At 71.9% G+C, this 56,748-nt stretch carries 53 protein-coding genes (1 of these 53 only partly in view); 23 read left to right on the top strand and 30 right to left on the bottom strand.

Annotated elements, in window-relative coordinates; genetic code table 11:
- The 5 genes in view from FM119_RS12550 to FM119_RS12530 are tightly spaced (each overlapping or abutting the next) and all read right to left on the bottom strand, a layout consistent with a single transcriptional unit that may run on beyond the window.
- Positions 1-1,232, bottom strand: the 5' portion of a protein-coding gene (locus FM119_RS12550) for an aldehyde dehydrogenase family protein (RefSeq protein ID WP_087138496.1). 247 nt of this gene lie to the left of the window's left edge; the window shows 1,232 of its 1,479 coding nt (coding positions 1-1,232); its start codon is at positions 1,230-1,232; its stop codon lies off the left edge, out of view.
- Positions 1,229-2,512: a M20 family metallopeptidase gene (locus FM119_RS12545; RefSeq protein WP_087138495.1), complete on the bottom strand. Its 1,284-nt coding sequence runs from the start codon at positions 2,510-2,512 to the stop codon at positions 1,229-1,231. The genes FM119_RS12550 and FM119_RS12545 overlap by 4 nt, the downstream gene beginning before the upstream one ends.
- On the bottom strand, positions 2,505-3,173 hold the full coding sequence (locus FM119_RS12540) for a DUF1028 domain-containing protein (RefSeq protein ID WP_087138494.1): 669 nt from the start codon (positions 3,171-3,173) through the stop codon (positions 2,505-2,507). The genes FM119_RS12545 and FM119_RS12540 overlap by 8 nt, the downstream gene beginning before the upstream one ends.
- Complete coding sequence (locus FM119_RS12535) at positions 3,170-3,607, bottom strand: RidA family protein (RefSeq protein WP_087138493.1); 438 nt, start codon at positions 3,605-3,607, stop codon at positions 3,170-3,172. The genes FM119_RS12540 and FM119_RS12535 overlap by 4 nt, the downstream gene beginning before the upstream one ends.
- Positions 3,604-4,950, bottom strand: a complete 1,347-nt coding sequence (locus FM119_RS12530; protein WP_087138492.1) for a flavin-containing monooxygenase — start codon at positions 4,948-4,950, stop codon at positions 3,604-3,606. Before FM119_RS12530 ends, FM119_RS12535 begins: the two co-directional genes overlap by 4 nt.
- 162 nt (positions 4,951-5,112) lie before the next feature.
- On the opposite strand from FM119_RS12530, the gene FM119_RS12525 reads away from it, so the two are divergent.
- Positions 5,113-6,063, top strand: a complete 951-nt coding sequence (locus tag FM119_RS12525; protein WP_087138491.1) for a LysR family transcriptional regulator — start codon at positions 5,113-5,115, stop codon at positions 6,061-6,063.
- 82 nt (positions 6,064-6,145) lie between these two features.
- Here FM119_RS12525 and FM119_RS12520 read toward each other — a convergent pair whose 3' ends face one another.
- A complete protein-coding gene (locus FM119_RS12520; RefSeq protein WP_218778784.1) occupies positions 6,146-7,813 on the bottom strand; it encodes an amidohydrolase in 1,668 nt (555 codons plus the stop codon).
- A 210-nt stretch (positions 7,814-8,023) separates the two neighbouring features.
- Here FM119_RS12520 and FM119_RS12515 point away from each other — a divergent pair, with 210 nt between their 5' ends.
- From FM119_RS12515 to FM119_RS12480, 8 genes are all read left to right on the top strand, one after another.
- Positions 8,024-9,037: an ABC transporter substrate-binding protein gene (locus tag FM119_RS12515; protein WP_087138489.1), complete on the top strand. Its 1,014-nt coding sequence runs from the start codon at positions 8,024-8,026 to the stop codon at positions 9,035-9,037.
- A gap of 30 nt (positions 9,038-9,067) precedes the next feature.
- Entirely contained in the window at positions 9,068-9,907 is an 840-nt protein-coding gene (locus FM119_RS12510; RefSeq protein ID WP_087138488.1) for an ABC transporter permease, read from the top strand.
- Positions 9,904-10,677 (top strand): ABC transporter ATP-binding protein, encoded by a 774-nt coding sequence (locus FM119_RS12505; protein WP_087138487.1) that lies wholly within the window; start codon positions 9,904-9,906, stop codon positions 10,675-10,677. The genes FM119_RS12510 and FM119_RS12505 overlap by 4 nt, the downstream gene beginning before the upstream one ends.
- A 1-nt stretch (position 10,678) precedes the next feature.
- Positions 10,679-12,220, top strand: a complete 1,542-nt coding sequence (locus FM119_RS12500; RefSeq protein WP_087138486.1) for a GMC family oxidoreductase — start codon at positions 10,679-10,681, stop codon at positions 12,218-12,220.
- A gap of 156 nt (positions 12,221-12,376) precedes the next feature.
- Complete coding sequence (locus FM119_RS12495; protein ID WP_087138485.1) at positions 12,377-13,066, top strand: GntR family transcriptional regulator; 690 nt, start codon at positions 12,377-12,379, stop codon at positions 13,064-13,066.
- A 406-nt stretch (positions 13,067-13,472) separates the two neighbouring features.
- A complete protein-coding gene (locus tag FM119_RS12490) occupies positions 13,473-14,798 on the top strand; it encodes an MFS transporter (protein ID WP_087138484.1) in 1,326 nt (441 codons plus the stop codon).
- Positions 14,795-15,721 (top strand): amidohydrolase family protein, encoded by a 927-nt coding sequence (locus tag FM119_RS12485; RefSeq protein WP_087138483.1) that lies wholly within the window; start codon positions 14,795-14,797, stop codon positions 15,719-15,721. The genes FM119_RS12490 and FM119_RS12485 overlap by 4 nt, the downstream gene beginning before the upstream one ends.
- A 75-nt stretch (positions 15,722-15,796) precedes the next feature.
- Complete coding sequence (locus tag FM119_RS12480) at positions 15,797-16,183, top strand: DUF1801 domain-containing protein (RefSeq protein ID WP_087138514.1); 387 nt, start codon at positions 15,797-15,799, stop codon at positions 16,181-16,183.
- 154 nt (positions 16,184-16,337) lie between these two features.
- Here the strand turns inward: FM119_RS12480 and FM119_RS12475 are convergent, their stop codons facing one another.
- The gene (locus FM119_RS12475; protein ID WP_087138482.1) at positions 16,338-18,143 is read right to left on the bottom strand and encodes an oleate hydratase; all 1,806 of its coding nucleotides are present in this window, start codon (positions 18,141-18,143) and stop codon (positions 16,338-16,340) included.
- Positions 18,144-18,282: 139 nt separating this feature from the next.
- A complete protein-coding gene (locus tag FM119_RS12470) occupies positions 18,283-19,449 on the bottom strand; it encodes an ROK family protein (protein WP_087138481.1) in 1,167 nt (388 codons plus the stop codon).
- Positions 19,450-19,592: 143 nt separating this feature from the next.
- On the opposite strand from FM119_RS12470, the gene FM119_RS12465 reads away from it, so the two are divergent.
- The 6 genes from FM119_RS12465 to FM119_RS12440 all read left to right on the top strand — a co-directional run bounded on the left by FM119_RS12465 (position 19,593) and on the right by FM119_RS12440 (position 28,738).
- Positions 19,593-20,894, top strand: coding sequence for an ABC transporter substrate-binding protein (locus tag FM119_RS12465; RefSeq protein ID WP_218778783.1), 1,302 nt, complete (start codon positions 19,593-19,595; stop codon positions 20,892-20,894).
- A gap of 66 nt (positions 20,895-20,960) precedes the next feature.
- A complete protein-coding gene (locus tag FM119_RS12460; RefSeq protein WP_087138480.1) occupies positions 20,961-21,896 on the top strand; it encodes a carbohydrate ABC transporter permease in 936 nt (311 codons plus the stop codon).
- Positions 21,893-22,816 (top strand): carbohydrate ABC transporter permease, encoded by a 924-nt coding sequence (locus FM119_RS12455; protein WP_087138479.1) that lies wholly within the window; start codon positions 21,893-21,895, stop codon positions 22,814-22,816. The genes FM119_RS12460 and FM119_RS12455 overlap by 4 nt, the downstream gene beginning before the upstream one ends.
- Positions 22,813-24,525 carry a glycoside hydrolase family 13 protein gene (locus FM119_RS12450; protein ID WP_087138478.1) on the top strand — a complete coding sequence of 571 codons (1,713 nt, stop codon included), beginning with the start codon at positions 22,813-22,815 and terminating at the stop codon, positions 24,523-24,525. Before FM119_RS12455 ends, FM119_RS12450 begins: the two co-directional genes overlap by 4 nt.
- A 103-nt stretch (positions 24,526-24,628) precedes the next feature.
- Positions 24,629-27,976, top strand: coding sequence for a family 49 glycosyl hydrolase (locus FM119_RS12445; protein ID WP_087138477.1), 3,348 nt, complete (start codon positions 24,629-24,631; stop codon positions 27,974-27,976).
- A gap of 177 nt (positions 27,977-28,153) precedes the next feature.
- Entirely contained in the window at positions 28,154-28,738 is a 585-nt protein-coding gene (locus tag FM119_RS12440) for a PepSY domain-containing protein (RefSeq protein ID WP_087138476.1), read from the top strand.
- A 132-nt stretch (positions 28,739-28,870) separates the two neighbouring features.
- Here the strand turns inward: FM119_RS12440 and FM119_RS12435 are convergent, their stop codons facing one another.
- The gene (locus FM119_RS12435) at positions 28,871-29,374 is read right to left on the bottom strand and encodes a small multidrug efflux protein (protein WP_087138475.1); all 504 of its coding nucleotides are present in this window, start codon (positions 29,372-29,374) and stop codon (positions 28,871-28,873) included.
- Positions 29,375-29,599: 225 nt separating this feature from the next.
- On the opposite strand from FM119_RS12435, the gene FM119_RS12430 reads away from it, so the two are divergent.
- The 3 genes from FM119_RS12430 to FM119_RS12420 all read left to right on the top strand — a co-directional run bounded on the left by FM119_RS12430 (position 29,600) and on the right by FM119_RS12420 (position 31,839).
- Entirely contained in the window at positions 29,600-30,859 is a 1,260-nt protein-coding gene (locus FM119_RS12430) for a sensor histidine kinase (protein ID WP_143822714.1), read from the top strand.
- On the top strand, positions 30,856-31,458 hold the full coding sequence (locus tag FM119_RS12425; RefSeq protein ID WP_087138473.1) for a response regulator transcription factor: 603 nt from the start codon (positions 30,856-30,858) through the stop codon (positions 31,456-31,458). The genes FM119_RS12430 and FM119_RS12425 overlap by 4 nt, the downstream gene beginning before the upstream one ends.
- A 114-nt stretch (positions 31,459-31,572) precedes the next feature.
- On the top strand, positions 31,573-31,839 hold the full coding sequence (locus tag FM119_RS12420; RefSeq protein WP_087138472.1) for a DUF7218 family protein: 267 nt from the start codon (positions 31,573-31,575) through the stop codon (positions 31,837-31,839).
- 54 nt (positions 31,840-31,893) lie between these two features.
- On the opposite strand, the gene FM119_RS12415 is transcribed toward FM119_RS12420, so the two are convergent.
- A complete protein-coding gene (locus FM119_RS12415) occupies positions 31,894-32,676 on the bottom strand; it encodes an isocitrate lyase/PEP mutase family protein (protein ID WP_087138471.1) in 783 nt (260 codons plus the stop codon).
- A gap of 131 nt (positions 32,677-32,807) precedes the next feature.
- Here FM119_RS12415 and FM119_RS12410 point away from each other — a divergent pair, with 131 nt between their 5' ends.
- Positions 32,808-33,830, top strand: coding sequence for a Gfo/Idh/MocA family protein (locus tag FM119_RS12410; protein ID WP_245827487.1), 1,023 nt, complete (start codon positions 32,808-32,810; stop codon positions 33,828-33,830).
- 74 nt (positions 33,831-33,904) lie between these two features.
- On the opposite strand, the gene FM119_RS12405 is transcribed toward FM119_RS12410, so the two are convergent.
- From FM119_RS12405 to FM119_RS12345, 13 genes are all read right to left on the bottom strand, one after another.
- On the bottom strand, positions 33,905-35,122 hold the full coding sequence (locus FM119_RS12405; protein WP_245827485.1) for an MFS transporter: 1,218 nt from the start codon (positions 35,120-35,122) through the stop codon (positions 33,905-33,907).
- On the bottom strand, positions 35,119-35,793 hold the full coding sequence (locus FM119_RS12400; protein ID WP_179205331.1) for a GntR family transcriptional regulator: 675 nt from the start codon (positions 35,791-35,793) through the stop codon (positions 35,119-35,121). Before FM119_RS12400 ends, FM119_RS12405 begins: the two co-directional genes overlap by 4 nt.
- A 25-nt stretch (positions 35,794-35,818) precedes the next feature.
- On the bottom strand, positions 35,819-36,589 hold the full coding sequence (locus tag FM119_RS12395; RefSeq protein ID WP_087138469.1) for a GntR family transcriptional regulator: 771 nt from the start codon (positions 36,587-36,589) through the stop codon (positions 35,819-35,821).
- A gap of 79 nt (positions 36,590-36,668) precedes the next feature.
- Positions 36,669-38,354 (bottom strand): tripartite tricarboxylate transporter permease, encoded by a 1,686-nt coding sequence (locus FM119_RS12390; protein WP_087138468.1) that lies wholly within the window; start codon positions 38,352-38,354, stop codon positions 36,669-36,671.
- Positions 38,351-38,896 (bottom strand): tripartite tricarboxylate transporter TctB family protein, encoded by a 546-nt coding sequence (locus tag FM119_RS12385; RefSeq protein ID WP_087138467.1) that lies wholly within the window; start codon positions 38,894-38,896, stop codon positions 38,351-38,353. Before FM119_RS12385 ends, FM119_RS12390 begins: the two co-directional genes overlap by 4 nt.
- Positions 38,893-39,870 carry a tripartite tricarboxylate transporter substrate binding protein gene (locus tag FM119_RS12380; protein WP_245827484.1) on the bottom strand — a complete coding sequence of 326 codons (978 nt, stop codon included), beginning with the start codon at positions 39,868-39,870 and terminating at the stop codon, positions 38,893-38,895. Before FM119_RS12380 ends, FM119_RS12385 begins: the two co-directional genes overlap by 4 nt.
- Before the next feature lie 251 nt (positions 39,871-40,121).
- Positions 40,122-41,156, bottom strand: coding sequence for a 4-hydroxythreonine-4-phosphate dehydrogenase PdxA (locus FM119_RS12375; protein ID WP_087138465.1), 1,035 nt, complete (start codon positions 41,154-41,156; stop codon positions 40,122-40,124).
- Positions 41,157-41,272: 116 nt separating this feature from the next.
- Positions 41,273-42,010, bottom strand: coding sequence for an AAA family ATPase (locus FM119_RS12370; RefSeq protein ID WP_420845591.1), 738 nt, complete (start codon positions 42,008-42,010; stop codon positions 41,273-41,275).
- Positions 42,011-42,019: 9 nt separating this feature from the next.
- A complete protein-coding gene (locus FM119_RS12365) occupies positions 42,020-42,934 on the bottom strand; it encodes an EamA family transporter (RefSeq protein WP_087138463.1) in 915 nt (304 codons plus the stop codon).
- On the bottom strand, positions 42,931-44,688 hold the full coding sequence (locus tag FM119_RS12360) for an amidase domain-containing protein (RefSeq protein WP_087138462.1): 1,758 nt from the start codon (positions 44,686-44,688) through the stop codon (positions 42,931-42,933). Before FM119_RS12360 ends, FM119_RS12365 begins: the two co-directional genes overlap by 4 nt.
- Before the next feature lie 92 nt (positions 44,689-44,780).
- Positions 44,781-45,488, bottom strand: coding sequence for an esterase/lipase family protein (locus tag FM119_RS12355; RefSeq protein WP_087138461.1), 708 nt, complete (start codon positions 45,486-45,488; stop codon positions 44,781-44,783).
- Between the two features lies 1 nt (position 45,489).
- Positions 45,490-46,230 carry an alpha/beta fold hydrolase gene (locus FM119_RS12350; protein ID WP_087138460.1) on the bottom strand — a complete coding sequence of 247 codons (741 nt, stop codon included), beginning with the start codon at positions 46,228-46,230 and terminating at the stop codon, positions 45,490-45,492.
- 120 nt (positions 46,231-46,350) lie between these two features.
- Positions 46,351-47,646: a PKD domain-containing protein gene (locus tag FM119_RS12345; protein WP_087138459.1), complete on the bottom strand. Its 1,296-nt coding sequence runs from the start codon at positions 47,644-47,646 to the stop codon at positions 46,351-46,353.
- A gap of 97 nt (positions 47,647-47,743) precedes the next feature.
- On the opposite strand from FM119_RS12345, the gene FM119_RS12340 reads away from it, so the two are divergent.
- Positions 47,744-48,385, top strand: a complete 642-nt coding sequence (locus FM119_RS12340) for a TetR/AcrR family transcriptional regulator (protein WP_087138458.1) — start codon at positions 47,744-47,746, stop codon at positions 48,383-48,385.
- Here the strand turns inward: FM119_RS12340 and FM119_RS12335 are convergent.
- The 3 genes from FM119_RS12335 to FM119_RS12325 all read right to left on the bottom strand — a co-directional run bounded on the left by FM119_RS12335 (position 48,375) and on the right by FM119_RS12325 (position 50,374).
- On the bottom strand, positions 48,375-48,794 hold the full coding sequence (locus FM119_RS12335; RefSeq protein WP_087138510.1) for an NUDIX hydrolase: 420 nt from the start codon (positions 48,792-48,794) through the stop codon (positions 48,375-48,377). The two genes, FM119_RS12340 and FM119_RS12335, sit on opposite strands and share 11 nt — an antisense overlap.
- Before the next feature lie 121 nt (positions 48,795-48,915).
- Positions 48,916-49,926 (bottom strand): NADP-dependent oxidoreductase, encoded by a 1,011-nt coding sequence (locus tag FM119_RS12330; RefSeq protein WP_087138457.1) that lies wholly within the window; start codon positions 49,924-49,926, stop codon positions 48,916-48,918.
- Between the two features lie 58 nt (positions 49,927-49,984).
- Positions 49,985-50,374, bottom strand: a complete 390-nt coding sequence (locus FM119_RS12325; RefSeq protein WP_087138456.1) for a DUF1304 domain-containing protein — start codon at positions 50,372-50,374, stop codon at positions 49,985-49,987.
- A gap of 67 nt (positions 50,375-50,441) precedes the next feature.
- Between FM119_RS12325 and FM119_RS12320 the strand changes: the two genes are divergently transcribed.
- A complete protein-coding gene (locus FM119_RS12320) occupies positions 50,442-51,014 on the top strand; it encodes a TetR/AcrR family transcriptional regulator (protein WP_218778781.1) in 573 nt (190 codons plus the stop codon).
- Between the two features lie 40 nt (positions 51,015-51,054).
- Here FM119_RS12320 and FM119_RS12315 read toward each other — a convergent pair whose 3' ends face one another.
- Genes FM119_RS12315 through FM119_RS12305 form a run of 3 tightly spaced genes read right to left on the bottom strand, consistent with a single transcriptional unit; the run spans position 51,055 to position 53,977 of the window.
- Positions 51,055-52,551 carry a ferredoxin--NADP reductase gene (locus FM119_RS12315; RefSeq protein WP_087138455.1) on the bottom strand — a complete coding sequence of 499 codons (1,497 nt, stop codon included), beginning with the start codon at positions 52,549-52,551 and terminating at the stop codon, positions 51,055-51,057.
- A gap of 60 nt (positions 52,552-52,611) precedes the next feature.
- Positions 52,612-53,487: an FAD:protein FMN transferase gene (locus FM119_RS12310; protein ID WP_087138454.1), complete on the bottom strand. Its 876-nt coding sequence runs from the start codon at positions 53,485-53,487 to the stop codon at positions 52,612-52,614.
- Positions 53,474-53,977 carry an FMN-binding protein gene (locus tag FM119_RS12305; RefSeq protein ID WP_087138453.1) on the bottom strand — a complete coding sequence of 168 codons (504 nt, stop codon included), beginning with the start codon at positions 53,975-53,977 and terminating at the stop codon, positions 53,474-53,476. The genes FM119_RS12310 and FM119_RS12305 overlap by 14 nt, the downstream gene beginning before the upstream one ends.
- A 191-nt stretch (positions 53,978-54,168) precedes the next feature.
- Here FM119_RS12305 and FM119_RS12300 point away from each other — a divergent pair, with 191 nt between their 5' ends.
- A complete protein-coding gene (locus FM119_RS12300; RefSeq protein WP_087138452.1) occupies positions 54,169-55,551 on the top strand; it encodes a glycine--tRNA ligase in 1,383 nt (460 codons plus the stop codon).
- Positions 55,552-55,582: 31 nt separating this feature from the next.
- Positions 55,583-56,017, top strand: coding sequence for a DUF4190 domain-containing protein (locus tag FM119_RS12295; RefSeq protein ID WP_087138451.1), 435 nt, complete (start codon positions 55,583-55,585; stop codon positions 56,015-56,017).
- Positions 56,018-56,101: 84 nt separating this feature from the next.
- On the opposite strand, the gene FM119_RS12290 is transcribed toward FM119_RS12295, so the two are convergent.
- Entirely contained in the window at positions 56,102-56,710 is a 609-nt protein-coding gene (locus FM119_RS12290; RefSeq protein ID WP_218778785.1) for a DNA-3-methyladenine glycosylase I, read from the bottom strand.
- Positions 56,711-56,748 lie beyond the last annotated feature (38 nt).

The raw sequence follows: 56,748 nt of genomic DNA, 5'->3' as shown, positions 1-56,748 counted from the left end.
TCCTCCTCGGTGTCGAAGGCGGCGATCGCCAGCACAGGCCCGAAGATCTCCTCGCGCATGATGCGGGCGTCGTCGGGCACGGAGCCGAACACGGTGGGGGCCAGGAAGAAGCCGTCGCCCGGCAGTGCGTCGCCGCCGAGGAGCAGCTCGGCCTCGTCCCTGCCGGAGGCGATGTGGGCGGCGACCCGGTCGCGCTGCCTGGCGCTGACGAGGGGGCCCATCCGGGTGGCCTCGTCGAGCGGGTCGCCGACGGTGAGCGCCGCGGCGCGCTCCAGGACGCGCTCGGTGAGCCCGTCGAGGATGCCGCGCTGGACGAGCAGACGCGAGTTCGCCGAGCAGACCTGTCCCGCGCAGCCGAAGATGCCGCCGATGACGGCGTCGGCGACGGCGTCGAGGTCGTCCGCGTCGTCGAAGACGAGGTTGGCGCTCTTGCCGCCGCACTCCAGCCAGACGGGCCGGATACTGCCCCGCGAGGCGTACTCGAGGAACCGCGAGCCGACCGCGGTCGAGCCGGTGAAGGCGATCACGTCGACGTCGGGGTGCAGGCCGAGGGCGGCGCCGGCCTCGACGCCGAAGCCGGTGACGACGTTGAGCACGCCGTCGGGCAGCCCGGCGGCCGAGGCGATCTCTGCCAGGCGCAGCGCCGACAGCGGGCTCTCCTCCGCCGGCTTCAGCACGACGCTGTTGCCCGCGGCCAGCGCGGGGGCGATCTTCCAGATCGCCGTCTCCAGCGGGTAGTTCCAGGGCACGACGGCCCCGACCACGCCGAGCGGCTCCCGCGTGATGATGGCCAGGTCCGGCGAGGCGACGGGGGCGACCTGGCCGTACAGCTTGTCGGTCGCCTCCGCGTACCACTGCAGGATCGCGGCGCTGCCGGGGACGTCGACCTGACGTGTCGCGGTGATCAGCTTGCCGCCGTCGATGCTGTCCAGCAGCGCCAGCTCGTCGGCGTGGGATCGGATGCCGTCCGCGACGGCGAGCAGCACGCGCTTGCGCTCGGCCGGGGCCGCCAGGGACCAGTCGCCGCGCTCGAACGCGCGGCGCGCGGCGCGGACGGCCCGGTCGACGTCCTCGGCGTCCCCGCGCGCGACCGCGGCGATGACCCTGCCCGTGGCGGGGTCGACAGTGTCGAAGCGCTCTCCGCTCGCGGCCGGCTGGAACCCCCCGTCGATGAACAGCTCGGTCCGCGGCGTGATCGCGGCCGCGCGGGCGTGCCAGTCGGCTGCCGTCATGGGGTGCTCCTCGGTGTCGATGCGGGGTCTGGTGTTGGTGTCGTCGTCTGTGCCGGCGTCCTCGGCTCCAGTGTCGTCGATGTCGGTGCGGCCGGCACCGTTCCGCTCGCCGCGCGGACGGCGTCGTCGATGACGGTCTGGGCGAGCGCCACGGCGCCGTCGAGCGCGGCGCGCTCGGCCTCGGGCGTGCCCGCCGCCTCCGCGAAGGCGGCCTGGTGGTTGCTCGCCGTCGACGTGCCGATGCTCAGGTACGGGTGGATCGCGCGGACGCGCAGCGAGACGTTGCCCATGTCGGTCGAGGCGGTGTTCATGCCGCCCGCGTGCCGCTCCGCCAGGTCCATGTCGCGGCCGAGCGCAGCGGCGTGCGCGGCGAAGTCGGCCAGCAGCGCCTCGTCGTTGCGGAACTCGGAGTACCGTCCGCTGGTCTCGGTGATCCGCACCGTGCAGCCGGTGGCGAGCGCTCCGGCCTCGAAGCACGCGGTCACGCGGGGGAACAGCGCGTCCAGCTCGGCGAGCGTCGACGCGCGGACGTACCAGCTCGCCCGCGCGCGGCCGGGGATCGCGTTGGGGGCGGTCCCCGCCTCGCGCACGATGCCGTGCACGCGGACGCCGTCGGGCAGCTGCTGGCGGAGCAGCCCGATCGCGACCTGGGCGATGAGGGCGGCGTCCGCCGCGTTGACGCCGCGCTCGGGGTAGGCCGCCGCGTGCGCCTCCGCACCGGTGTACTCCACATCGACATGCGCGACCGCCCGGGGCCTGGCGTAGCCGGAGTCGTTCGGGCCGGGGTGCACCATGAGCGCGGCGTCGACGTCGTCGAACACGCCGGCGTCGAGCATCAGGATCTTGCCCCCTCCGCCCTCCTCCGCCGGGGTGCCGTAGACGCGCACCGTGAGGCCGAGCTCGTCGGCGAGCGGGGCGAGCGCGAGGGCGGCCCCCACCGCGCTCGCGGCGATGAGGTTGTGCCCGCAGGCGTGGCCGAGGCCAGGCAGCGCGTCGTACTCGGCCACCAGTGCGACGGTCCGTTCCCCGTGACCGGTGCTCGCGACGAACGCCGTCTCCAGCTCTGCGGTCCCGCGCTCGACGGAGAACCCGGCCGACGACAGCACCGCCGTGATCGCCTCGACGGCCCTGTGCTCCTGCCAGGCGGTCTCCGGCTCGGCGTGCAGGGCGCGGCTGAGCGCGACGACGCGGTCCTCGTTCGCCGCGACCGCGTCGCGGGCGGCCGCGAGCAGGCGGTCGCGCTGCGACCCGTCGGCCGGCGGGGCGGCGGCGTCACTCATCGCCGGGGACCCCGTAGGACGGCGCCGCCTCGGGGGAGAGGGCGCGGGTGAGGTAGGCGTCCTTCTGCGGGAGCCACAGTTCCAGCAGCCGGGCGAGCTCGGTGACGGGGGAGTCGTGGTCGTCGACGCGCAGGTCGGTGACGTTCCACGGGGCATCCGCGACGACGAGCAGCCCTGCGGAGCGCAGCTCGCCGGCCTCGCCGCCCGCAGCGAGCGCCGCGCGGAGGGCGGTTAGCAGTCGGGTCTCGAGCGTGCCGTCGGCGCTGAGGAAGGCGTCGCGCATGGCGGGCAGGACCCCGTCGTTCGCGAGCAGGTTGCCCGCGGCGACGCAACCGTTGCCGACGGCGTCACCGTTGACGCCGAGCGAGCGGGAGCCAGAGTGCACGGCCGCGTCGCCCGCGACGCCGACCGCGGTCAGCTGGCGGAACGCGGCGTGCTCGTCGTCGCCGATCGCCAGGGCGACGGCCCCGGCCGCGTCGGCACCCGCGGCGAGCGCGTCGAGCACGGCCGGTCCGAGGGAGGGGTTGGTGACGTTCTGCGTGGCGGAGGCGCCGACGCCCGCGCGCAGCCAGGCGCAGCGGGAGGCCACGGCGGGGCTCGACGAGGCGATGACGATGCCGAAGGAGCCGTCCTCGTCCCTGGCGGTGAGCGAGACGGTCATCGGGCGTCCTCCCCGTCGGCGCCGTCGCTGATGACGGCGGTCGCGTCGATCTCGACGAGCCACTCCGGCCGCGCCAGCGCCTGCACGACGAGTCCGGTGGAGACGGGGAACACGCCCTCCAGCCAGCGCCCCATCACGCGGTACACCGGTTCGCGGTAGCGGATGTCGGTCAGGTACACGACGACCTTGACGACGTCGGCGAGCCGGGAGCCGGACTCGCGCAGCAGCATGTCGATGTTGGCCATGGCCTTCTCCGCCTGGGCCTCCACGTCGCCGATGCCGACGCTCTCCCTCGTGTCCAGGTCCTGGCCGATCTGGCCGCGCAGGTACACGACCCCTCCCGCGACGACGGCCTGGCACAGGTCGTTGCTGAGGTTCTGCTCGGGGTACGTCTCCGCCGTGTTGAACGGCCGGATGCGGGTGTGCGTCGTCATGCTCGTGTCTCCAGTCCTGCGGTCGTGAGTCCCGCGGTCGAGGGGCGGTAGTCCAGGTAGGAGCGCTGCGTCGCGATGTGCTCGGCGATGTGCTTGGCGTCGTGCCACACGCCCCAGATGAAGCTGGACCCGCGGCGGGACTGCCACGGCAGGCCGAGGAAGTACACGCCCGGCTCGCGTGAGACGCCGCGCAGGTGGTCGGGCCTGCCGTCGGGTGTGAACGCGTCCGCCTCCAGCCAGCTGTAGTCGACCGTGTAGCCGGTCGCCCAGATCACGGTCGTGATGCCGGCGGCGGCGAGGTCGAGTTCGGACAGCGGCTCGGCGACGCAGGCCGGGTCGGCTCCGATGAGGTGGGCCTCGGGCTCCTCCGGCAGGTCGAGGCCGTTGCGCTCCACATAGGCGTCGGCCTCGCGCAGCAGTGACAGATAGTTCTCGTCGCCGCGCGCGATGGTGCGGCGCAGGTCGTCCGCGACGGTCACCACGCCGTCGCGGTAGCCGGTCGTGCGGCCGAGCAGGGTGATCCCCGCGTCGGCGAGCTCCCGGAAGTCGACGGTGCGGCCGCCGTCGGCACCGCTGACCGCGATGGTGACGTGGGAGGCCCCGACGGGCGGGGTGGCCGCGTCCCACTTGTTGAGCACGCCGAGCCACCAGACGAAGTCGCGGTCGCGGTAGCGGCGCGGCGGCCGGTCGTGCGGGCCGACGGAGAGGGCGACCTCGCGGCCGGCCGCGCGCAGCTCCGCCGCGATCTGCACCCCGGACGACCCGGCGCCGACGACGAGGATGCCCCCGGGGGCGAGCTGGCCGGGGTTGCGGTAGTCGTGCGAGTGCAGCTGTGCGACCGGGCCGTCGGCGGGGATCAGCGCGGGGATCACCGGCACCTGGAACGGCCCGGTCGCGGCGACGACGTAGCGCGCCTCGACGGTGCCGGCGCTGGTGGCCACGGTGAAGCCGGGACCCTCGGCGTTGCGCGTGACGCGGAGCACCTCGACGCCGGTGACGACGGGCAGGCCGAACTCTTCGACGTAGGCGGTGAAGTACGCGGCGACGTCGTCCTTCGCGACGAAGTCGTCGGGGCCCGCGCCGGGGATCGGCATGCCGGGGAAGCGGTCGTGCCAGGCAGGTCCGTTCGCCACGAGGCTGTCCCAGCGGCGGGTGCGCCACGCCTCGGCGATGCGGTCGCGCTCGAGCACGACGTGCGCGATGCCACGGGAGGCGAGGTGCTCGCTCATCGCCACGCCGGCCTGGCCTCCGCCGACGACGACGACCTCGGTGCGCTCGGGCAGGCGCTCGACGGCGTCCGCCGCGGGACGGTCGGGGGCGGTGGGGGAGGACGGAGCTGTCATGGTCGGGCCTGCTGCTTTCCGTGGGGTGCCTGGGGGGAACCCTTCGAGTGTCGGGAGCGCGCCGGGGGCAAAGCAAATAGTCGGAGGCGACATTCGGTATCGGATAATCTGATGTAAAGCGCGATAAATATCGCCGAAACACATTCGAAATACGGAGATCCGATGCGCACCCCCGGCCGGAACGACATTTCCCTCACCCAGCTGCGGTACTTCGTCGCCGCGGCGGAGAACGCGAGCATGACCTGGGCCGCCGACGAGCTGTTCGTCGCCCAGTCGGCCGTGTCGACCGCGATCTCCAACCTCGAGGCGAGCGTCGGCGTCCAGCTGCTCATCCGGCGCAGGGCGAAGGGCCTCCAGCTGACCGCCGCCGGTGCCGACTTCCTGGCCAGGGCGCGCGGCATCCTCAGCTCCGTCGACGACGCCGTCAGCGTGCTGCGCCCGGAGAACACCGCCGGACGGATCAGCATCGGCTGCTTCCGCACCCTCGCCCCGTTCTACCTGCCGCCGATCATCAGCGCGCTCGCCGACGAGCACCCCGAGCTGCAGGTGGACGTCGCCGAGATGAGCGCCGACATGGTGGGGCCCGCGCTGGCGGAGCAGTCGATCGAGCTGGCGCTGAGCTACGACCTGGGCCTGGGGCCGGAGGTCGAGCAGGAGGTGCTCGCGGAGGTTCCGCTGTACGCCGCCGTCAGCGTCGACCACCCGCTCGCCGCGCGCGAGGAGGTGAGCCTGGCCGAGCTCGCCGAGGAGCCGATGGTGCTCCTGGACATGCCGGTCAGCCGGGACTACTTCCTGCAGTGGTTCAGCCGTGCGGGCGTGCGCCCGCTCGTGCGCTACCGCTTCGCGAGCTTCGAGGCCGTGCGCGCCATGGTCGCCAGCGGCCACGGCTTCACCCTGCTCAACCAGCAGCCCAAGGTCGCCTCGACCTACTCCGGGGCGCAGCTGCACCGGCTCCGGCTGCGCGATGCGATCCCGCCGCTGCGCCTGGTGCTGGCGTCGCAGCGGCGGACGGAGGAGCCGACGTCGAAGGCGAAGCTGTTTGCCGAGCAGTGCCGGCGCACCGCTGCGGCGCTCGCCGTCGACGGCGTCGCCACTGCGCACACCGCGCTCTGAGCCGCGGCCGCGGGTCGTCGGGGTCCTCAGGGACCCGTGTCGCCGGTCCGGTCGTGTCTTCTTCGCCCGCACCCCGGCCGGTTCAGCCCTCGTGGACGACGCGGCCGCCGACCATCGTCAACCGCACGCCCGCGTCCGCGACGGCGTCGACGCTGCTCACGTCCGCGTCGAGGAGCACGAGGTCGGCGACGGCCCCCTCCTCGAGACGACCGCTGACGTGTTCCCGCCCGTTGATGCGCGCGGCCTCCGACAGGTAGGCGTCGAGGGCCACGCCGAGCGGCAGCGCCTCCTCGGCCAGAAGTGGGGTGCGGAACACCTCCTCCCCGATGGCGTGCGGGTCAGCGGCGACGCCCGTCCGGGTCACCGCGGTCGCGACCGACCACAGCGGGTTCGGGTCCGTCACAGGCCAGTCGCTCCCCCCGACGATCCGGGCTCCGGCGCGGTGAAGGGAGCCGAACGGGAAGTGCTGGCGCTCGCGCTCGGGGCCGAGCAGAGGCAGCTTGCGGGTGACGATCTCCTCGTCGGTGCGCGCCCAGAGTCCCGTCACGTTGGCGGTGACGTCGAGCGCGGCGAAACGGGGGACGTCCTCGGGTGCGACGACGTCGAGGTGGGCGATGTGGTGTCGGTTGCCGAGGGGGCCGTTCGCGGCGACGGCGGCCTGGACGGCGTCGAGGCAGCTGCGCACGGCTGCGTCGCCGCAGGCGTGGAAGTGCACCTGGAACCCGGCGGCGTCCAGCGCGGTGGTCAGGCGTGCGAGGTCGTCGGGGGCGATGAAGGTGATGCCCCTGTCGTCGTCGGTTCCGCCGAGCGGGGCGAGCATCCCCGCCGTGTGGTTCTCCACCATGCCGTCCACCATGACCTTGACGGCCCCCGCGTCCAGGCGCTCGCTGCCGGCGAGTCGGTCCCGGGTGGCGAGGAAGTCGTCGATCTGCTCGAGCCCCCTGCCCCTGTCCCACCACAGCGCGAGGCGGACGGAGGCGGTCAGCTCACCCGAGGCGTCGAGCGCCTCGTAGGCGGGCAGCACGTCGGGCCCGAGGTCGGACTCGCCGACCGCGGCGTCCTGCCAGGCGGTGACGCCGACCGCGTGCAGGCGGCGCTGGGCGGCGGCGAGGGCGCGGGGGAGCAGCTCGGGGGTCGGCGGCGGGATCAGGCCGGCGACGAGCCCGACGGCCGCCTCCAGCAGCGTCCCGCTCGGCGTCCCGTCGGCGTCCCGCAGGATCCGGCCGCCGTCGGGGTCCGGCGTCGAGGCGTCGATGCCTGCCGCCCGCAGCGCGGCACTGTTCACCCAGACCCCGTGCGCGTCGTGGCTGCTGAGGATGACCGGCCGGTCGGTGACGGCCTCGTCCAGCTCGGTCGCGCGGGGGAAGCCGCCGTCGAAGACGTCGCCGAACCAGCCCCCTCCGGTGAGGGTGGTCGCGTCGGGGTCGGCGGCGGCGGCGGCGGCGACGAGGTCGAGGTAGGCACTCCGGTCGTGCACGGGGGTGAGGTCGATCGCGAGCAGGTGCGTCCCCGCCAGGACCGGGTGCGCGTGCGCGTCCTGGAAGCCGGGCAGCAGGGTGCCCGCGCCGATGTCGATCACGCGGGCGCCGGGCGGAGGAGCCGTCCCGGGGCCGGCGCTCGCGGCGGCGCCGGTGTCCTCCGGGTCGAGGGTCACCTCCGCGATGCGGTCGTCGACGACGAGCAGTGAGCCGCGCGCGACGCGCCCCGCGCCGAGGTACAGCAGTCCGTTGCGGAAGAGGGTGGCGGGCACGGGGGCTCCGTTCTGACCGGCGCGGTCGGCCGGTTCCGATTCCACGATCCAGCGCCCGTGTTTCAAATAGATTTCGGCGATATTGCGCTGCAATTGCATCTCCAAAATCGATCGTAGAATTCGAGTCTCGTTATTTGCTTCGCCCCGCGGCGGTGCAGATTCTGGGACAACCACGTTCCACCCAGCACCCGTCCTGGAAGGACCCCCGCCATGACCCGAACGACCCCGACCACGATCGCCCGCACCGCAGGGCTCATCGCCGCCAGCGCCGTCCTCATCGCCACGAGCGCCTGCTCCTCCTCCACCCCGAGCGCGGGCGGCAACGCCGATGCCTCCAGCATCGGCATGGGCATCCAGCCCTGGCTCGGCTACGGCCCCTGGTACGTCGCCGAGGAGAAGGGCTACTTCGAGGACGCCGGCGTCGACGTCACCATCACCAACTTCATGAACGACGCCGACATGACGGCCGCCTTCGCCGCCGACCGCATCCAGGTCGCCAACGTCGCCAGCCACACGGCGCTGCAGTTCATCGAGCAGGGCCTCGACGTCAGCATCGTCCTGCTGCTGGACGCCTCGCTCCAGGCCGACGCCATCCTCAGCGACGGCAGCGTCACCGACGTCGCCGACCTCGCGGGAACCAAGATCGCCTTCGAGGAGGGGTCGGTCAGCAACCTGCTGCTCGGCTACGCGCTCAAGGAGAACGGCCTCAGCCTGGACGACATCACCCCGGTACCGATGGACCCGTCCGAGGCGGCCACCGCGCTGCTCGGCGGATCGGTCCCCGTCGCCGTGACCTACGAGCCGTACATCTCCGAGGCCCGTGCGGCGGACGGCAACTTCGAGCCGATCTACACCGCCGCCGAGAACGAGGGCCTCATCAGCGACGTCCTCGTCGTCGACAACGACTACCTCAAGGACAACGGCGACACCGTGCAGAAGGTCGTCGACGCCTGGGGCCCGTCCATCGACTACTACAACTCCGACACCGACGAGGCCAGGGGCATCATCGCCGAGGCCATCGGCAGCGACAAGGCCTCGCTGGACACCGCGTTCGACGGCGTCACCTACTTCGGCCTGGAGGACAACGCCGAGGAGCTCAGCGGCCACTACCTGACGACCGTGCTGCCGAGCGTCCAGGACATCGGCTCCGAGATCGGCATCCTCGAGGGTGGCACCGACCTGGACAGCATCGTCGACCCGAGCTTCGTCGGCGGAAGCAAGTAACCCCACCCATCCCGAAGGCCAAGGAACCCCATGACGACTCAGACCAGCGCCCCGGCCGCCCCCGCACGGCGGACGGCCGGGGCCAGGCGCAAGCCGGTGCTCACCGTGCTGACCCGGCGCCAGTACATCACGACGGCGGTGATCGCCTTCGTCACGTTCCTCGTGCTGTGGACCGCCGTCACGGCGACGGGACTCGTCCAGCCGCTGTTCCTCCCCTCGCCGGCGAGCGTGGTCGAGAAGCTCGTCGAGCAGGCCGGGAACGGGCAGCTGTGGTCGGACGCGGCCGTGAGCACGTACCGCGTCATGGTCGGCTACCTGCTGGCCAGCGCGCTGGCGATCCCGATCGGCGTCCTCTGCGGAGCCGTCCCCCGGATCGAGGCCGCGATCGAGCCGATCATGGACTTCATCCGATACATGCCCGTGGTGGCATTCGTCCCGCTGACGGTGCTCTGGGTCGGGATCGACGACCCGCAGAAGTTCCTCATCATCTTCCTGGGCACCTTCTTCCAGCAGGTGCTGATGTTCGCCGACGCGGTCAGGCGGGTGCCGCTGGCGTACCGCAACCTCGGCGCGACGCTCGGCCTCAACCGGGTGCAGATCCTGGTGCGGATCGTGTTCCCCTCTGCGCTCCCGCAGATCTGGGACTCGCTGCGCATCACGCTCGGCTGGGCGTGGACCTGGCTCGTCGTCGCCGAGCTCGTCGCGGCGACCGAGGGCATGGGCTACCGCATCACGCAGGCGCAGCGCTTCCTCGAGACCGACCTCATCATCGGCTACGTCATCGTCCTCGGCCTGCTCGGCCTCGTCTTCGACCAGATCATGCGGGCCCTCGGCCGGCAGTTCTTCCGCTACCTGAAGGGGCGCTCATGAGCTCGACAGAAACCCTCACCCGTCAGCCCCGCGTCACCGTGGCCGGCGTGTCCAAGCAGTTCGGCGAGGTCACCGCGCTGACCGACGTCGACCTCGTCCTCGGGGACAGGGAGTTCGTCTCGGTGGTCGGGGCGTCCGGCTGCGGCAAGAGCACGCTGCTCTCGATCATCGCCGGGCTCGAGGCCCCGACCACGGGGTCGGCGAGCATCGCGGGAGCGGAGATCCTCGGCCCGGGCAGGGACAGGGGCGTCGTGTTCCAGCAGGCGACGCTGCTGCCCTGGCTGTCCGCGCTCGACAACGTCGTCTTCGCCCTCGACGGCGAGCAGGGACTGAGCAAACGCGACCGGGTGGAGCGGGCGAGGGAGGCCCTGGCGCAGGTCGGGCTGACCGGCTTCGAGCAGGCCTACCCCGCCCAGCTCTCCGGCGGCATGCAGCAGCGCGTGGCGCTGGCCCGCTCGCTCGCGTACGGCCCGAGCGTGCTGCTCATGGACGAGCCGTTCGGGGCCCTCGACGCCCTCACCCGGCGCACGATGCAGGAACTGCTCACCCAGGTCTGGGAGCGCAACCGCATGACCGTGATGCTCATCACGCACGACATCGAGGAGGCCGTGTTCCTCTCCGACCGCGTGGTGGCGATGACGCCGCGACCGGGCAAGGTGGCCGCGGAGTACGCGATCGAGCTGCCCCGCCCGCGCACCCCCGACGTGATCGGCAACGACGCGTTCAGGGAGTACTACCGCGACATCCTCGACCTCATCCACCGGGGCTGACATGGGCGAGACGACGACGGCCGAGGCTGACTGCGACTACCTCGTCCTCGGCGGCGGCACGGCCGGCTGCATCGTGGCGGCCCGGCTGAGCGAGACGGCCGGGGCCCGCGTTCTGCTGGTCGAGGCCGGGCCGAGCGACGCCGACGAGCCCAGGGCGAACACCATCCGGCGCTGGTCGGAGATGCTCGAGGGCGAGTACGACCTGGACTACCGCAGCGAGCCCAACCCGAGGGGCAACTCGCACATCCGCCAGGCGCGTCTGCGCATCCTCGGCGGCTGCTCCACCGCGAACACGATGATCACCTGGCGTCCGCTGCGGGGCGACCTCGAGGAGTGGGCCGAGCTCGGCGTCGAGGGCTGGGACCTCGACACGGTCGGCGCCTGCTTCGACCGGCTGCTCGCCCGCAGCGGGCCCGTGGCGCCGGCCGACAGGAACCCGTACGTCGCCGACGCGGTGAGCGCGGCGTCGACGGCCCTCGGCCTGCCGCTGCGCGAGAGCTGGAACGACGGGGAGTTCGCCGACGGCGCGGGCTTCTTCGAGATCGGCTACGAGCCAGAGAGCAACCAGCGCTCCTCGGCGTCGTGGAGCTACCTGCGCTCGCAGCCGGACCGTGACGGGCTGACGCTGGCCCTGCGTGCCGTGGTGCAGAGGCTCCTGATCGAGGACGGCGCAGCCGTCGGCGCGGTCGTGCGCGACGGCGACGGCGTGGAGCGCGAGCTCCGTGCGGCGCGCGAGGTCATCGTGTGCTGCGGGGCGATCGACTCGCCCGCGCTGCTGATGCGGTCGGGAGTCGGACCGGCCGGGGTCCTCGCGGCCGCGGGCGTGACGACCGTCGTCGACCTGCCCGGCGTGGGGGAGAACCTGCAGGACCACGCGGAGGGGCTCATCGTCTGGGAGGCGGCCGGGGAGCGCTCGGAGGTGTGCGCCACCGGCTGGGACGCCGGCTACGTCGTCCAGCTGGACGAGTCGACGAGCACGCCCGACGTATCCACCCACATCCCGCTGCACTCCTGGACCGTGCACGCCGAGAACGACGGGGCGACGATCCCGGCGAACAACGTGTCCTTCGCCCCGAACGTGGCGAAACCGCGCAGCAGGGGGCGGGTCTGGATCACCTCGCCCGACGCCGACGTCGCGCCGCGCATCGACTACCGCTCCTTCACCGATCCGGAGGGCAGGGACGAGCGCATGCTCGTCGAGGGCGTCCGGCTGGCCCGCCGCGTCGCCGGGCAGGAGCCGTTCGCGTCCCACTTGGTGCGCGAGGTCTTCCCCGGGCCGGAGGTGACCGGGGACGAGGAGCTCTCGGAGGTGCTGCGCCGCACGCATCAGACCGTCTACCACGTCTCGTGCACCGCGCGGATGGGGGCCGACGACGACCCCCTCGCGGTGCTCGACTCGCGCCTGCGGGTGCGGGGCGTGGCCGGCCTTCGGGTCGCCGACGCCTCGGCGTTCCCGACTCTGACGGCGCTCAACCCCGTCGGCACGATCATGGCGCTCGCCGAGAGGGCGGCGGAGCTCGTCGTCGAGGACGCCGCGGGCTGAGCGTCGCCTCCGGCCGGTCCCCGACCCCGGCGGTCGGGGCCGGTCCTCCGCGGTCGGCCCGTCGGCCCCCTCGCGCCCGACGGGCGCCGGCATGGTGTTCTCCGAGCCGCTTCCCTCTAATCTGGAGACCGGAACCGAACGCCGGAGGAATGCGGGATGAACGTAGACGACAGGCTGCTGGCGGCCATCCCCCGACGTTCCTCCCTGGCGGACGAGGTCTACACGATCCTGGAACGGCGGCTCATCGAGGGCACCATCGCCGCGGGTTCGTCGATCATCATCGACGGCCTCGCGAAGGAATTCGCCGTCTCGCACACGCCGATCCGTGAGGCGCTGGCACGGCTGGAGTCGACGGGGCTGGTGAGCCGGACGGCGCATCGCGGCTACCGCGCGGCGCCGCTGTCGACCGTCGAGGAGCTCGCGAACCTCATGGAGGCGCGCGTGACCATCGAGCCGCGCTGTGCTGCTCTGGCGAGCCAGGCCCTCTCCGACGCCTTCCTCGCCGAGCTGACCGCCGCGGTCGAGGCGCTCGACGCCTACGACGGGTCGCGCGACTTCCACCTGTTCTGGGAGGCCGACGCCCGCTTCCACCAGCTGATCGCGACGAACACGGGCAATCGTTTCCTCGCCGCGGCGTTCGAGGCGCTCGGCGGGCACGTCCAGCGCTTCCGGCTGTTCGGGGCGCTCGGCGGCTCGGACATCCAGTTCGCCGCGCTCGAGCACGGCCGCATCCTCGATGCGATCCGCGCCGGCGACGCGGAGGCGGCCGAGCGCGAGATGGCCGCGCACCTGACGAACGCGCGGGACAGGGCCACGGCGGATCGCAGCGTCATCGCCGAGCTCTAGTCGTGGGGCCGCTCCCGCGTGTGGCCCGAGGGGGCAGCCTGTTCTGACGGCGGCTCGGGCGGACCCTTCTCGCTGGCTGCTGGCTGCTGGCTGCTGGCTGCTGGCTGCGGGCCGCTGGCTGCGGGCCGCTGGCTGCTGGCTGCTGGCCGCTGGCGTCGAGTGTTGATCGCGAACGGCACCGGGCCGGTGCACTGTTGACAGCGATGCTTACGTCGTCCATCCTATAGGATCTAGGCACTGGAGAGAGCCGGTCCGACCCACGATGGAGTGACAATGACCCCCGCGCGCCCCCGAACAGCCCGCGTCCGACCCGAGGGACGCTGACCCCGCGTCCCGACGGAGCGCCCGCACGCCCCGAGCTCTGACCACTGCCGTACCGCACCACCGACAAAGGAGTCAGCGAACCATGACCGGATCGCCCACGGCCGCCACCGGCGGCAAGCGCACACGCGTCCGCCTGCAGATCTTCGGGATCCTCTGGATCCTCGTGCTGCTGAACTTCATCGACAGGGCGACCCTGTCGATCGCCATGCCCTTCATCAGCGAGGAGTTCGACCTCGGCCCGGAGATGCAGGGCTGGCTGCTCGGCTCCTTCTTCTGGACCTACATGCTGTTCCAGATCCCCGGCGGCTGGCTGCTCGACCGCTTCGGCCCGCGGCGGATCGTCGGCTGGGCCGGAGCGGTGTGGGGCGGGTTCCAGCTGCTCGGCGGTCTCGCCATGAACGGGATCTTCCTCACGGGGACCCGGCTCGGGCTCGGCGCGACCGAGGCGCCCGTGTTCCCGGCCGCGGCCAAGCTGAACTCCCGGTGGCTGCCCTCCCGTGAGCGGGCGCGCGGAGCCACCTTCGTCGACGCCGCCGGGCCGTTCGGCTCCGCCGTCGGAGGCATCATCGTCACGGCGCTGATCGGCTGGACGGGCGGGTGGCGCTGGGCGTTCATCATCACCGGCGCGCTGACCATCGTCACCGCCGTCGTGTACGCGATGTACCTCAGGGACACCCCCGAGGAGCACCCCCGCGTGAACGAGGCGGAGCTCGCGCACATCCGCAGCGACGCCGACGTCGCCGACGAGGCCGCGTCGGGCCCGCTTCCCCGTGTCGCCTCCTACCTGAGGTCCACGAGCTTCTGGTCGCTCATGCTCGGACGCCTGGGCTGGGCGACCGTGTGGTGGGGCATCATCTCGTGGACGCCGTCGTACCTGTCCAGCGCGATGGGGTTCGACCTCGCCGGGCTCGGCTGGGGGACGTTCGCCGTCTACGGGATGGGCGTTCTCGGCCAGCTCGTGGCCGGCACCGCGACCGACACCTTCCGGGCGCGGACGACGAACTACAACTCGGTGATGAAGACGATCCTCGCCATCTCCGGCATCGGGACGGTGGCCTCGATCCTCGCGCTTCCTGCGATCAGCAACGGCTACGTTGCGATCGTCGCACTCGGGCTCGCCGTGTTCTTCGTCCAGTTCGGCGGGATCTACTGGGCGTTCCCGGCCTGGCTCGCGCCGAAGAAGCAGGTCGGCGTCGTCGGTGGCGTCATGAACGTCGCTTCGAGCGTCGGCGGCGGCATCGCGCCCGTCGTCATGGGCTACGCGATCGCCGCCTCGGGCGGGTCCTACGCGGGCTCCTTCCTGTTCCTCGCCGTCGCCGGTGCCGTGTACCTGGTCGGGTCGATGCTGATCAACTTCAACCGTCCGCTCGCGATGGAGGCCCCCTCCGCGACCGGGGTGCGGGCATGACCCGCTACGCCGGGCCGATCGTCGACGCCCACCACCACTTCTGGACGCCGGAGGAGGGTCGCCAGCCGTGGCTGCGCCCCGATGCGCGCATCCCGTTCCGCTACGGCGACTACGAGTCGATCAAGCGCAGCTACCTCCCTCCGGACCTGCTGCGCGATGCGGAGGGACTCAACCTGGTCGGCACGGTGACGATGGAGACCGAGTGGGAGCTCGACGACCCGGTCGGCGAGATGGACTGGACGGCCGGGGTCGCCGAGCGCTACGGACTGCCCAGCGCCGCCGTCGCGCACGCCGTACTCAGGGACGAGCGCGTCGAGGGCGTGCTCGAACAGCTCGCCGAGCGCCCTCTCGTCCGGGCTGTGCGCAACAAGCCGGGGCAGGCGGCCTCCGCGGCGGAGGCCGCCGCGAACCCGAACCTGCTCGACGACCCGTCCTGGCGTCGGGGGTACGCGCTGCTGACGAGGTACGGGCTCGACTTCGAGCTGCAGACCGCCTGGTGGCACGTCGACCAGGCCGTGCGCCTCGCCGCCGACTTTCCCGACACGGCGATCGCCATCAACCACACCTTTCTGCCCTCGGACCGCAGTAGTGAAGGCATCGCGGGCTGGCGCCGAGCCCTCGTGCGGGTGGCCGCGTTCGACAACGTGACGATCAAGATCTCGGGGATCGGCCTGCCCGGTGTTCCCTGGTCGGTCGAGAACAACCGGGAGATCGTGGAGACGACGGCCGAGGTGTTCGGCCCCGACCGGATCATGTTCGCCAGCAACTTCCCCGTCGACGGCCTGACCGGGAGCTACCGCCAGATCATGGGCGGGTTCCTGGAGATCGCCGAGGGCTGGTCGGAGTCGGAGCAGCGCAGGGCGTTCGCAGGGAACGCGGTGCGGGTGTACCGTCTGCCGTCGGCGCTCGCAGGCGCGGACTGAGCCGTGACCCCGCCGGGTGCACAATGGGGCTGAGGCGGCCGAGGTCCGGCCCCGGTCGGGAGAACAGTGGGCAGCGTGGACGCCAGAGGGAGCATCGATCGCCTCATCGCGGATCACCCGGACTGGAGGGGCGCCGTTCTCGCCGAGGCGCGTGCGGTGATCCCCGCGGCCGACGACCGGATCACCGAGGACTGGAAGTGGAGGGGCGCCCCCACCTGGGAGCTCGACGGCATCCTCGTCGTCGGCGGGCTGTTCTCGCGCAAGGTGAAGCTCGGCTTCCTGTACGGTGCCTCGCTCCCCGACCCCGAGGGCGTGTTCAACGGCGAGCTGGGCGGCTCGCAGCGGCGCTCCTACGAACTGTTCGAGGGCGATGCGCTGAACGCCGCCGCGCTGCGCGGTCTCGTGCGGGCGGCCGTCGCACGCAACGAGGCGGCGCGATCCGCGCGGTCATCCCGTCCCTGAGCCGGAACCGCAGCCCGGAACCATACGCCCGCAGCCCGGAATCGTACGCCCGGAGCTCCTGAGCTCCGGAGCCCCGGGGTGTGAAAGGCGCGGCGTCACGGGCGGGGCGGACCGGCCCGTCGAGCCATCCGCCATCCGCCTCGACCCCCCGCGGTCAGGAGACCGCGTCGTCCTCCCTCGCGCGCGTGCGCGTGCTCCCCAGCTCGGGCACGAGACCGAAGTCGGTCAGCAGCTGGCCGATCTGGGTGTGGTCGAGGTGTCGGATGAGCCGGTTGCCGACGAAGCCCGGCCCCGGAAGCGCCACGGCCTCTCCGTCGCGCAACCGTGACGTCGCTGCGAGCAGGAAGCGCAGGTCGTAGGTGGAGTTGAACACCTCGGGAACGCCGCGGTCGATCCCGAGCAGCTGGTATGCGGCCTCCATCCCTGTGCGGACCGAGTACTCGGTGGTGAAGATCGTGTCGCGCGTGGTCTCGGCGAACTGCCCGATGAACGCGTAGTTGACCGCTCCCTCCGGGACGACCGCCGGACGGTCGCCGGCCTGGCGCGGCATGAAGAACGAGGTGACGTAGGGCATCATCACCGGCACGGTGCGCGCGCCCTCCGCGGCCAGTCGGGGGATGTCCTCCACGGGGACGCCGAGGTGGTACAGCCACTCCTGGGTGATCTCCTCGCCCGTGGACTCCTGGATCGTCTTGCCGGTGTAGTCGCCGGGGACGTCGCTGAACAGCGCGTACACCCAGACGACGATCTCGTCGGGCGACTGAGCCTTGAAGTGCGGCTGGCGGTTGACCGTCCAGCTGAGCAGCCAGGACGAGTCCTTGGCCGTGACGATCCCGCCGGTGACCACCTTCCCCGCGAACGGGTCGCGCTTGGCGATCTTCTCGATGTAGGCGGGGATCTCCGGGCCGATGGTCGTCACCGTCGCCGACTCCCACTTGGTCTTGGGGATGTCGGAGGCGAAGACGTCCGGGCGCCCGAACGCGGGGCTCTTCGCCGCGATGCGGCGCCAGAGGTCCCAGGCCGGCGCCGGGCCCTCGTCGAGCCGCGCCGGGTGGTGGTGGTCCCCGTCGACCGAGTTCTCGGTGAGGGAGCCGATCGTGGTCAGGACGAGGTCGTCCTCCCCCAGGTCGACGCCGCCCTCGACGCCGTCCCTGACCCAGTGGATGCGGGTGGCCTGCGACCGCTCGCCGTCGAAGCGGAAGTCGATGTCGGTGACCTCGGTCGAGAACTCGAACGTCACTCCCTGGTCGAGCAGCCAGCGGTACATGGGCAGGACGAGGGACTCGTACTGGTTGTACTTCGTGAACTTGAGGGCCGACAGGTCGGGCAGTCCGCCGATGTGGTGGACGAAACGGTGCAGGTACAGCTTCATCTCCAGCGCGGAGTGCCAGGTCTCGAACGCGAACATCGTCCGCCAGTACAGCCAGAAGTTGCTGGCGAGGAACTCCTCGCCGAACACCTCGTCGATCCGCTTGTTCTCCATCTCCTCGCGCGAGGCGAGGAAGACGCGGACCATCTCCTTCTGCGCCTTCTCGCTCAGGCCGAACTCGTTGTTCGTCTCGGCGTCGATGCCCTGCCGGTGGGTCACGCGCGTGAGCGAGTAGTTGGGGTCGTCCTTGTTGAGCCAGGAGAACTCGTCGAGCACGGAGCCGTCGACCTCGAGGGAGGGGATGGTGCGGAACAGGTCCCACAGGCACTCCATGTGGTCCTCCATCTCGCGGCCCCCGCGGATCACGAAGCCCTTCTTCGGCTTCTTGATGCCGTCGAGCGCCCCTCCGGGCAGCTCGAGTCGCTCGAGGATGGTGATGCGGTCGCCGGGGAGCTGCCCGTCCCTGATCATGAACACGGCCGATGCCATCGAGGTCAGGCCGGCGCCGACGAACCACGCCGTCTTCGTGTCGACGCCCTCTGGTTTGCGCGGACGTGCAAATGCCTCGTAGTTGCCGCTGCTGTAGTACACGAGCTTCCCTCTTCCCTGTCGTCCGGGGCACGGGCGGCGTCGGGGACCGGTTGCTGGTCGTGGTGGACCGCGGCGTCATCCGTGCGAGTCCCTGTTCATGAGCTTACTCAGGAGAGTGGGCGGAGCAAGGCCGGGCGGCTCACGCTCCCGCGGCGTCCGCGGCGGAGCGGCCGAGGGCGAAGGTCTGGATGGCGAGGACGGCCGCGCCGCGCGCCCACTCGACGTTCGTTCCCGTCGAGAAGCTGATCGGCGGTGTCGAGGCGCGCTCGTCCCTCAGTGACCGGATGCTCTCGAGCAGGGTGTCGTGGCCGATCTCGGCGACGCGGACCCCCTCCCCGGCGATGATGATGCGCTCGGGGAGGACGAGGTTGCAGATGCCGGCGAGGAGGACGCCGAGGCCGCGGGCGGCATCGCGCACGATGCGTTCGGCCACCGGCTCGCCGGCCTCGGCCATGTCCAGCACCTCGTCGAAGCCGATCGGGCGGCCGAGCGCCTCCGTCGCGTAGCGGCTGATGGCGTCGGAGTTGAGCAGCGCGGCGGCGCAGCCGCGGTGGCCGCGGGGGCAGAGCGGCCCGGACGGGTCCATCGGCCAGTGGCCGACCAGGCCGAGGCCGTAGTCGTCGTTGACGATCGGCTCGCCGCCGAGGACGAGCCCGAAGCCGGTGCCGATTCCGAGCGTGACCACGGCGAAGCGGTCGTCGTGGTTGGCCGTCCCGAACCAGCCCTCGTACTCGCACAGGGCGACGACGTCGTTCTCGACGAGGGTGGGGATCCCCGTCTCCCGCTCGATGAGGTCGGCGAGCGGAACCTCGGCCCAGCCGAGGAATCCGGCGCTGACCACGGTGCGCCTGTCGCGGACGGCGGCGCCGACGCCGATGCCGATGCCGGTGATGGGGTGGTCGGCCGACAGCGTCGCGTAGACGCCGGCGATGTGCGTGGCGATGGCCTCCGGCGTGCGCTCGCCGGTGGGGACGGTGAGGCTGTCGACGACGTCGCCGCGCAGGTCGGTGACGGCGGCGACGATCTCGCTCTCGCGGACCTTGACGCCGAGGAAGTGGTGCGAGGACGCGTCAACGTCGAGGAGGCGGGAGGGGCGCCCGACCCGTCCGCTGCTCTGCTCGCCGACGTCGACGAGCACCCCCCTCTCGATGAGCGGCGTGCTCAGCCTGCTGAGCGAGGCGTGCGAGAGGCCGAGCCTGCGGCCGATCTCGGCGCGGGAGATGGGGCCCCGCCGGAGCACCTCGATCGCGACGGGGAGAGCTGCCCCGGCGTCCGAGTCCCAGGCCCGGTCGCGCGTGCTCGCCATGGCACCCCCGCATTTTGCTCGTTATGTATGAAATGAACTGGGGTGAGCCTAGCAAAGCGTCGTCTTGACCGTCTAATACGTTTGCGGTAAACATAATTGCGTGTCCAACGAGGGGCACGCGCCAAGGACCATAGGAGGTCAACGTGTTCAGCAACCGGAGGACGAAGGTGGGGGTCGCTGTCGCAGCCACAGCTCTCGTCGCACTCGGGATGAGCAGCTGCTCGTCCGCAGGCCAGGGGGAGGCCGAGAGCGGCGACACGCTGAAGGTCTGGTGGTGGGAGAACGACGAGTCGGCACTGTCGACCGGCTGGAACCGCGCCATCGAGATCTTCGAGGAGAAGCACCCCGACGTCACCGTCGAGTTCGAGCTCAAGACCTACGAGCAGATGCAGCAGTCGGGTCAGCTCCTGCTCGACTCGGACGACGCCCCCGACGTGCTCGAGTACCTCAAGGGCAACGCCACCGCCGGCCTCGTCTCGCAGGCGGGCCTGCTCACCGACCTCACCGACGTCGCCGCCGAGCGCGGCTGGGACGTCGACGGCTCCGTCCAGGACGTCGGCCTCTACGAGAACGGCCTCATGGGCTCCGGCCAGCGCTACGGCGTGACCAACTACGGCGAGTACGTGCCGATGTGGTTCAACAAGGACAGCTTCGAGAAGTACGACCTCAGCGTCCCGACGAACCTCGACGAGCTCGAGGACGTCATGCAGACCTTCGTCGACAACGGCGTGACCCCCCTCGCCCTCGGCTCCGCCGACTACCCCGGCCCCCACCTGCTGTACGCCCTCGCGCTGCAGAAGATGGACGAGGACTCCGTCGCCGCCTACCAGCAGTTCAACGGCGAGGTCGACTGGGACGCCTGGGAGTTCGCCGCCGACAAGGTCGCCGAGTGGACCGAGAAGGGCTACATCAGCTCCGACTCGACCGGCATCCCCGCGCAGGACGCCGGAAACGCGTTCACCGCGGGCACCTACCCGCTGTTCTTCTCCGGTACCTGGTGGGCCGGGCCCTTCGTCGACGGCATCGACGACTTCGAGTTCGACCAGTTCCTGTTCCCCGGAAGCGACCTCACGCCCGGCTCGGGCGGAAACCTCTGGGTCGTCCCCGAGAAGGCCTCCAACAAGGAGCTCGCCTACGACTTCATCGACATCACGATGAGCGAAGAGGTGCAGAACCTGCTCGGTGAGGAAGGCCAGGTGCCCGTCGCCGCCGACCTCGACGCGATCACCTCGCCCGTCGGCCAGCTCGTCCTCGGCGAGTTCCAGAAGCTGCAGGACAGCGCTGACGGCGGCCTCGCCGGATACCCGGACTGGCCCGTCCCCGGACTGAACGACGTCCTCATCCAGAACAACACCGAGCTCGTCCAGGGCACGAAGACGCCGGAGCAGGCCGTCGAGGCGATCAAGAACGCCTACGACCAGGGCCGCACCGACACCGGAAAGTAGCGATCCGACGGCGGGCGGCGGCGAATGCGCCGCCGCCCGCCCCTGGCAGGAGAAAGCAGCAGCATCATGACCTCAGCAGCCACCGCACCGCCGCGGCGTCGCTCGCGACTCGAACCGGCCGGGGGGTACTGGGCGTACCTGATCCCCGGGGCCATCGGATTCGCGGCCGTCGTCCTCATCCCGTTCGGGATGAACATCTACCTCAGCCTCACGCAGTACCGCGGCGTCGGCACACCGGTGTTCATCGGGCTGGACAACTACGCCAGGCTCGCGGCCGACCCCACCTTCTGGGCGTCGTTCGTGAACAGCATCGTCTTCATCTTCGCGATGGCGATCATCCCCACGGCCCTCGGCGTCTTCGTCGCGGCCGTGCTGTTCGACTTCATCGCCCCGCGCTTCGGCACCCGTGTGTCCAGCATCATGCGGGCCATGTTCTACCTGCCCCAGATCCTGCCCATCGCGGTGGCCGGCGTGCTGTGGAAGTGGATCTACCAGCCCGAGTACGGCGTCGGGAACAGCATCCTCGACAGCATCGGCCTCGGAGCCCTGAGGCAGAACTGGCTCGGCGACTCCGACACCGCGATCTGGGCGGTCGTCAACGTCCTCATCTGGCTGCAGATCGGCTACACGGTCGTGCTGTTCATGGCCGGCCTGTCCCGCGTCGACCCGGCGCTGTACGAGGCCGCCGAGCTGGACGGCGCCGGCTGGATGACGCGGTTCCGCATGATCACCCTCAACCAGCTGCGGCCGGAGATCGCCGTCGTCATCATCACGACCTCCGTCGCGGCGCTCAAGGTCTTCGCCCCTATCTTCGTGCTGACCAAGGGAGGGCCGGGAACGAGCACCATGGTTCCGTCGTACTTCTCCTTCTCCAGCTTCTTCACCACCTCCCAGGTCGGGTACGGAGCGGCCGTCGCCACCGTGCTGGCCCTGGTCATCACCGTCATCGCGGTCGGATTGCTGCTGTTCCAGACCCGGAACACGGAAGGGTTCGAGAAATGACCGTCATCAAGCCGGGCCGCGCGCCGGAGAGCGCGCTGCTGCCTCCGGCGACCGGCGCACCCGTGCCGCGCCCGAAGAAGCGCAGGGGCAGCCGCAGCCGCCGGGGCGTCAGCGGCTGGGTCGTGCTCGTCGTCATGGCGGTGTGCGCGCTGCTCATGCTGTTCCCGTTCTGGCTCGCGCTCATCAACGCCTTCAAGCCGGCGGAGGAGTACCTGCAGACCGGCCCGACCTCGCTGCCGACGACACTCGACTTCAGTGCGCTCGTCGCGTTCTGGCAGAGCGTCGACTTCAACCAGAAGCTCGTCAACAGCGTCGTCATCAGCGGAAGTGTCGCGCTCATCGCCGCGGCGATCAGCCTCGTCAGCGCCTTCGCCATCGGCATCGGCCGGGTCAAGGGCCGCGTGTGGATCCTCGCGATCTTCATGCTCGCCTTCACGATCCCCCAGGAGGCGCTGGTCTACCCGCTGTTCATCCTCACCAGGGAGCTGGGCCTGTACGACACTCAGCTCGGGGTGATCATCATCCTGTCCGTCCTGCAGAGCGCCTTCGGCACCTACATGCTCGCCTCGATCCTCGGGGCGTTCCCTCCGGAGGTCCTCGAGGCCGCCCGCATCGACGGGGCATCGCGGTTCCAGATCCTCACCCGGATCGTGTTCCCCCTGACCCGGCCCACGCTCGCCGTGCTCATCACGTTCTTCTTCATCTGGACGTGGAACGACTTCTTCCTCCCGCTCGTGCTGCTGCCGAGCGCGGACAACCAGACCGTCTCCGTCGCCCTCGGCGCGCTGAGCGGCCAGTACACCAGCGACCCGACCTCGCTCGCGGCCGCATCCCTGGCAGGCATCCTGCCCGCCCTGATCTTCTTCCTTCTCTTCCAGCGCACCCTCATGCGCGGAGTCAACCTCGGAGCCGTCAAATGACCGACACCGCCCTCGCCCCCCTCGCCGCCCCGACCGACGACGACTGGTGGACCTCCGCCGTCGTCTACCAGGTGTACCCGCGCAGCTTCGCCGACTCCGACGGCGACGGCGTCGGCGACATCAGGGGCATCATCGGCAAGGTCGACCACCTGCAGCGCCTCGGCGTGGACGTGGTCTGGCTCTCGCCGGTGTACACCTCCCCGCAGGCCGACGCGGGCTACGACATCAGCGACTACCAGGACGTCGACCCGGTGTTCGGCACGCTCGCCGACATCGACGAGCTCATCGCCGAGCTGCACTCGCGCGGCATGCGCCTGGTCATGGACCTCGTCGTCAACCACACCTCGGACGAGCACCCCTGGTTCAGGGAGTCCCGCTCCTCCATCGACAACCCCAAGCGCGACTGGTACTGGTGGCGCGACGCCCGGCCGGGCAGCACGCCGGGTGAGCCCGGCGCGGAGCCGACCAACTGGGAGTCGTTCTTCTCCGGACCCACCTGGACGCTCGACGAGGAGACGGGGCAGTACTACCTGCACCTGTTCGACCCGAAGCAGCCCGACCTCAACTGGGAGAACCCGGAGGTGCGCCGCGCGGTCTACTCCATGATGCGCTGGTGGCTCGACCGCGGCGTCGACGGCTTCCGGATGGACGTGATCAACCTCATCTCCAAGGACACCGCGCTGCCCGACGCCGAGCCGGACCCCCGGACCGGCAGGGGCGACGGCTTCCCCCACTACGCCCACGGCCCCCGGCTGCACGAGTACCTGCAGGAGATGCGCCGAGAGGTCTTCGACGGCCGCCGCCCGCTCATCACCGTCGGCGAGATGCCCGGCGTCGACGTGGACGAGGCCCTGCTGACGACGGACCCGGCCAGGCGCGAGCTCAACATGGTGTTCCAGTTCGAGCACGTCGGCCTCGACCACGACGGCAACAAGTTCCAGCCCGTTCCGCTGGAGCCCGGTGCGCTCGCCGACTCGCTCTCCGGCTGGCAGGAGGCCCTCGGCGAGACCGGCTGGAACAGCCTGTACCTGTCGAACCACGACCAGCCGCGCGCGGTGTCGCGCTTCGGCGACGATGGTGAGTTCTGGCGCGAGTCGGCCACGGCGCTGGCGACCATGCTTCACCTGCAGCGGGGAACGCCCTATATCTACCAGGGCGAGGAGATCGGCATGACCAACGGCTCCTTCGACGACCTGGACGCCATCCGCGACGTGGAGAGCCTCAACTTCCGTGCCCGCTCCGCCGAGCTGGGCCTGACCGCTGAGCAGACCCTCGAGCGCATCCGGCGCGGCGGACGGGACAACGCCCGCACGCCCGTGCAGTGGGACGCGGGCGAGCAGGCCGGGTTCAGCACCGGAGCCCCGTGGATCGGCGTCAACCCCAACCACTCGTGGCTGAACGCGGCCGCGCAGTACGACGACGAGGGCTCGGTGTTCAACCACTACCGTCGCCTCGTCGCGCTCCGGCACGAGAACCCCGTCGTCGCGCGCGGCGACTTCACCCGGGTCGACGCCGGCGATCCGGCCGTGTTCGCCTTCGAGCGGCGGCTCGGCGACGAGCGGCTGCTCGTCGTCGCCAACCTGTCCGGGGCGGGCGTCGACGCGGAGCTGCCCGCGGACTGGGCCGGCGCGAGCCAGGTCCTGGCCAACTACCCGGACGACGGCGCGGCGCGCCTGCGCCCGTGGGAGGCACGCGTCCTCGCGGTCTGACCGCACCGGCGCGGCCGGGGACGGTGATCCCCCGGCCGCGCCGTCCACCCACGACGATCACCACTCCCGTCTCACGACAACGACGTTCTGAAGGGACACGACAATGACCGCACTCTCCGCCCGCCCGGCTCAGCGCCGCCGACGAGGAGGGGTCGCGCTCGCCGCGCTGGCCGCCCTCGTCTTCGGCTCGCTCGGCACCGCGGCAGCATCCGCACCCGCGGCCGCCGCCGACGAGGCGCCCACCACCTGGGGCCACGACAACGCGATCGCCACGACCGGCCCGATCGCCGACGACCAGGTCAGGCAGTCGCCGTTCTACTCCGCCTCCGTCGCCAGCGCGGCCGACCCCGCCGCGGGGAACGACTCCTTCGTCTACCTCAGCGTTCCGCGCTCGGGCAACGGCAAGATCGGCTACACGGAGCAGGACGGCGCCGAGTTCGCCGCCGACGCCGGGCTCTCGATGAGCTGGTCGAGCTTCGAGTACAGCGCCGACGCGACCGTCGACGTCTCGCTCACGACCGGCCAGACGATCGACTCTGTCGACCAGGTGACGATCAGGCCGACCGACCTCGGCCTGCACACGGAGCTCGTCGACGACACCACGGTGCGCGTCACCGTTCCCTACAGCGAGGGCGGCTACCGCTTCTCCGTCGAGTTCGACCCGCAGCTGTTCACGGCCTACAACGACATGAGCGACGCCAGCGGTTTGCTCACGACCGAGGCCGAGGGCAACAGGGCCGTGCACACCGAGCCGCGCAACTCCCTCATGGTGTTCGCCAACGCCGCCCCCGACCAGGCCGAGACGGAGCGCACCATCCCCACGGAGGCCGACGGCAGCATCCACCGGCCCGCCGAGGGGCGCGTGAACGACCTCAACGACATCAGCGAGGAGATCATCTACTTCGAGCCAGGCGTGTACGACATGGGGTCCGACTACCACGCGGTCCTCCCGGCGAACGTGCGCTGGGTGTACCTGGCTCCCGGCGCCTACGTGAAGGGCGCATTCCGCTTCGCCGACAACACCCAGCCGCACTACAAGGTCACCGGCCTCGGCGTGCTCTCCGGCGAGCAGTACGTCTACGAGCCCGACACCACGAACGGCTACGAGCACAACGTCAACGAGAACTGCCACTCCGACTGCGTGAAGATGCTGCAGTTCGAGTCCTCCGACGACGCCCAGCAGCTGGAACTGCAGGGCGTGACCATCGCGAACCCTCCGTACCACTCCTTCGTCGTCTACCAGCACGACGACATCGGCGAGGTCCTTGTCACTGACTTCACCATGACCGTCGACGACTACAAGCAGGTCGGCAGCTGGTACTGGCAGACGGACGGCATCGAGCTGTACCCCGGCGGCCGGATGTCCGACACCTTCTTCCACGCCAACGACGACGTCCTGAAGATGTACCACGACGACGTGCAGATCCAGAACACCGTGATCTGGAAGAACGAGAACGGTCCCGTCGTGCAGTGGGGCTGGGGCCCGCGCGAGATCGACGGCGTCTCCGTGACGAACACCGACGTCATCCACAACCGGATGTACTGGAAGGACGTCAAGTACAACACCTGCGTCTTCAACTCCTCCACGCACTGGGAGGACATGTCGGCCACGGACCGCGCCGACCCGACCCAGACCGTGCGGAACATGACGTTCACCGACACCAGGGTCGAGGGCAAGGTCAACTGCGCCGTGCGGCTGTTCGCGATGGCGAACACCGAGAACATCACCATCGACGGACTCGACATCGACGAGTGGAACGACCTGGACCCCTCCTCGCAGGCGAGCAAGTTCTCGACGTTCACCAACAGCGCCGGGGAGCGGGTGACGCTCGGCGACGAGATGACCGAGGGCAACGGCCTGCTGCTGAACAACTACCGCGTCGGCGGCGAGACCATCCTTAAGGCCGGTGACAACTGGGCGAGCACCGAGCTCGGCCGGCTCGACTTCGACGCGGACACCTGGGACAGCTGGAACGCCACGGGCGACGATGCGCCCACCGGACAGGCCCCGAGCCTCACGCTCGACGGCCCGGCCGACGGGTCCATCGCCGACTCGCGCTCGCTCACGCTGCGCGGCACCAGCGACGCGGCACGGGTCACGGTGTCGGTGAACGGGCAGGCGACGGAGGCCGAGCTCGTCGACGGCTCCTTCACCGCGGCGGTGACCCTGCCGGAGATCACCAACCGTCTCGTCGTGACGGCGCGCTCGGCCGATGACGGCATCGCCGTGGAGCGGCGCACCGTGACGGCGCTCGGCTCGCGCCTCGGCCACCTGACCGACCCGAGCGGAGACGACGTGGGCCAGGGCGACTACACCTACCCGACGAACAGCGCCTTCAACCCCGGCAGCCTCGACCTGACGGGCTTCGACGTCTACGACGACGAGGGCACCGCGCGCTTCGTCGTGACGACGGAGGGGACGATCGCGAACCCCTGGGGCGGCGACGGGATGAGCACCCAGAGGGTGAACGTCTACCTGCGCGACGCCGCGGGGGAGGAGCCCGCTCCCGCTCCCGCCGCGCGCTCGGGTCTGCTCCGTGCGGCCGATGAGTCGGCCGCGTCGACACCGCTGCTGCCGGGGACGAACATGTCCGGCGACGGCGAGTGGTCCCACGCGATCGTCGCCGACGGGCGCTACGCCGACGCCCGCTTCGGCACCGGCGTGTACGACGCCGAGCAGGAGCGCGTCGGGGACGCCGCACTCACCGTCCTCCCCGCGGGGACGATCATCGCCTCGGTCGACGACGAGGTGTTCGAGGGGGTCGACCTGGCCACCGCCGAGTACCAGGTGTCCATGCTCAGCGGTGCGGAGGAGGGCGAGGGCGTCGGCGGCGTCCGCCCGGTCTACAGCACCTCCTGCGCCGCGGGCGAGGGCTGCCCCGACTTCGTCGGGCCGTTCCGCTTCGGCGGGGGCGCCGGTGACTGGACGGACGCCAACGAGGCCAGGGACACGGTCACCGACGACGCGAACGCGATCGACATCATCTCCGGTGACCGCGAGCAGTCAGAGGTCATGGACTACACGGCCGGCCCGGTCGTCGTTCCGTTCCTCGCGCTCGCCGCGGTGACGCCCGAGGAGCCGGAGCCGGGCGAGACGGAGCCGCCGACGGGCGGCAGCGACACGGACGGCTCGGGCTCGGGCGCGGACGGCTCGGGCTCGGCGGGCTCCGGTGCGGACGGCTCGGGCTCCGGCGCGGACGCCTCGGCCGGTTCCGACTCCGACGGCTCCGATTCCGCCACCGGTTCCGACGGATCCGAGGCGACGGCCGGCTCCGGTGACGCCGACGGAACCGCCTCTCCCGCCGCAGCCTCCGCCGACGATCTGGCCCGCACCGGAACGGATGCGGCCGTGGCGGCACTGCTCGCCGCGCTGCTGCTCGGCGTCGCCGGGTTCGCGCTGATCGCGCGGCGCCGCCGGAACGGCGCGGTGCCCGCGGACGGCACCGAGTGAGAGCCGCGGACGACCGCGTGGCGAACAGCTGACCGCCCGCCCGCAGCGGCGTGACCGACGCCCGGCCCGTGACGACCACGGGCCGGGCGCTCGGCGTTGGCTCCCCGCCGCAGGATTCGCTGTGCGGCGGCCGCTGAGCCTTGTCGGCCGGCCGGCGCGGCCGGGACAATGAGGCGCATGGAAACGACACGTCTGCGCCCCGCCCTCGTCCTCGCCCTCGGCTCCGCCCTTGCCCTGAGCGCCTGCTCGGGCGACCCGGCGGCCGAGTCCCCGGCCGGGGCAGGCGCGACGGGGACCGCGGCGCCGAGCGCGAGCGCCTCCCCCGCCGGGACCGCGGCCGCCCAGCCGGCGACGGACGACATCGCGGCCGTGGTCGCCGCGGCCGAGGGGGCGGTCGACGGCTCGCGTGCCTGGGAGCTCGACTGGGAGGAGGGCTCCTCCGAGTGGCAGGTCCTCGTCGTCTCCGGGGACCGCAGCACCGAGGTCCGGGTGTCCTCCGACGGCACCGAGGTCCTCGGCCAGGGCGACGAGGACACCCTCGACGCGGACGACAGGGCCGAGATCGACGCCGCGGGGATCGGCCTGGTCGAGGCGGTCGACGCCGCCAGGGCCGAGGTCGAGGGCACCGTCGACGGCGCGGCCCTCGACGAGGAGAACGGCACCGTCCGGTGGGAGGTCGACATCCGCGAGGGCGAGGCCCTGCGTACGAGCGACGTTCTCGTCGATGCGGCGTCGGGGGAGGTCCTCAGCGTCGAGCGCTGATCGCCGTCCACCCGCTGCCGCCCGTCGTCGGGCGGCGGCGAAACGATGACGGCCGGGCGCCGCTCGCGCCCCGCCGCCCGCTCGCGCCCCGCCGCCCGCTCGCGCCCCGCCGCCCGCTCGCGTCCCGCCGGATCAGGCGCCGGCGAACCGCAGCACGCCGGTGAGGATGAGGGTGAACAGCGTCGTCCACATGACGATCGCCACACCCTGCCAGAGCAGCACGCGCCGTGTGCTCACGCCGGCGCCGCTGAGCATGACGGCCGTGAACTGCGTGGGCAGCAGGAGCGGCCCGAGCAGGCTCACGCCGGGGACCCCGTAACGGGTGAAGGCGCGCTGGAACTTCTCACGACGGGGCGAGGTCTCCGCCGTGCCGCCGCCCCTCCGTGTGGTCACGGCGCTGCGCACCCTCGAACCGATCAGCACGACGACCGCCACGCAGAGGAAGTTCCCGACGATCCCGGCGACGGCGGCGACGACGGGGTGGATCCCCCCGATGATGCCGATCGAGGCGGAGCCCTCGCCCTCGATGAACGGCACGGCGCCGGCGAGCGCGACGATGAGCGGCTGGACGGGGTCGGGGACCTGGGCGACGAGCTCCTGGAAGTTGACGATCAGATCGGTGAGGGCGTTCGACATGGCGTGGGCCTTTCGCTGCGGACGGTCGGAGGGGCGGATCGCTGTCCGAGGGGATCGCGCCCGTCGCCGGGGCCGGGATGCCCGGAGGGGCGGTGGCCCCATCGGCGGCGACGGTGTCCAGTCCACCGCGGACCGCGCTCCGGCGGCAGTGCCCCGGTGTCACCGCTCGGCGGGAGCATCGGCGGGCGAGGCCATGACATCTGTCATGGCCGTAGGGTGGGCGTCGTGAGCGTCACGACCCCCCTGACTGAGACCGTCCCGCCGACAGGAAGGGGCGTGGTCGCGACGTGGTGGTACACCTTCGGCTCGGCCATGGTCGTCTCCGTCATGGTGCTCCTCGCCTGGGGCCTGACGCTGTTCCGGCCGCAGGCGGACCCGGCCAGGGTCGTGCTGTACGCCGTGGGGGCCGTCGTCTGGCTGGTGGCGCTCAGCGTGCTCGGCACCCACTACTGGCGGATGCCTCCCGGAGAGCGGGTCGCCCTGCGCTGGTCGCGGACCACGGCGTGGACGCTCATCGGCGCGCTTGCCGCCGTCGCGGCCGGCTGGGGGGCGCTCAGCGTGACCCTCGCCTGCTCCCTCGTCGCCGTCCCCGTCTGCATCCTGCCCTGGCCGCGCGGCGTCCGTGGCCGGGTGACGGCGCTGTGGACCGTCGTGATCGTGCTCGTCGCCTGGGTCGAGTTCGACCGCCTGCTCGAGGGCGTTCCCGTTCTGGCGCTGCCCGGGTGGCTGGCGATGATCGCGTTCGCCATGCTGCTCCCCGCCACGGTCGTGAGCATGTTCTGGTGGTGGGACATCGTCAGGGCGCTCGACTCGGCCAGGCACGCCGAGTCCCGGCTCGCGGCCACCCAGGAGCGTCTGCGCATGGCCAGTGACGTGCACGATCTTCAGGGGCACCACCTGCAGGTCATCGCGCTCCAGCTGGAGCTCGCGGAGCGGCTCATCGGTCAGGACGCCGCGGCCGCCCGTGATCAGCTCCGCGCGGCGCAGCGCTCCGTCGACGAGGCGCGCGCGGGGACAAGGGACCTGGCGACGCGGTTCAGGGGGGTGCCTCTGCCCGACGAGCTGGCCAACGCCGCCGACCTGCTGACCGCGGCGGGCATCGCCGTCACGGTCCGCGTCGACGGGGAGGCGCGCGGCGCCCCGGGGGAGGTGCTCGGCCCGGTCGTCCGCGAGAGCACGACGAACATCCTCAAGCACGGCGGCGGCCGGACCGCGGCCCTGGAGCTGCGCCGGGACGGCGACGACTGGCTGTTCCGCGCGGTCAACGACGCGGAGACTGCCGAGGACGACGGGGACGGGGACGTGCGTGTGGGCGGTCACGACGGCGCCCCGGCCCGGGACGGCGCCGCTCGTCGCGAGGGAAGCGGCATCCCCGGCATGGCGAGCAGGGTGGGGGAAGCCCGCGGCCACCTCTCGACAGGCGGGGGCGACGGGACGTTCGTCCTCGAGGCCCGGGTCCCCCGCGGTGCGGAGGGGGCAGCGTGATCCGGGTGCTCATCGCCGACGACGAGGACATGATCCGCACGGCGCTCGCCGCGCTGCTGCGGCTCGAGCCGGACATCGACGTGATCGCCGAGTGCCGTGACGGCGCCGAGGCGGTCGAGGTGGCCACGCGCCTGACCCCCGACGTCTGCCTCTTCGACGTGGAGATGCCGGGGATGGACGGCGTCGACGCCGCCGCCGTGCTGCGGCGGACCGTGGCGACGCGGATCGTCGCCGTCACGCGGCACGCCAGGCCGGGGGTGCTCCGCCGCGCGCTGGCCGCGGGGGTGCACGGCTTCATGCCCAAGTCGCGGAGGGCGCAGGACGTCGCCGAGGTGATCCGTCAGGTCGCCGGGGGCCGCCGCTACATCGACCCGGAGGTGGCCGCGGACGCCCTCGCCGACGAGCGCAGCCCCCTGACCGACAGGGAGCTCGACGTGCTCCGCGCCGGCGCAGGGGGCGAGACGATCGCCCAGATCGCCTCCACCCTGCACCTGTCGCCGGGGACGGTCCGCAACCACGTGTCGTCGATCCTCGGCAAGCTGCACCTGCGCACCCGCCAGCAGGCGGCCATCGAGGCGCGCGAGCGCGGCTGGATCTGAGCAGCGGACGGGCGGACGCGGGGTCGCGGTCCGCCCCGTCTCGGCGTAGCGTGGCGCACACGAACGGACGGCCCGTCGCGCCGGTCGTCCCCGACCGTCAGAGGAGGGCGAGACATGCCGAGACGACAGAGCCCGTCCGTGAAGGACCCGGAGCTGTACGACGCGCTCCGCCGTGAGGGCGCCTCCGAGGAGAAGGCCGCCCGCATCGCCAACGCGGCCGCGAGGGACGGCCGATCCCGCGTCGCCGAGCGCGGAGGGGAGGCGGGGTCCTATGAGCAGTGGACCGTGCCGGAGCTGCGCCGCAGGGCGAAGGAGCTCGGGCTGACCGGCTACTCCGGCAAGCGCAAGGACGAGCTCATCGAGGAGCTGCGCTCCCACTGACGACGGGGTGCCGCTCCGTGTGGAGCGGCACCCCGTCGCGGGCGGACGGCCGGGTCAGTTCAGCTCGGGGGTGTCCTCGGGGATGACGCCGGAGCCGTAGAGGTCCGTGGCGAGGTCGCGAAGCGCGCGCAGCGCCACGCGCTGGGTCAGCGGGCCGTAGGACACGCGGGCGACGCCCAGCTGCTGGAACTCCGCGGCGGTCAGCGCGCCCGGAAGCCCGATCACGGAGAGCTTCCCCTCGCCGAGTCCGGCGACGAGCGGCTCCACGGTGGAGCGGTCGATGGCGCCGGGCACGAACACGAGCGAGGCGCCCGCGTCCAGGAACGCCCTGCCCCGCGCGATCGCGTCGTCGATGCTCTCGCCGATCGGCCGGTCGCCGCCGCGCACGATGGCGTCGGTCCTGGCGTTGAGCTGGAACGCGACGCCTTCGGCCTCGGCCGCGGCGACGATGGCGCGCACCCGCTCGACTGACTCGTCGAACGGGCGGAGCCTGTCCTCGACGTTCGCGCCGACGACGCCGAGTCCGATCGCCCGGCGCACGGTCTCACCCGGGCTGTCGTAGCCGTCGTCGAGGTCGGCCGTGACCGGCAGCTCCACGGCGTCGACGATCGTCTTGATGCCGGCGAGGGCGACGTCGAGCGGCATCCCTCCGTCGGGGTAGCCGTGGCTCGCGGCGATGGAGTGGCCGGCCGTGGCGATGGCCTCGGTGCCGGGCGTCGCGGCGACCGTCGCGGCGCTGATCGCGTCCCAGACGTTGACGACGCGGAGGATCTCTGGTGCCTCGTGCAGCTCCTTGAGCCGGAGGGCGCGGGCGATGGTGGTGTCAGTAGCAGCCATGCCCCCAGGCTGGCAGATCGCACCCTGACGGACAAGGACGGCGACCCGGCGTGACGGGACCCGCGGGACGCTCGCGTGCGCGGTCCCCGATGCGGTTGACTGGGACCGACCGCCCGATCGAAGGAGACCCCGTGCGATCCCTGCCCTCCGACCCCCGCTTCGAGACCGATGCCGGCGAGCCCGCGCTGCGCTGGGGAATCCTCGCGCCCGGCGGGATCGCCGCCGCCTTCGTCCGCTCCCTTCGGCACACGGTGCAGCGCCCCGTCGCCGTCGGCTCCCGATCGCTCGACCGGGCGCAGCGCTTCGCCGCCGAGCACGGGATCGAGTCGGCCTACGGCTCCTACCGCGAGCTCGTCGAGGACCCCGAGGTCGACGTCGTGTACGTCGCCGCGCCGCACAGCGAGCACAGGGAGCTGGGGCTGCTCGCCATCGCCGCGGGCAAGCACGTCCTCATCGAGAAGCCGATGGCGACGACCGCGGAGGACGTCCGGCTGCTCGCCGCCGCGGCCGCCGAGGCCGGGGTGTTCCTCATGGAGGCGATGTGGTCGCGCTACCTGCCGCAGGCCGCGGTGCTGCGCGCCGTCCTGCGGGAGGGGCTGCTCGGCGACCCGGTCACGGTCGTCGCCGACCACGGGCAGCTCATCCCCTTCGACCCGAACGGGAGGCTCTATCGGCCGGAGCTGGCCGGCGGTGCCGTGCTCGACCTCGGGGTGTACGCGGTGCAGTTCGACTCGATGGTGTTCGGCGCGCCCCGCGCCCTCACGGCCGTCGGCACGGGAACGGGCACGGGGGTGGACGCGACGGCGACGCTCGTGCTCGACCACGGTGAGGGGCGCCAGTCGACCCTGACGACCAGCCTGGCGGCGGCGTCGCCCTCGCGCGCGTTCATCGCGGGGTCGCAGGCGCGCATCGAGACGGGCGAGCTGTTCTACACGCCGACCACGCTGACGCTCAGCGGGCCGGAGCTCGACGAGCCGGTGCGCTGGGTCGACGACAGCGGCAGGGACGGCCACCTCGGTCTGTCCTGGCAGGCCACCGCGCTCGCGTCCTTCGTCGCCAGCGGCCTGCGCGAGTCGCCGCTGCACACCCTCGCCGAGACCGCCGAGATCGCCGGGACGATGGCCGAGGCGATCCGGCAGATCGCCCCGGCCTGAGCCCCGTGGCCGCGTCGGTCCGCCGGACGCCCGACGCCCGAGCCCGTCCGTGGCCGGTCAGGTCCGGTTGGCGATCAGCGGCGCAGGTTGCGCATCACCAGCAGCAGGGACAGGGCGCAGACCCCGGTCACGATGGTCAGCGACACCGGGTAGGCAAGGACGGGCACGAGTGCGCTCAGCACCGTCGGCAGCAGGAACCCGGTGTAGCTGAGTGAGTAGTACACACCCGTCAGCCCGGCCAGGTCCTGGGGCGTGGCGATCCGCTGGACGATGATCAGCCCGGCGACGATGAGCACGCCGTACGCCATCCCGAGCAGCACGGCCACCGCGAGGGAGAGAGCGGGAACGGTGACGACGGCGCTGTACTCGGACAACGCCATCCCCGCCGTCATGAGGACGAGCCCGACCACGACGGCGCGGTTCCCCGTGACCCGGTTGATCCAGGGCACGAGGTTCTGCACGGCGGCGCCCACACCGAGCGTGAGCACGGTCAGCCCCGTCGCGTACACGGTCGTGCCGTCGCCGAGCTGGTCCTCGACGAGCGCGGGCATGACGGCGTAGGCCACGCCGGCGGCCGCGAACACCCAGGGGGCGGCGGGGAGCACGACGCCGAGGAACTTCCGGTGCGCGGTGGAGGGCACCCGGAGGTCGCGCCACCAGTCGCCGGTCGCCCTGCGCTCCGTCGGCAGCGACTCGGGGGCGCGGATCAGCAGGGCCAGACCGACGATGCTGAAGCCGATGTGGACGAGGTAGGGCATGACCGTCGGCACCGGACCCCACTGGGCGAGGCTGCCGCTGACGGCCGCGCCGAGCCCGAAGCCGAAGGTCAGCGTCATCGAGGGGCGCCTGGCGCCGGCGCTGGCCGGGGCGTCCGGGTCGAAGGGGGCGGAGGAGAGCTCCTTGATCCAGCTGGTGCCGACCGACATGGCCACGCCGACGCCGATCCCCGCGAGGACGCGGCCGACGCAGAGCAGCACGAAGGTGTGCAGACCCGCCGCGAGCATGGTGCTGCCGACCAGCGCGATGACGGTCCCCGCGACGAGGACGGGCTTGCGCCCGTGCTTGTCGGAGATCGCCGCGGCCAGGAGCAGTCCGGGGATGAGCCCGCCGACGTACATGCCGAGGAGCAGGTTGGCCTGCCACGGGGTGTAGCCGCCGGCCTGCTCGTACAGGTGGAGCAGCGGGGTGAAGTGGTTGCCGCCGTAGGCCAGGTTGAACATGGCAGGGACGGGCAGCAGCCAGGCCCTGCTGCGGGCGCGTGCGCTCATCGCTGCGGCGTCGCGGGCGCTCACGGGGCGACCGTCACGGCGTCGGCGTGGCCGGCGCTGATGTGAGCGCGGACGAGCTCGGCGTAGTGCTCGCGGTCCGCGTCGGCGAGGTGCCGCGCGAGGACGCGGTGCTCGCTGAGGAACACCGCGATGCGCTCGGGGTGCTCGGCGATCACCTGGTAGGTGAGCCGGGCCAGGCGCGGACCGAGCCGGTCGAGGATCTCCATGGTCACGCTGTTGCCGCTGGACTGGATGAGCAGCGAGTGGAACCCGTGGTCGGCGCCGGCGAAGTCGAGCAGGTCGGAGCGGGTGAGGGCGCTCTCCTGGCGCTCGAGGTTGGCGGCGAGGGCCTCGGCGAGGGCGTCGGCCGTGGCCGCGTCGGGCCGGACGTTCGCCTCGAACAGCGTGCGCACGGCGAGCAGATCGCGCCGCTCCTCCGGGGTGACGGCCGTCACGATGGCGCCCTTCTTGGGCGCGAGGCGGACGAGGCCCCAGGTCTCGAGCTGGACCATCGCCTCCCGCGCGGGGGTGCGGCTGGCGCCGTTGGCGTCGGCGAGCTCGGACTCGGTGATGAGCTCGCCCTCTCGGTGTCGTCGTTCGATGATGGCCTGTGCGGTGTGCGCCGCGATGCGGGCGGCGAGGGGGCTGCGCTCGGTGAGGCGCTCCCAGGGGAGGGTGCTGTTTGGTGGTGTCACTCCGTCAGTGTAGCTGATGCATGCATCAATGCGTGCATGAAGGCGGGCCGGGTGATCCGAGCGGTCCAGCGGCACGGAGCGCGCGGTCCTGGACGCGGAGCAGATGGGCGCGCACGGCAGCCGATGCCGCGTCCGGGTCGCCGGACGCGATCGCCTCGGCCATCGCTGCGTGCTCGGCGATCGCCTCGGCGACGTCGGTGACGCCGTGCGACACGGTCTGGCGCATGCGGTGCAGCTGCGCGCCGAGCGCATCGGTCATCTCGACGATGAACGGGTTCCCGCATGACTCGATGAAGACCCGGTGGAACGCGGTGTCGCAGGCGAAGTAGTGCCCGGTCAGCTCCGCGTCGCCGATCGCCGCCTCCCCGCGCTCGATGATTCCGGCCCCCGCCTCGGCGTGCCGACGCTGCGCCGCACGGAGGCGCTCCACGCCCTCGGCGCCGAGAGGCGTCGCCAGCCGGACCGCCTCCGTCTCGAGCATGAGCCGGGCGGCGGAGAGCTGGCTCATCTGCGTGGCGTCCAACGGAGGCGCGACGCGGTAGCCCTTCAGCGCCTCCCTGGTGATCAGCTTCGTCCGTTCCAGCTGGACGAGCGCCTCCCTGACCGGGGTGGGGGAGACGTTGATCCGCCTCGCCAGGTTCTCGATGCCCAGGCGCTCGCCGGGGGCGAACTCGCCGCGGAGCAGCAGCTCGAGGATCAGCTCGGAGACGTGATCCCTCAGCGCCTTCCTGTCGATCTCGACGACGGCGGGCTCCCGGCGCGGGACGGGCGGGACGGATGCGGGGGTCGTGGTCATGGTGGTCCTCGATCTCGGCGGAAAACGGGCGCGGCGCCCCCGGAGGGTCCGGGGGCGCCGCGCGAGGGACGGAGGCGGCTCAGTCTCCGTCGGGGGGAGGGGTCCCTCCTCCCCGGCCGCTCGGGCCGTCGCCGCGGCGGTCCGGACGGGAGTCCCTGGCCGCGGCGGCCGCGGCCCGCTCGTCGGCCCGGATCTCGTCGGCCAGCTCGCCGACGGCCTCGACCGAGCTGGTCTCCGTGACGAAGGCGGAACCGTTGCGCGTTCCGCCCTTGCCGCCCTTGCGGCCGCCCATCACCGACTGCGTCAGCTTCTTCTGGAAGCGACCGCCGAAGACCATCAGCACGGCCAGGCCGAGGATGACCAGCGCGATCGGGCTCTCGAAGACGATGCCGATGTTGCCGTCGCCGAGCGCCGAGGTCTGCACGAGCGACTTCTCCAGCAGCGGTCCGATGACCAGGCCGAGCACGAGCGGGGCCATCGGCAGGTTGAGCCGCTTCATCGCGTAGCCGATGACGCCGAAGATGAGCACGATCCACACCGAGAAGGAGTTGTTGGCCACCGTGTAGGCACCGACGATGCTCGTGAAGATGATGAGCGGGTACAGGTAGCTGTACGGCACGCGCAGCACCTGGGCGAACACCGGGGCCATCGGCAGGTTGAGCACGAGCAGGATCACGTTGCCGATGAAGAACGACACCAGCAGGCCCCAGACCAGCCCCGGCTGGTTCTCGAACAGCAGCGGCCCCGGCTGGATCCCGTACATCAGGAACGCGCCGAGCAGCACCGCCGTCGTCGCGCCGCCGGGGACGCCGAGCGTCAGGGTGGGGACGAAGTTCATGTTCGCCGAGGAGTTCGTCGCCGCATCGGGGGCGACGACGCCCTCGATCGCGCCGGTGCCCAGCTGGTCGCGGTTCTTGGAGAACTTCTTCTCCGCCCCGTAGGCCATGAACGAGGCCAGCGTCGACCCGGCGCCGGGGAGGATGCCCACGACGAAGCCGATGAGCGTGCCCCTCAGCGTGGACGGGACGGAGCGGCGCAGGTCCTCCTTTGTCAGGATCAGGTCGCGGAAGCGCGCCCTGATCGGCTTGACGGCCCCCTGGTGCAACTGGTTGAGCAGCTCGCCGAGGGCAAAGAGCCCGATCATGACCTCGACGAAGGGGATGCCGGAGTACAGCTCGACCTGGCCGAAGGCGAAGCGGGCGGTGCCCGAGCCGACGTCGACGCCGACCGTGGCCAGCAGCAGTCCGCCGAGGCCCATCGCGACGCCGATGAGGACGTTGCGGCTGGCGAACACGACGATCGTCGACAGGCCGAGGATCATCACCGCGAGCATCTCCGGCGGGCCGAAGGTGAGCGCGACGCTGGCGAACACGGGCGCGACGGCCATGAGGGCGACGAGCGAGATCATCGCCGCGGTGAACGAGCCGAGCGCGGAGATCGCCAGCGCGGGCCCCGCTCGGCCCTTCCTCGCCATCTGGTAGCCGTCCAGGGTCGACACCACGGATGACGCCTCCCCGGGGGTCGCGATGAGGATCGCCGTGATCGTGGCCCCGAACTGGGAGCCGTGGTAGATGCCGGCGAGCATGATGAGCGCGGTCAGCGGGTCGAAGGCGAGGGTGACGGGGATGAGGATGGCGACACCCGTCGACGAGCCGAGGCCGGGGAGGATGCCGATGATGGTGCCGAGCAGCACACCGATGAAGCACCAGAGCAGGTTCTCCGGCGTGAAGGCGTTCTGGAAGCCGAGGACGAGGTTGTCGATCACAGTCGGCTCCAGACGTCGGGGTTGAAGATGCCGAAGGGCAGCGGGGTCATCAGGACCGCCACGAAGATGACGTACGCCACGACGAAGGCGGCGATCGCCACGAGGAGCGCCTGCCACCAGGGGCGGCGCTCGACGAACACGGAGAGCACGAACACGAGCATGCTCATCACCGGAAGCAGGCCGAGCACGGGGATGAGTGCCGCGGCGACGACGGTGAGGCCCATGACGCTGAGCAGCTTGCGGTGGGTCCTGCGTCGCTTGGCAATGTCCTCGCCCGAGGTGTCGACGGCGGCGCCGTCGCCCTCGAGCACGGAGCCGGTCGTGAGCTCCTGACGGACGAGAAGCAGGCCGACGAGCACGAGCGCGCTGCCGGCGACCAGCGGCATCAGCCCGGGGCCGACCTGGCTGTTCTCCAGGAGCAGCGGGTAGGACACGGCGGCACCGACGGCGAAGGCCGCGCCGATCGCGATGAGCACGCCGTAGGCGATGAGGACGGTGCGGCGCGGGGCCCTGGCCGTCGTGGTGGGGGGCGTGGCGGTCATGAGAAGATCGCCTCCATCTCCTTCTGGTACTCGGCGAGGTAGTCGGCGAAGTCGTCGCCGTAGAGCTCCGTGGGAACGAGCATGTCCTGCTCGATGTACTGGTCGAAGCTGCCGCTGTCGATGGCGCGCTTGGCGGCGTCGATCCAGTACTGGCGCTGCACCTCGTCGATGCCGCCCGCCGCGAAGAAGCCGCGCCAGAGCGACACGGTCGCGTCGATGCCCTGCTCCCTGGCGGTCTCCACGTCGGCGAGCACCGGGTCGTCGTAGCGCTCAGCGGTCATGCTGCACAGGGCAGTGAACTCGCCTGCCTCGATCTGGGGCGCGGCGACGGAGGCGGCGACGGGGGCGTAGTCGACGTTGCCGGACAGCAGCGCCGTGACGACCTCGCCGGAGGAGGAGAACGGCACGGCGTCGAACTCGACGCCGCCCGCCTGCTCCAGCGCGGTGCGCACGATCGCGTCGGCGCCGGTGAGCCCGCTGACCCCGGCGAGCACGCGGTCGGTCCTCGCGGCGTCGATGAGGTCGTTGCAGTCCTCGAACGGCGAGTCGGCCGGGGCGACGACGACGCGGGAGTCCTCGGCGAACAGGGCGATGGGGGTGAAGTCGGTGTACTCGAATTCGACGTCGTAGAGGATCGGCAGGATGTTGATGGCACCCTCGGCGACCAGGAGCGAGTTGCCGTTGCCCTCCTCGCCGAGGAACGACGACCAGCCGACGGCCCCGGAGCCGCCGTCCTTGTTCTCGACGTTGGCGTTGAAGCCGAGGTCCTCCTCGTTGAGTGCCTGCGCGAGCGCCCTGGCGGAGCGGTCGGAGCCGCCGCCCGGCGCGAAGGCGACGGTGATCTTGACGGCGCCGCGCGGCGTCCAGTCTTCTGGGACGGTGGCCTGGGCGTCGAGCACCGAGCACGAGCTGAGGGCGAGCAGGCCCGTCAGCGATGCGGCGGTGACGCCCATCTTCTTTCTTAAGGACAACATCGTCCTTCCTTTCCTCACGGGGTCGCGCCGGAGTCCGTTCTCCGGTGCGAGCGGCAGTGCGCGTCCGCGGATGCGGGCGTGCGCGGTGTGTGGTGCGGAGTCTGCGGTGGTGCGTTGTCGTGCGTGGCGGTGTGTGGCGCCGGATCGGGGCGCGCGGGTCGCGCGCGGGTGCGCCCGGCGGCACGGCGCAGGGGTGGCGAGGTGCCGCGTGCGGGGCCGGACGGACGACGGTGTCCTGCCGGCCCCTCGGCTCAGGCCCCTGTGCCGGCTGCGGGCGCGGCGACCCGGCTGGCGGCGACGCTGGCCGCGATGTCGAAGGCGTTCTGTGTGGAGGTCAGTGCCGCGCGGCCGGTCCCGACCAGGTCGAAGGCCGTGCCGTGCGCGGGGGTGGCGATGAGCACGGGGAGGCCGCCCTGGACGGTCACGCCGCCGTCGAAGCCGAGCAGCTTCATGGCGATCTGGCCCTGGTCGTGGTACATCGTCAGGATGCCGTCGAACTCGTCGCGCCGCAGGAAGATCGTGTCGGCGGGGAACGGTCCGCGCACGTTCCAGCCTCGGGCGGCGGCGGCCTCGACGGCGGGGGCGATCTCGTCGATCTCCTGGCGGCCGAACAGCCCGTTCTCGCCGTTGTGCGGGTTGAGGGCGGCGACGCCGATGCGCGGCTGCGAGATCCCGGTGTCGCGCAGCACCTCGTGCAGCAGGCCGAGCGAGCGGGTGACCGCGTCGGTGGTGATGTGCGGGGCGACCTCGCCGTGCGGGATGTGCGAGGTGACGCGGGCGGTCCACAGCTGGCCGAGGATGTTGAGCTCGCTCGTGACGCCGTCGTGGCCGAGCTCGCGGGCGAACCAGCGCAGCTCGTCCTCCTCGTGCATGCCGGCCAGGTGGAGGCTGGTCTTGTTGAGCGGGGCGAACACGATCGCCTCGACCTCGCCGGCGCGCGCCAGGTCGAGGGCGCGCTCGAGCCGGCTGAGCGTGACACGGCCGGCGGCCTCGCTCACCTCGCGCAGTGGCACGTCGTCGCCGGGCTCGTCGAGTCCGTCGACGAGGCGCACGGTCCCTGGCGCGCCGTCGTCGCTCACGGGGACGGTGACGCCGGCCTCGGCCTGCGCGCGGTCCAGCTCGGCGCGGGTGGCGACGACGATGATGTCGGCGGCGGCCCGGTTGGAGTCGACGGCGAGGAGGCGGACGGCCAGCTCGGGGCCGACTCCGGCCGGGTCGCCGAGCGTGACGGCGACGCGGGGGCGTGCGACGGCGGTCGCGGGGTCTGCAGTGGTGCTCTGGGGCATCTCATACTCCTTCGTACGGGCTCGCTTGTCGGCAATCGTATAGGATCGATGATGGATAAAAAAGTCGTTCTTCTCGCCGGGCGCGGCAACGCCGCACCGGTCGGCCCCCCCAGGGATCAGCCGTCCAGATGCCGCAGGTAGCGGCGGGGATCGTCGAGGAACCCGCGCCAGCCGCGCACCAGGTCGAGCGAGTCGTAGTCGCTGCGCCGCGTCCCCCACTCGCCGAGCTCGAGCAGATCGGCGCCGGGAAGGGCCGCGAGCACGGGTGAGTGCGTCGCCATGATCACCTGCGAGCCGCCGGCGACGAGGTCGCGCAGCAGGCCGATCAGGGCGAGGCAGCCGGGCAAGGACAGTGCCGACTCCGGCTCGTCGAAAACCCAGAGGCCGCGGATGCGCGAGCGCTCGACGACCAGGTCGAGGAAGGACTCGCCGTGGCTGCGCTCGTGCAGGGCACTGCCGATTCGCGCCTCCTCCAGGTAGCTGTAGAAGCCGTGCATGGTCTCGGCCCTGAGGAAGAAGCCCGCGCGCGAGGCGCCGGGGCCCCGGCGGAGCAGCAGGTGGTCGGCCAGGGGCGACTCGCTCTCGCGCGAACGGTGCATCGCCCCGGTCGAGCCGCCCTCCGCGTTCAGGCCGTACGCCATGGCGATGCCCTCCACGATCGTCGACTTGCCCGCGCCGTTGTCGCCCACGAGCACCGTGGCCGCCCCGAGCGGCAGCCCGTCGTCGAGCAGGGCGCGGACCGGGGCGACGGTGGCGGGCCAGGCCCCGCGGGGCATCGGGTTCTCCGGCGACTCCTCCACAGCGAGGAGGGGAAGGCGGGAGAACATGGGCTCGTCGTCGCGGGAGGGCGGCACCCCTTCAGGCTAGCGCCGACCCCCTGACGTCGGCTCTCGACTCGTCGACCCGCCCCCGTCGGCCCCGCCCCTGCCCGACCGCCGCGGGCGCGCGGTCGCCATGACGCCGACGCTCGCGACGACGACGAGGGCGATCGCCGCCAGCTGCACGGCGTCGAGCCGCTGGCCGAGGACGACGAGCCCGGCCACCGCGGCCATCGCCGGGCCCAGGCTGGAGAGGACCCCGAACACTCGCGGGCTCATCCGGCGCAGCGCGGCGAACTCGAGGGCGTACGGCACCGCGGAGGTCGCGAGGGCGATCGCCGCGAACACCAGCAGCAGCCACGGTCGCGCCACCACCGCCGGCAGGGCCTGCGGCCAGCCGAGGGGCGCGCTCAGAACCGCCGCGACGACCATCGCCACGGCGATGCCGTCGAAGCCGGCCGCCCGCGGCCCGAGGCGGGACGCCGCGACGATGTACAGCGCCCAGAACGCCGCCGCACCGCAGGCGAACAGCAGCCCGAGCGACGAGGCTCCGCCCCCGGCGGTGGCACCGAGCAGCACGACGCCGCACAGCGCGACGAGCACCCAGAGGCCGTCGACCGTGCGCCGGATTCCCGCGGCGGCGACCGCGAGAGGGCCGAGCAGCTCGACCGTGACCGCGACGCCGATCGGGATGCGATCGATGGCCAGGTAGATGGAGGTGTTCATCCCCGCCAGGCCGGCCCCCAGCGCGATCGCGCCCAGCCAGGTCCCGCGATCCCACGACGCGATGCGCGGCCGGACCAGCACGACGAGGATCGTCGCGCCGAGCGTGAGCCGGAGCGCCGCCGCGCCCAGCGGGCCCGCGAGATCGAAGAACGACCCCGATGCCGCGTTGCCGAACTGGACGCTCACGACCGCGAGGACGACGAGCAGCGAGGAGGGGGCCGTCCGAGCGCTCACTCGGGCGGGAGCGACCAGAACCACACCGCCGTCCGGGGCCAGGAGGGCGAGACGTAGTCGAGGTCGCGGTAGCGGTTGTCGACGTTGTGGCCGACGAAGTAGACCTTCCGCTTGCCGTTGACGGTCGTGACCTTGGAGACGGTCATGGTGTGGTCGGGGACGCCGTTGCCGTTCCAGTCGAACATGCCGATGTCGCCGACCTTGAGCTTGTTCCGCTGCGAGGAGCTGAGCCTGACGGCCCCGGTCTTTTTGGCGTTCTTCGCCAGCCACGCGTCCATGGCCGGGACGTAGCCCCACGACGAGCTGCGCGTCGCCGACCGGTTGCGGCTGTACCACTCGGGCGTCATCTCCCAGCCGCGGGCGATGAGGCCCTGGCTGACGAAGTTGGCGCAGTCGCCCCCGATGCTGTTCAGGTTGCCCCAGGTGCCGGTGTTGTAGTTGTTCCAGTGCTTGGTCAGGTAAGCCATCTGCGACTGCACGCCGGAGGGGACGGCCACCCCGGCGGAGGCCCTGCTCGCGGTGGTGTAGCCGGGCTTCGTCGCGGTCACCCGGACGGTGATCGTCGCGGCGCGGTCGGCCCTGGTCAGGGTGTAGGACGCCGAGGTCGCTCCGCGGATGGCGGAGCCGCCGCGCAGCCACTGGTACCCGAGGCTCGGGGAGGACGGCCAGGACCCCGCCTTCGCGGTCAGCTTCGACCTGACGGCGGCGCTGCCAGACACGGTCGGAGTTGGTGGGGAGGCGAAGGTCAGCGCGGCGACCGGCGAGCCGGCGGCGCTCGTGCTCGATGTCGTCTCGTGGCCGCTCCGGCTCGCGGTCACGCGGACGCTGAGCCGGGCGGAGACGTCGGCGGCCGACGCGGTGTAGCTCGCCGTCGTCGCCTTCGGGATGGCGGCCCCGTTCCGCAGCCACTGGTACCCGAGCGTCGGCGACGGGGTCCACGTGCCCGCCTTCGCCGTCAGCGTCGAGCCGACCCGGGCCGTCCCGCTGACCGTCGGCACGGGCGCGGCCGTGAACCGTGTGGGCGTGATCGCCGGGGTCGCGGCGCTCCGGGTCGTCGTGGTGCGGAAGTGCTGACGCGTCGCCGTCGTCTCGACGGTGATGCGGCGGCCGATGTCGGCCGCCGTCAGGCGATAGCTCGTTCCCGTCGCCTTGGGGATGGCGGTTCCGTCGCGCAGCCACCGGTAGGCCACGCCGCCAGGGGCGGGGGACCAGCCCCCCGGCCTGGCCGTGAGGACCGAGCCCGAGCGCGTCGTCCCGCTGATCGTCGGCGCCCCCGCCGTGCCGAAGTGCTGGGCGCCGGCCGCGACCGTCGCGGCGCTCGTCCGCGTCGTCGTCGTCCGACCCGATGCCGAGCCGGTGACGCTCGCCGTGATCCTCGCGCCGATGTCCGCGGCGGTGAGCGTGTAGCTCCTGCCCGTCGCGCCGCTGATCGTCTTCCCGTTCCGCTGCCAGCGGTAGGAGAGCGTCGCCGCGGGGGACCAGGTGCCGGCCGTGAGCGTGATCGTCGCGCCCGCACGGACGTGGCCCTTGAGCGTCGGGACGGGGGCCGTGCGGAACGGCTGCGTCTTCGCGGTGGCGACGCGGACGCCAGCCGCCGCGGCCTGGACCACCGTCGCGGACTGCACGGAGGAGCCGGAGCCGATGCCGACGGCGGCCGCCGCCGGAGACGGGGCGGGCGGCCCGGCGGTGAGCGGGACCGCGACGAGCGCGGCGACGACGACGGACAGGGTGGTGCGCAAACGGGGGACGGGCATGGGTCCGGTCTTTCGCGACGGCCGTGAAGCGGGGGAGGAGGGGACGGTCAGCTCACTCTAAGCGTCGACGCCCGCGCAGCGGTAGCTCCGCGTCAGGCCCCGGCGCCGGGGACCCGCACGGGCGTGAGCGAGCGGACCGCGTCCAGCACGGCCTGCGCCGCCTCCGCGTCCAGGAGGATCGACATGTGGCCGGTCGAGGTGACCGGCACGTTGGTCGCGTCGCTCAGCGTGCTGCCGTCGGGGATGTCGGGGTCGAAGACGCCGTACACCGAGACGATGCTCTCGTTCAGCCTGGCGTCCATGCCGAGCTCGACGATGGTCGGGTCGAGCGGGCTGAACACGCGCAGGTGCGGGTCGATCGCCTGCCGGGCCAGCCGCGAACCGCCGAAGGGCGTGGCCACGGCGACGACACCGTGCAGCCGTAGCTCCGGATCGCGGCGGCGCAGCAGCTGCTTGCCGATGAGCCCGCCCTTGGAGTGCCCGACGAGGAGGATCCCCGCGTCGGCGACCGTCCGTCGGCGCAGGGCGGCGGCGAGCAGTTCCGCCGTCTCGACGATGCCGCGCAGGTTGTAGCCGAGGCCGTGCACCACCCGGACGCGGTAGCCCGCCGCGTTGAGCAGCTCGGCGTAGTCGCGGAGGAACCACCACTGCTCGTACACGCCGGGCACGAGCACGACCTCCGGCAGGCGTTCGTCGCCGCGCGACCAGTGCGGCGGCACGACGGGCAGCCGCAGAGCGCGCAGGTGCAGCCGCGCCGTCGCCACGAGGTCGACGACCGTCCACCACGCCGTGCGGATCACCTCACACGGCCGCTCTGATGAGCGCGCGGATCTGGGCGGCGACCTCGCGGTGCCCGGTGATCATCGTTTCGTGGCCGCGCCCGGGGACCTCCGCGGCGACTGCGCCGGGGATCGCCGCCGCCACCCGCTCCACCCAGTCGCGCGGTGCGACCGGGTCGTGCTGCCCGCGGATCACCAGGGTGGGCGTGCGCACGAACGGGTAGCGCTCCTCGACGCGGTGCGCCATCATCGTGCGCAGCTTCTTCAGGTACCAGCGCGGTCCGGCCTTGACGTAGTACACCAGGCCGTACCAGAGCACCATCGGGTGCGGGCTCCACAGGTCCTGCAGCATGCGCAGCGTCTGCATCCCGATGCTGCGCTCGGCGTCGTTGACGGTCGGGGCGATCAGCACGAGGGCGTCGAGCAGATCCGGTCGGGCGACGGCGGCCTCGGTGGCGACCTCCGTCCCCATCGAGTGGCCGATGAGGACGACGTCGCGGAGCCCGGTGACGTCGATGAACTCGGCGAGCAGCTCGCCGCTGCCGGCCATGTCGAGCGGCTCGTCCGGCTCGGGGGCGTCGCCGAAGCCGGGCAGGTCGATGCTGTGCACGGGCCCGAGCGTGCCGAGCTCGTCCGCCAGCGGCGACCAGTAGCCGTGGCCCATGCCGATGCCGTGCACGAGGACGAAGGCGGGGCCGTCGTCCCTCCCCGATCGGTGGGAGGCGAGGACGCGGCCGTGAGAGTGGAATTCGCGGGTGCTCACCCGGTCAGCGTATCGACGGAAGCGGGGCGCTCGCAGGGAGCCGGGTCGAGCCGGGCAGGGGCCGCGACCGCGAGGAGGGGACGGTCTTGACCGTCCGCCCCTCCCCGCCGTCGCCCGGTGTCAGCGGCGCGCCCGCCGTCCGACGAGGATCGCGCCCGCCGCGAGCAGCGCGACCGCGAAGGCGCCGCCGATGACGCCCGTGGTTCCGGTGCTGGCGAGATTTTCGGGAGCGGGCGTCGGGGGTGCGTCGGCCTCGGACGCTTCCGTCGGGGCGACGGTCGGCGTCGTGGCGGCCGGCGCGGCGGTCTCCGACGCTGTGCGAGTCGGCTCGGGTGTCGGCCCGGCCGTCTGGGCGGGTTCCGGCGCGGGCCCGGCGGTCTCGGTGGGCTCGGACGTCGGTTCCGGCGCCTGCGTCGGCTCGGGGGTGGGGGTCACCGGTGCGGTCACGCGGACCGTGGTGGTCGCCGTCGCGGTCTTTCCCTCGCGCGTCGTGATCGTCACGCGGACCGCGTAGTCGCCCGGCGTCGCGTAGTTCGCCGTCGCGGTCTCCGTCGTCACGCCGCTGACCTCGGGGTCGCCGTCGAGGAACTCCCACGCCCAGCTCGCTCCCTCGAGTGGGAGGCACTCGTCACCGCTGACGGTGGGGAGCTCCCCGGCCGTGCCCGCCTCGAAGGCGTAGGACGGCTGCGTGAAGGTGACGTAGGGGCGCGAGACCACGTCGTCGACGAGGGAGGCCAGCAGCTCCTCGATCGTCGAGCCCGCGGCGCCAAGGGTCGTGACGGAGCCGCCCGTCGCGGAGGCGAGCGCGGAGTACTGGCCGCTCGTGTCCGCTGAGCGGTCAGTCAGAAGCGCGTGCACGGCGGTCCCGCTCCCGGCCAGCGCTGCGGCGACGCCCGACGAGGTCAGCGAGGGGTCCGCCCGATCCGGGTCGTGGAAGGGTGCGTCCGTGATGACGATCACCGCTCGGGCGGCATCGTCGTCCCAGCTCAGCTCGGTCAGAGCGGTGTTGAGGGCAAACAGGGTCGCCTCGGGGATATCGCCGCCTTCGCCTGCCCACATCTCCCCGACGGCCGCCGCGTAGGTGGCGGCGTCGGCGGTGAAGTCGGTGCGGATCCGTGAGGTCCAGGAGTCGCCCGCGTCGCGGTAGTCGACGAGCGCGACGCGCCCGCCCGAGGAGGACACCGTTGTCGCGAGATCGACGGCGGTGGTGCCGGCGGCGGAGATCGCGCTGCTCATCGAGCCGGTGGTGTCGAGCACGACGGCAAGGTCGAGCGCTCCGGCCGCGGTGCAGTCCTCGTCGACGGCCGTGTCGCGCGGCTGTGCGGCCGCGAGGGGGGTCGCCGCGCCGGCGAGGAGGCAGGCGGCGAGGATTCCTGTGAGTGCTGTGGTTCGGGTTGTTCTGCGGGTGGTGGGCATGGGTGGGGGTCCTTGCGATGCGGGAGACGGGGGTGTCAGCGATCCAAAATGGACACCATCCAACATTGGACGGTGTCCATATCGGTATCATAGGGTCATGGGCACGGAACGCGCACCCCGACGTGAGCGCAAGCGTCACGAGCTCAGTCAGCGCATCCAGCTGGCGGCGGTCGCGATCGCCAGGGAGCGCGGCTACCGCAATGTGACCGTGGCCGAGATCTGTGATGTCGTCGACATCGCGCGGAGCACCTTCTTCCTCCACATGCCCTCGCGGGACGCGGCCATCTTCGGAATCCCCGTCGAGATGATCCCTGCGGATCAGGCAGAGGCGATACTCGCCTCTGGGGTCGGAGACGGGGATCATGCGGCCGCCCTGCTCGCAATCGTCGTGGCCTCGCTCGGGGATCTCGCGCCGCACGGCGAGGTCGTCGGCGCCCGGATGGAGCTGCTTCGCGAGCAACCCGAGACCCGTCCGCAGATCAGCCTGCCGTTGCTGGCGATCATGGCGCAGCTCGAGGCCCTCCTCACCGGATGGCTCGAGGCCGACCCGCGACGGCGTCGGCTGGACCACGGGTCTGCCGCCCGGGAGGCCGCACTGACGACGAACCTCGTGGCCGGCGCGATGCAGGCGATCCTCACGGACGACGCCAGCGGAGAAGCCCTCGGGCCCGACGGCTACGCGCAGGTCATGGCCGACGTGGCCGCCCTCGTCGGCCGCCCCGGGCCGCTCAATCGATGAGGTCGAGCGCGTGCAGCCTCGCGAGGACCGCGGCTCCGGCCGGAGGGCAGCGAACCGCATCGGCCGTCGAGCACCAGTGCACGGCGCTGACCTCGGCCGAGGGCACCGGATCCCCGGGGGTGCCGGCGAGCGGGGCCGCGCTGTAGAGCGTCATCGCGACCTGGCGTCCGTCCGGCTCGCCGTGGGCCTGGGTGCGGACGGTGAACAGCTCGGCGACGCTCGCGGGGTCGAGAATGAGCCCGACCTCCTCCCTGCTCTCCCTGAGCAGGGCGTCCGCACCACTCTCACCGGGGTCCACCTTGCCGCCGGGCATGAACAGCACGTCGCGGCCGCGGGCGGTGACCAGCAGGACGCGGCGCCCTCTGACCAGGGCCAGGGCGGACACGACGATGTCGGGAAGGGTGGTCACCGCCTCATCGTGCCACGGCATCGCCGTCGCGGCCGTCGCGGCCGGCGCGGTTCCGTCCCTCCGCCTGGCGGTGTCGCCCGCCCCGTCGCGCGGCACCCGGGGCGGGGCGCATCGACAGGGTTCAGAGCGCGACGATCATCTTGCCCGTGTTGGCCCCCCTCAGCATCGCCAGGAACGCGTCGAAGGTGTTCTCGAGGCCCGTCACCACGGTCTCGTCGACGGCGATCAGGCCCGAGCCGAACCACTCGGTCATCCGAGCGGTGAACTCGGGGTAGTGCTCCAGGTGCGCGCCGACGGTGAAGCCGGTCAGCGTGAGCGCCCTCGTGATGATGGCGGACATGTTGTCGGGGCCCGGCGTGCGCTCCGTGCTGTTGTAGCCGACGATCGCCCCGCAGAGCGCCGCGCGGCCGCCGTCGTTGAACACGTCGAGCGCGGCCTCCAGGTGGTCGCCGCCGACGTTGTCGAAGTACACGTCGATGCCGGTCTCGCCCACGGCGGCGTTCAGCTGCTCCCGGATGGGCGCGTCCCGGTAGTTGAGCGCGATGTCGTAGCCGTACTTGTCGCGCAGCAGGGCGGTCTTCTCGTCGCTTCCGGCGGAGCCGATCACCTGGGAGGCGCCGAGAAGTCGGGCGATCTGGCCCGCCGCCGTCCCCACGGCTCCGGCCGCCCCGGAGATGAAGACACGGTCGCCCTCGGCCAGGCGGGCGATGCGGGTGAGGCCCAGGTAGGCGGTGAAGCCCGTCATGCCGAGGACGCTGAGGTACAGGCTGGGCGACGTGCCCTCGATCGCGGGGAGCACGCGGAACGCCGCGGCGTCGGCCTGCGCGACGTCCCGCCAGCCGAGCTGGTGCAGGACGAGGTCCCCGACCGCGTGGTCGGCGGAGCGGGACTCCACGACGCGCCCGACCGCGCCGCCGGTCATGGTCTCGCCGAGGGCGAAGGGGGCGACGTACGACCGCACGTCGTTCATGCGGCCGCGCATGTAGGGGTCGACGGAGAGGAACTCGTTGCGCACGCGGACCTCGCCGTCCGCGAGCTCGTCGAGCGGGACGCTGACGGTCCGGACGTCGTCGTGGGTCGGCCAGCCGACGGGCCGACGGACGAGCTGGATCTGGGTGCTGGTTGTGGTCATGGTCGGGTTCCTCCGGGAGTCTCTGGCTGGGCGGGTGGGTGGTGGTTCGGCGCGCGGGTCAGCTGATCGCGAGCGTGGCGCTCAGGACGATCACGGTGAGCAGCGGGAGCAGCCCCTGCGTCACGGCCGCCCTGCGCTTGTCGGGCGAGGTCGCGGCGAGGACGACGGCTGCGAGCAGCATCGAACCGGTGCCGGCGTAGACGAGCGCCGTCCCGACGGACGCCGCTCCGGTGAGGAGCGCGATCGCCCCGGCTGCGGCGATGACGCCGAGGAACAGGTTGTAGTAGCCCTGGTTGAGCGCCATCTCCCTGGTCGCCTCGGCCTGCTCGGGCGTGGTGCCGAAGCGTGCGCGGACGCCGGGGCTCGTCCACAGCACGGACTCCATGACGAAGATGGCGACGTGCAGGGCCGCGGCGAGCAGGGCGAGGACGGCGGTGAGGGTGACCATGGTGCAGCCTTTCTGAACTGGTTGGTTCAGTATAGGCTGGGGGAAACGCAACCGTCCAGGAGGAACCGTGGCCCGCACCGCTGCATTCGACCGCACCGTCGTCGCCCGTGCCGCCCGCGAGCTGTTCTGGGACCGCGGGTTCGACGCCGTCTCCCTGCCCGAGCTCGAACGCGCCTGCGGCCTGAACCGGTCGAGCATCTACAACAGCTTCGGCAGCAAGCGGGGGCTCTACGACGCCGCGGTGCGCGACTACAGGGAGAACGTGGTCGGCCCGCTGCTGGCGAGGTTGAGCGGGAGCTCCGCCGATCCGTCGGCGCTCGCCGAGTACCTCAACGCGATCGCGCGGGCTGTCGGCGGGGCGCCCGGTGCCGACAGGGGGTGCCTGCTGCTCAACAGCGCGGCGGGCCTCGCCGCCCACGACGAGGTGCAGCGCCACGTCGTCGACGACTACCGGCGCGAGCTCCACGACGCCGTGTACGCCGCGCTCGGCTCCGCACTGCCCGCGCTGTCCGACGGCGACCGCTCGGTGCGGGCCCGGCTGCTCGTGGCCGCCGTCCTCGCGGCCATGCTGCTCGCGCGCATCAACTCGGAGGAGGCGGAGCGCACCGTCGCCGACGCGCGCGCCCTGCTGCTGCGCTGAGGTCGCCCCGGGCCCGGCTCGGCGCGCCCGCTACGCCGGGTCAGTACCCGGCGAAGGCGTCCGTGGTCACGTGACTCGCGCCCGCCCGCCGGACGACGTGGCGGAGCTGGCCGACGGCCGAGGGGCTGCCGGAGATGAAGCAGTGCCGGTGCGCGACGTCCGGCACGAGCGCCGGAAGGGTGTCGGCCGTCAGGCGTGACGCCCCGGCGTAGCTCCACCCCTCCGGCAGCGCGTCGGGCACGGTCGGTGCCACGACGATCACCCGGATCCCCGCAGCCATGAGCCGGTCCTGGAACGGGATGGGCCCGCCATCCCTCAGCAGGTACACGAGCACCCTGTCCCTGTCGACGCCCGCGGACTGCTCCGCGGCCAGGTGCGACAGGAACGGCGTCACGCCGATCCCCGCCGCGATGTACAGGACCGCCTGGCGCGGATCGGCCGGGGGGACGAAGTCGCCCCCGATCCGCGTCGCGCTCAGCTGGTCTCCCGGCTGCAGGGCCCTCAGCTCCCGTTTGAAGGTGCTCGCCGGCTCGTCGACGCGCACGCCGAGCCCCACCTCGACGGCGCCGGGCGCGGTCGTCATGCTGAACACGCGCCGGGTGCCGCCGCTGTCGCTGCGGCGGTGCGGCAGGCTGAGCTCCAGGTACTGCCCCGGCTCGAACCGCGTGGGCTGCTCCGGCAGCAGCGACACCGACCACACCGCCGGCGCCTCCTCCGCCACCTCCGCCACGGTGAACCGCAGCGCCCGCCGCGGTCCGAAGGCGAAGGAGATCAGGTTGCCGACCAGCAGTGCGAACGCCGGGGACAGTGTCAGCGGGCCGAGCGAGGTGGGCAGATGCAGCACGCTGGCCAGCAGCAGCGGAGCGCTGAACAGCACGCCGGTGACCACGGCCACGATGACCCGCTGGGCCGTCCGGGGCGCCAGGGTGATCGGCTCCGTCAGCATGAAGCCGGCCAGGAACAGGATGGGCGTCGAGACGAGGGCGCCGAGGAGGGCGTCGGGCAGGGCTGCCCCGCCGGAGACGCTGCCGAGCACGGTGCCGGCCAGGGCGACGACGATGAAGACCAGCCCCGGGAGCATCATCCTCGTCCGGCGCAGGATCAGCAGGCTGAACACGAGCACCGCGGGGAACAGGGGCTCCGACGCCACCCACCAGATCTCGCTCGAGACCCCCGCGAGGCCCAGTGCGACGGCGGCCACGACGACGGGGTTGGCCAGTTGGCGGCCCCGCCAGACGAGCAGGTACTTGGATGCCACGCCGAGGGCGCTGAGCCCGGCGACGACGCTGAGGTCGAGCGGCGACAGCGACGGCCAGGCGAGGAAGAACGCGATCAGGCCGGTGATGACCGCCGACTCGTGGTGCGGGCTCCGGCGCGCCAGGGCGGCGGCGCCCGCGTTGACGGCGACGGCGACCCCGACTCCGACGGTCGCCGACACGGCGAGTGCGAGCGGCGAGTAGCTGAGCGAGCCGACGGCCGCGGACACGACGGCGATCACGCCGATCACGGCCAGGGACACCGAGACGAGACGGTGCATCGGCACGGCGTCGATGAGCGCGAGCGGGCCGAGTCGGCGGGGGGGCGGCAGCGGGGGCTGTCATGCGAGGACCTTTCCGGGGAAGCCGGCGGACGTCTCCGCCTGCCCGTTGACGAACAGTCGGACGTACTCGAACTCTGCCAGCTCTCGGAGCGGCGCGGCAGGGCTGAGGAACAGGGCGGTCGCCATCGCGTCGGCGATCATCGCGCTCTCGGCGACGACCCAGCTCGCCTGGACCTCGGTGACGGGGGTACCCGTCCGCCCGTCGAGCACATGGTGCAGCCCTTCCGACCAGCGGCGCCGGTCCGTCGCACTCGCGCACAGGGCGCCGTAGGCGAGCTCGGCGACACCGACGGCGAGTCCGGCGTCGCCGGGCTTGGCCAGGGCGATGCGGAGCGGTTGCTCCCGATGGCCGACCACGCGCAGGTCGCCGCTGCCGTCCACGCAGAAGCGGCGGTGCCCCGCCGAGAGGAGGACGTCGGTCACCTGGTCGACGAGCTCCCCCTTGCCGGCGGCGCCGATGTCCAGGATCTCACCGCGGGCGAGCCGCAGCGCCCGGCCCTGCCAGTGCAGGGCGTCGTCCCAGCGGGCCGCGGCGACGGGCGGACCGTCCGGGTGCAGCCGGTAGCCGGCGTCGTAGCCGAGCCTGCTCAGCGGGACGCCGACCAGCGGTGTCATCGCACCCTGGGTGACCCGTTCGAGGTCGCGGTAGAGCGCGGCCAGCCGGGAGGACTCGGCCGGCATCGTGGCCTCGCCGCCGTCCCGGCCGAGTCCGCTGACGACGGAGTCGGCCCTGAACCGCGACCAGGCGGCGTCGAACCGCTCGCAGACGTCGAGGACATCGGTGCGGACGTCGTCGGAGAACGCGGTGTCGCTCTCCAACGTCCAGTGCGTACCGATGGCCTCGAACGTCCAGCGGTGCTCAGGCCGCGGCATCGGCCTTGATCGTCTCGAGCGCCTCGTTGAAACCGCCGCTGGTGAGTGAGGACCCGGCGACCTTGTCGACCTGGAGCTCGTCGACGGGCACCCCGACGACGACGTCGCTGATCCCGCCGATGAACTCGGACTGGTACCGCGTGGAGTTGGCGTTGTCGGTGTCGCCGACGACCTCGACGGCCGTGACCGTGTCGTCGGCGATGGTGAGCGTCACCTCGACGCTCTCCTGCCCTCCCGGCGACTGGTAGCTTCCCGTCGCCGTGTAGCTGCCGTCGGTGTAGGCGCCGTCGGCGGAGCCCGTGTCCGTGCTCTCCGTGCTCGCCGACGACTCGCTCGAGGGCGAGGTGGTCGCCGCTGCGCTTCCGCCGGCCGCGGCCCCGCTGCTCTGGCTGTCCGTGTCGGCGGCTGTCGTGCTGCACCCGGCGAGCGCCCCCATCAGGGCGAGTCCGGCGAGTGCTCCGGCGGTGCGGATGGCGGGTCGGTTCTGCATGGGGGCTCCTCGGTATCGGGGGATTCGCTTGATGCTTCAACCGTAGGGAGCTTTTCTGTGCCGTTCCTATCGATGCTGTGAGGAGAAGGTGTGGGACGGAGAGCGGGGGGACTGGCCCGCCCACGGCTACTCGCTAGACTTGCCGGGAGCCTGGCAGCCGGCCTGCTCGTCGTTGTATTCCTTGGAGAACCGTGGCCCCGCAGTCCCGTCTTGATTCCGTCATCGCCCTCGCCCGCCATCGCGGCTTCGTGTTCCAGGCGGGCGAGATCTACGGCGGCTCCCGCTCCGCGTGGGACTACGGTCCCCTCGGCGTCGAGCTGAAGGAGAACATCAAGAAACAGTGGTGGCGCTACATGGTCACCCGCCGCGACGACGTCGTCGGCATCGACTCCTCCGTGATCCTCCCCAAGCGCGTGTGGGAGGCCTCCGGGCACGTCGGCGTCTTCACCGACCCTCTCGTCGAGTGCCTCAGCTGTCACAAGCGCTTCCGCGAGGACCACCTGATCGAGGCCTACGAGGAGAAGAAGGGCCGCGAGCCGGAGAACGGCATGCTCGACATCAACTGCCCCAACTGCGGCACGAAGGGCGAGTGGACGCCCCCGCGCGACTTCAACATGATGCTGAAGACGTACCTCGGCCCGGTCGAGGACGAGTCCGGGATGCACTACCTGCGGCCGGAGACGGCGCAGGGCATCTTCGTGAACTTCGCCAACGTGCTCCAGGCGGCTCGGATCAAGCCGCCGTTCGGCATCGGCCAGATCGGCAAGAGCTTCCGCAACGAGATCACGCCGGGCAACTTCATCTTCCGCACGCGCGAGTTCGAGCAGATGGAGCTGGAGTTCTTCGTCGAGCCGGGCACCGACGAGGACTGGCACCAGAAGTGGATCGACTACCGCTGGAACTGGTACACCGACCTCGGCATCGACCCCGAGAACCTGCGCCTGTTCGAGCACCCGGCCGAGAAGCTCTCGCACTACTCCAAGCGAACCGTCGACATCGAGTACAGGTTCGGGTTCTCCGGCGAGTGGGGCGAGCTCGAGGGCATCGCCAACCGCACCGACTTCGACCTGTCGACGCACTCGGAGCACTCCGGCAAGGACCTGTCGTTCTTCGACCAGACCAAGAACGAGCGTTGGACGCCGTACGTCATCGAGCCGGCGGCGGGTCTGACCCGGTCGCTGATGGCCTTCCTCGTGGACGCCTACCACGAGGAGGAGGTCCCCAACGCCAAGGGAGGCGTCGACAAGCGGACCGTGCTCCGGCTCGACCCGCGCCTCGCCCCGGTCAAGGCCGCGGTCCTGCCGCTCAGCCGCAACGAGGCGCTGTCGCCGCTGGCCCGCAGGGTCGCCGACGAGCTGCGCCAGAGCTGGAACGTCGACTTCGACGACGCCGGTGCGATCGGCCGCCGCTACCGTCGGCAGGACGAGGTCGGCACGCCCTACTGCATCACCGTCGACTTCGACTCGCTCGACGACGACGCCGTGACCGTCCGGGACCGCGACACCATGCAGCAGGAGCGCGTCCCGCTCGACGGCCTCTACGCCTACCTCGCCACGCGACTGCGCGGCGCCTGACCCCACCGATCGACACCGAGAGGAGTGCCAGATGAGCACACCGGAGAACACCCCCAGCACGCCGAACGAGCCCACCCCCGCCTACGGTCAGACCGCTCCGTCCGCCCCCGCCCCCTACGGTGAGCCCGTGTACACGGCGCCTCCGGTCGGTGGCTCCACGCCGGACGGCTTCGTCCCCGAGAGCCGGCAGGGCAAGACCAGCCTGCTCGCGATCTTCTCGCTGATCGCCCCCTTCGTCGGCGCGAGCCTGCTCGGCATCATCATGGGCGCCGTCGCGCTCGGGCAGATCCGCAAGACGGGGGAGACGGGCCGCGGCCTGGCGATCGCCGGGATCGTCGTCGGCGGTGTCTTCATCCTGGTCGGCCTGATCTTCGCCCTCGTGTTCTTCGCCGCGATCGGCACCGCGATGGACCAGGTCATGAACGACCCGAACTTCATGTACGAGTACGGCAGCTACGAGTCCTGATCCGCTGACCGGTTCGCATCGTCGGCGCCCCTCCGTTCGCGGAGGGGCGCCGACGTCTCGTCCCGGCTGCCGTCGGGTGTCCGGTCAGTCCGTGCCGCGGCGGTGGCTGCCGACGAGGCGGGTGTCGACGACGCCCGTCGCCTCCATGAGCGCGAACATCGTCGTGGGGCCGACGAAGCGGAACCCCCGCGCGCGGAGCGCGGCGGCGAGGGCGACCGACTCGGGGGTCGAGGTCGGCACCTCGTCCACGGTGCGCGGACGCAGCGGGACCTCGGGGCGGTGCGACCAGATGAGCGCGGGAAGGCCACCCTCGGGGCGCAGGGCGGCCGTCGCGCGGGCGTTCCCGATCGTCGCGACGATCTTCGCCCTGTTGCGGACGATGCCGGCGTCCTGCAGCAGCCGCTCGACGTCGGCGTCGCCGAAGGCTGCGACGGCGTCCACGTCGAACCCGTGGAACGCGGCGCGGAACGCCTCGCGCTTGCGCAGGATCGTCGCCCAGGACAGTCCGGACTGGAACGCCTCCAGGCTCAGCCGCTCGAACAGGCCCTGCTCGGTGCGGACGGGGGAGCCCCACTCTGTGTCGTAGTACTCGCGCATCAGCGGGTCGGTTCCGGCCCACGGTGTCCGGAGCAGCCCGTCGTCTCCGCGGACCGGTCCACCGCTCTCGGCCGGGACGGCCGTGGCGGGGTCGATGCCGGAGGGTTTGCCGGCCGCGGGGGAGGGTTCGGGGT

It is taken from the genome of Mycetocola reblochoni REB411 (assembly GCF_900163835.1).
GTDB lineage: Bacteria > Actinomycetota > Actinomycetes > Actinomycetales > Microbacteriaceae > Mycetocola_B > Mycetocola_B reblochoni.
This window is presented reverse-complemented; position numbering and strand designations above follow the sequence as displayed.

Excerpts from the sequence above, each read along its gene's own strand:
- FM119_RS12545 (WP_087138495.1), bottom strand. The coding sequence starts at position 2,512 with ATGAGTGACGCCGCCGCCCCGCCGGCCGACGGGTCGCAGCGCGACCGC.
- FM119_RS12540 (WP_087138494.1), bottom strand. The coding sequence starts at position 3,173 with ATGACCGTCTCGCTCACCGCCAGGGACGAGGACGGCTCCTTCGGCATC.
- FM119_RS12535 (WP_087138493.1), bottom strand. The coding sequence starts at position 3,607 with ATGACGACGCACACCCGCATCCGGCCGTTCAACACGGCGGAGACGTAC.
- FM119_RS12530 (WP_087138492.1), bottom strand. The coding sequence starts at position 4,950 with ATGACAGCTCCGTCCTCCCCCACCGCCCCCGACCGTCCCGCGGCGGAC.
- FM119_RS12525 (WP_087138491.1), top strand. The coding sequence starts at position 5,113 with ATGCGCACCCCCGGCCGGAACGACATTTCCCTCACCCAGCTGCGGTAC.
- FM119_RS12515 (WP_087138489.1), top strand. The coding sequence starts at position 8,024 with ATGACCCGAACGACCCCGACCACGATCGCCCGCACCGCAGGGCTCATC.
- FM119_RS12510 (WP_087138488.1), top strand. The coding sequence starts at position 9,068 with ATGACGACTCAGACCAGCGCCCCGGCCGCCCCCGCACGGCGGACGGCC.
- FM119_RS12505 (WP_087138487.1), top strand. The coding sequence starts at position 9,904 with ATGAGCTCGACAGAAACCCTCACCCGTCAGCCCCGCGTCACCGTGGCC.
- FM119_RS12500 (WP_087138486.1), top strand. The coding sequence starts at position 10,679 with ATGGGCGAGACGACGACGGCCGAGGCTGACTGCGACTACCTCGTCCTC.
- FM119_RS12495 (WP_087138485.1), top strand. The coding sequence starts at position 12,377 with ATGAACGTAGACGACAGGCTGCTGGCGGCCATCCCCCGACGTTCCTCC.
- FM119_RS12490 (WP_087138484.1), top strand. The coding sequence starts at position 13,473 with ATGACCGGATCGCCCACGGCCGCCACCGGCGGCAAGCGCACACGCGTC.
- FM119_RS12485 (WP_087138483.1), top strand. The coding sequence starts at position 14,795 with ATGACCCGCTACGCCGGGCCGATCGTCGACGCCCACCACCACTTCTGG.
- FM119_RS12470 (WP_087138481.1), bottom strand. The coding sequence starts at position 19,449 with ATGGCGAGCACGCGCGACCGGGCCTGGGACTCGGACGCCGGGGCAGCT.
- FM119_RS12460 (WP_087138480.1), top strand. The coding sequence starts at position 20,961 with ATGACCTCAGCAGCCACCGCACCGCCGCGGCGTCGCTCGCGACTCGAA.
- FM119_RS12455 (WP_087138479.1), top strand. The coding sequence starts at position 21,893 with ATGACCGTCATCAAGCCGGGCCGCGCGCCGGAGAGCGCGCTGCTGCCT.
- FM119_RS12450 (WP_087138478.1), top strand. The coding sequence starts at position 22,813 with ATGACCGACACCGCCCTCGCCCCCCTCGCCGCCCCGACCGACGACGAC.
- FM119_RS12445 (WP_087138477.1), top strand. The coding sequence starts at position 24,629 with ATGACCGCACTCTCCGCCCGCCCGGCTCAGCGCCGCCGACGAGGAGGG.
- FM119_RS12440 (WP_087138476.1), top strand. The coding sequence starts at position 28,154 with ATGGAAACGACACGTCTGCGCCCCGCCCTCGTCCTCGCCCTCGGCTCC.
- FM119_RS12435 (WP_087138475.1), bottom strand. The coding sequence starts at position 29,374 with ATGTCGAACGCCCTCACCGATCTGATCGTCAACTTCCAGGAGCTCGTC.
- FM119_RS12420 (WP_087138472.1), top strand. The coding sequence starts at position 31,573 with ATGCCGAGACGACAGAGCCCGTCCGTGAAGGACCCGGAGCTGTACGAC.
- FM119_RS12415 (WP_087138471.1), bottom strand. The coding sequence starts at position 32,676 with ATGGCTGCTACTGACACCACCATCGCCCGCGCCCTCCGGCTCAAGGAG.
- FM119_RS12395 (WP_087138469.1), bottom strand. The coding sequence starts at position 36,589 with ATGACCACGACCCCCGCATCCGTCCCGCCCGTCCCGCGCCGGGAGCCC.
- FM119_RS12385 (WP_087138467.1), bottom strand. The coding sequence starts at position 38,896 with ATGACCGCCACGCCCCCCACCACGACGGCCAGGGCCCCGCGCCGCACC.
- FM119_RS12380 (WP_245827484.1), bottom strand. The coding sequence starts at position 39,870 with ATGTTGTCCTTAAGAAAGAAGATGGGCGTCACCGCCGCATCGCTGACG.
- FM119_RS12375 (WP_087138465.1), bottom strand. The coding sequence starts at position 41,156 with ATGCCCCAGAGCACCACTGCAGACCCCGCGACCGCCGTCGCACGCCCC.
- FM119_RS12360 (WP_087138462.1), bottom strand. The coding sequence starts at position 44,688 with ATGCCCGTCCCCCGTTTGCGCACCACCCTGTCCGTCGTCGTCGCCGCG.
- FM119_RS12345 (WP_087138459.1), bottom strand. The coding sequence starts at position 47,646 with ATGCCCACCACCCGCAGAACAACCCGAACCACAGCACTCACAGGAATC.
- FM119_RS12340 (WP_087138458.1), top strand. The coding sequence starts at position 47,744 with ATGGGCACGGAACGCGCACCCCGACGTGAGCGCAAGCGTCACGAGCTC.
- FM119_RS12330 (WP_087138457.1), bottom strand. The coding sequence starts at position 49,926 with ATGACCACAACCAGCACCCAGATCCAGCTCGTCCGTCGGCCCGTCGGC.
- FM119_RS12325 (WP_087138456.1), bottom strand. The coding sequence starts at position 50,374 with ATGGTCACCCTCACCGCCGTCCTCGCCCTGCTCGCCGCGGCCCTGCAC.
- FM119_RS12315 (WP_087138455.1), bottom strand. The coding sequence starts at position 52,551 with ATGCACCGTCTCGTCTCGGTGTCCCTGGCCGTGATCGGCGTGATCGCC.
- FM119_RS12310 (WP_087138454.1), bottom strand. The coding sequence starts at position 53,487 with ATGCCGCGGCCTGAGCACCGCTGGACGTTCGAGGCCATCGGTACGCAC.
- FM119_RS12305 (WP_087138453.1), bottom strand. The coding sequence starts at position 53,977 with ATGCAGAACCGACCCGCCATCCGCACCGCCGGAGCACTCGCCGGACTC.
- FM119_RS12295 (WP_087138451.1), top strand. The coding sequence starts at position 55,583 with ATGAGCACACCGGAGAACACCCCCAGCACGCCGAACGAGCCCACCCCC.